The 54,111-nt window shown below is 41.5% G+C and carries 54 protein-coding genes and 1 riboswitch (1 of these 55 cut by a window edge); of the genes, 7 read left to right on the top strand and 47 right to left on the bottom strand.

Going from position 1 to position 54,111, the window contains the following annotated elements; genetic code table 11:
* From AS888_RS14730 to AS888_RS14750, 5 genes are all read right to left on the bottom strand, one after another.
* Positions 1-587 carry the 5' portion of a hypothetical protein gene (locus tag AS888_RS14730; RefSeq protein ID WP_155645504.1) on the bottom strand. 193 nt of this gene lie to the left of the window's left edge, so only the first 587 of its 780 coding nucleotides appear in the window; the start codon lies at positions 585-587; its stop codon lies beyond the left edge, outside the window.
* A gap of 528 nt (positions 588-1,115) precedes the next feature.
* Positions 1,116-1,541, bottom strand: a complete 426-nt coding sequence (locus AS888_RS14735) for a VOC family protein (protein ID WP_061142904.1) — start codon at positions 1,539-1,541, stop codon at positions 1,116-1,118.
* A 324-nt stretch (positions 1,542-1,865) separates the two neighbouring features.
* Complete coding sequence (locus tag AS888_RS14740) at positions 1,866-2,543, bottom strand: NAD-dependent epimerase/dehydratase family protein (RefSeq protein ID WP_061142905.1); 678 nt, start codon at positions 2,541-2,543, stop codon at positions 1,866-1,868.
* Positions 2,544-2,606: 63 nt separating this feature from the next.
* Positions 2,607-3,176, bottom strand: coding sequence for a histidine phosphatase family protein (locus tag AS888_RS14745; protein ID WP_061143010.1), 570 nt, complete (start codon positions 3,174-3,176; stop codon positions 2,607-2,609).
* A 30-nt stretch (positions 3,177-3,206) separates the two neighbouring features.
* Positions 3,207-3,551, bottom strand: coding sequence for an avidin-fold protein (locus tag AS888_RS14750; RefSeq protein WP_185113100.1), 345 nt, complete (start codon positions 3,549-3,551; stop codon positions 3,207-3,209).
* A 250-nt stretch (positions 3,552-3,801) separates the two neighbouring features.
* On the opposite strand from AS888_RS14750, the gene AS888_RS14755 reads away from it, so the two are divergent.
* Positions 3,802-4,323, top strand: a complete 522-nt coding sequence (locus AS888_RS14755; RefSeq protein WP_061142906.1) for a DUF2179 domain-containing protein — start codon at positions 3,802-3,804, stop codon at positions 4,321-4,323.
* 42 nt (positions 4,324-4,365) lie between these two features.
* Here AS888_RS14755 and AS888_RS14760 read toward each other — a convergent pair whose 3' ends face one another.
* The 12 genes from AS888_RS14760 to AS888_RS14815 form a co-directional block, all read right to left on the bottom strand.
* On the bottom strand, positions 4,366-4,644 hold the full coding sequence (locus AS888_RS14760) for an HNH endonuclease (protein WP_061142907.1): 279 nt from the start codon (positions 4,642-4,644) through the stop codon (positions 4,366-4,368).
* A gap of 15 nt (positions 4,645-4,659) precedes the next feature.
* The gene (locus AS888_RS14765) at positions 4,660-5,058 is read right to left on the bottom strand and encodes a hypothetical protein (protein ID WP_061142908.1); all 399 of its coding nucleotides are present in this window, start codon (positions 5,056-5,058) and stop codon (positions 4,660-4,662) included.
* Between the two features lie 63 nt (positions 5,059-5,121).
* Positions 5,122-5,877 carry an exodeoxyribonuclease III gene (locus tag AS888_RS14770; RefSeq protein WP_061142909.1) on the bottom strand — a complete coding sequence of 252 codons (756 nt, stop codon included), beginning with the start codon at positions 5,875-5,877 and terminating at the stop codon, positions 5,122-5,124.
* Positions 5,878-5,951: 74 nt separating this feature from the next.
* Positions 5,952-7,457 (bottom strand): cardiolipin synthase, encoded by a 1,506-nt coding sequence (gene cls, locus AS888_RS14775; RefSeq protein ID WP_061142910.1) that lies wholly within the window; start codon positions 7,455-7,457, stop codon positions 5,952-5,954.
* Between the two features lie 117 nt (positions 7,458-7,574).
* Positions 7,575-9,014 carry a glycogen synthase GlgA gene (glgA, locus tag AS888_RS14780; RefSeq protein ID WP_061142911.1) on the bottom strand — a complete coding sequence of 480 codons (1,440 nt, stop codon included), beginning with the start codon at positions 9,012-9,014 and terminating at the stop codon, positions 7,575-7,577.
* A 16-nt stretch (positions 9,015-9,030) separates the two neighbouring features.
* Positions 9,031-10,137: a glucose-1-phosphate adenylyltransferase subunit GlgD gene (glgD, locus tag AS888_RS14785; RefSeq protein ID WP_061142912.1), complete on the bottom strand. Its 1,107-nt coding sequence runs from the start codon at positions 10,135-10,137 to the stop codon at positions 9,031-9,033.
* Between the two features lie 17 nt (positions 10,138-10,154).
* Positions 10,155-11,321, bottom strand: coding sequence for a glucose-1-phosphate adenylyltransferase (locus AS888_RS14790; protein WP_061142913.1), 1,167 nt, complete (start codon positions 11,319-11,321; stop codon positions 10,155-10,157).
* Positions 11,321-13,261 (bottom strand): 1,4-alpha-glucan branching protein GlgB, encoded by a 1,941-nt coding sequence (gene glgB / locus AS888_RS14795; protein ID WP_260320221.1) that lies wholly within the window; start codon positions 13,259-13,261, stop codon positions 11,321-11,323. Before glgB ends, AS888_RS14790 begins: the two co-directional genes overlap by 1 nt.
* Positions 13,262-13,506: 245 nt before the next feature.
* Complete coding sequence (locus tag AS888_RS14800; protein ID WP_061142914.1) at positions 13,507-14,520, bottom strand: glycoside hydrolase family 15 protein; 1,014 nt, start codon at positions 14,518-14,520, stop codon at positions 13,507-13,509.
* 376 nt (positions 14,521-14,896) lie between these two features.
* Entirely contained in the window at positions 14,897-15,427 is a 531-nt protein-coding gene (locus AS888_RS14805) for a mismatch-specific DNA-glycosylase (RefSeq protein ID WP_061142915.1), read from the bottom strand.
* A 307-nt stretch (positions 15,428-15,734) separates the two neighbouring features.
* Complete coding sequence (locus tag AS888_RS14810) at positions 15,735-15,950, bottom strand: LSm family protein (RefSeq protein ID WP_061142916.1); 216 nt, start codon at positions 15,948-15,950, stop codon at positions 15,735-15,737.
* 13 nt (positions 15,951-15,963) lie between these two features.
* Positions 15,964-16,548 (bottom strand): DUF2642 domain-containing protein, encoded by a 585-nt coding sequence (locus AS888_RS14815; protein ID WP_061142917.1) that lies wholly within the window; start codon positions 16,546-16,548, stop codon positions 15,964-15,966.
* Positions 16,549-16,948: 400 nt separating this feature from the next.
* Between AS888_RS14815 and AS888_RS14820 the strand changes: the two genes are divergently transcribed.
* Positions 16,949-18,094: a glycosyltransferase gene (locus tag AS888_RS14820; protein WP_061142918.1), complete on the top strand. Its 1,146-nt coding sequence runs from the start codon at positions 16,949-16,951 to the stop codon at positions 18,092-18,094.
* A 209-nt stretch (positions 18,095-18,303) separates the two neighbouring features.
* Here AS888_RS14820 and AS888_RS14825 read toward each other — a convergent pair whose 3' ends face one another.
* From AS888_RS14825 to pdxS, 13 genes are all read right to left on the bottom strand, one after another.
* Positions 18,304-19,203 carry a sulfite exporter TauE/SafE family protein gene (locus AS888_RS14825; protein ID WP_061142919.1) on the bottom strand — a complete coding sequence of 300 codons (900 nt, stop codon included), beginning with the start codon at positions 19,201-19,203 and terminating at the stop codon, positions 18,304-18,306.
* A gap of 140 nt (positions 19,204-19,343) precedes the next feature.
* Positions 19,344-19,964, bottom strand: coding sequence for an NAD(P)-binding protein (locus tag AS888_RS14830; RefSeq protein ID WP_061142920.1), 621 nt, complete (start codon positions 19,962-19,964; stop codon positions 19,344-19,346).
* A complete protein-coding gene (locus AS888_RS14835) occupies positions 19,945-20,706 on the bottom strand; it encodes a sirohydrochlorin chelatase (RefSeq protein ID WP_061142921.1) in 762 nt (253 codons plus the stop codon). The genes AS888_RS14830 and AS888_RS14835 overlap by 20 nt, the downstream gene beginning before the upstream one ends.
* Positions 20,706-21,482 carry a uroporphyrinogen-III C-methyltransferase gene (gene cobA, locus AS888_RS14840; RefSeq protein ID WP_061142922.1) on the bottom strand — a complete coding sequence of 259 codons (777 nt, stop codon included), beginning with the start codon at positions 21,480-21,482 and terminating at the stop codon, positions 20,706-20,708. Before cobA ends, AS888_RS14835 begins: the two co-directional genes overlap by 1 nt.
* A gap of 18 nt (positions 21,483-21,500) precedes the next feature.
* Positions 21,501-21,716 (bottom strand): DUF3906 family protein, encoded by a 216-nt coding sequence (locus AS888_RS14845; RefSeq protein WP_061142923.1) that lies wholly within the window; start codon positions 21,714-21,716, stop codon positions 21,501-21,503.
* A gap of 19 nt (positions 21,717-21,735) precedes the next feature.
* Positions 21,736-23,361 carry a nitrite/sulfite reductase gene (locus AS888_RS14850; protein WP_061142924.1) on the bottom strand — a complete coding sequence of 542 codons (1,626 nt, stop codon included), beginning with the start codon at positions 23,359-23,361 and terminating at the stop codon, positions 21,736-21,738.
* A gap of 16 nt (positions 23,362-23,377) precedes the next feature.
* A complete protein-coding gene (gene cysC / locus AS888_RS14855) occupies positions 23,378-23,977 on the bottom strand; it encodes an adenylyl-sulfate kinase (protein ID WP_061142925.1) in 600 nt (199 codons plus the stop codon).
* A gap of 39 nt (positions 23,978-24,016) precedes the next feature.
* Positions 24,017-25,165, bottom strand: coding sequence for a sulfate adenylyltransferase (sat, locus tag AS888_RS14860; protein ID WP_061142926.1), 1,149 nt, complete (start codon positions 25,163-25,165; stop codon positions 24,017-24,019).
* 29 nt (positions 25,166-25,194) lie between these two features.
* Positions 25,195-25,899, bottom strand: coding sequence for a phosphoadenylyl-sulfate reductase (locus AS888_RS14865; RefSeq protein ID WP_061143013.1), 705 nt, complete (start codon positions 25,897-25,899; stop codon positions 25,195-25,197).
* A gap of 184 nt (positions 25,900-26,083) precedes the next feature.
* Positions 26,084-26,227 (bottom strand): YezD family protein, encoded by a 144-nt coding sequence (locus AS888_RS25135; protein WP_081092462.1) that lies wholly within the window; start codon positions 26,225-26,227, stop codon positions 26,084-26,086.
* Positions 26,228-26,376: 149 nt separating this feature from the next.
* A riboswitch (SAM riboswitch) is annotated at positions 26,377-26,486 on the bottom strand.
* A gap of 234 nt (positions 26,487-26,720) precedes the next feature.
* Positions 26,721-27,257, bottom strand: a complete 537-nt coding sequence (gene ssuE, locus AS888_RS14870; RefSeq protein WP_061142927.1) for an NADPH-dependent FMN reductase — start codon at positions 27,255-27,257, stop codon at positions 26,721-26,723.
* Positions 27,258-27,674: 417 nt separating this feature from the next.
* Positions 27,675-28,274, bottom strand: coding sequence for a pyridoxal 5'-phosphate synthase glutaminase subunit PdxT (gene pdxT, locus AS888_RS14875; protein WP_061142928.1), 600 nt, complete (start codon positions 28,272-28,274; stop codon positions 27,675-27,677).
* A gap of 1 nt (position 28,275) precedes the next feature.
* Positions 28,276-29,163 (bottom strand): pyridoxal 5'-phosphate synthase lyase subunit PdxS, encoded by an 888-nt coding sequence (gene pdxS, locus AS888_RS14880; protein WP_061142929.1) that lies wholly within the window; start codon positions 29,161-29,163, stop codon positions 28,276-28,278.
* A 131-nt stretch (positions 29,164-29,294) separates the two neighbouring features.
* On the opposite strand from pdxS, the gene pdxR reads away from it, so the two are divergent.
* Positions 29,295-30,692 (top strand): MocR-like pyridoxine biosynthesis transcription factor PdxR, encoded by a 1,398-nt coding sequence (pdxR, locus tag AS888_RS14885; RefSeq protein ID WP_061142930.1) that lies wholly within the window; start codon positions 29,295-29,297, stop codon positions 30,690-30,692.
* A gap of 43 nt (positions 30,693-30,735) precedes the next feature.
* Here the strand turns inward: pdxR and AS888_RS14890 are convergent, their stop codons facing one another.
* The 8 genes from AS888_RS14890 to AS888_RS14925 form a co-directional block, all read right to left on the bottom strand.
* Positions 30,736-32,073 (bottom strand): D-serine ammonia-lyase, encoded by a 1,338-nt coding sequence (locus AS888_RS14890; protein WP_260320223.1) that lies wholly within the window; start codon positions 32,071-32,073, stop codon positions 30,736-30,738.
* A 43-nt stretch (positions 32,074-32,116) separates the two neighbouring features.
* On the bottom strand, positions 32,117-33,862 hold the full coding sequence (pabB, locus tag AS888_RS14895) for an aminodeoxychorismate synthase component I (RefSeq protein ID WP_061142932.1): 1,746 nt from the start codon (positions 33,860-33,862) through the stop codon (positions 32,117-32,119).
* Positions 33,863-33,958: 96 nt separating this feature from the next.
* Positions 33,959-34,981: an LLM class flavin-dependent oxidoreductase gene (locus AS888_RS14900; RefSeq protein ID WP_061142933.1), complete on the bottom strand. Its 1,023-nt coding sequence runs from the start codon at positions 34,979-34,981 to the stop codon at positions 33,959-33,961.
* A gap of 91 nt (positions 34,982-35,072) precedes the next feature.
* Complete coding sequence (locus AS888_RS14905; RefSeq protein WP_061142934.1) at positions 35,073-36,062, bottom strand: LLM class flavin-dependent oxidoreductase; 990 nt, start codon at positions 36,060-36,062, stop codon at positions 35,073-35,075.
* Positions 36,063-36,374: 312 nt separating this feature from the next.
* Positions 36,375-38,621, bottom strand: a complete 2,247-nt coding sequence (locus tag AS888_RS14910) for an AAA domain-containing protein (protein WP_061143014.1) — start codon at positions 38,619-38,621, stop codon at positions 36,375-36,377.
* Between the two features lie 231 nt (positions 38,622-38,852).
* Positions 38,853-40,649 (bottom strand): oligoendopeptidase F, encoded by a 1,797-nt coding sequence (pepF, locus tag AS888_RS14915; RefSeq protein WP_061142935.1) that lies wholly within the window; start codon positions 40,647-40,649, stop codon positions 38,853-38,855.
* Between the two features lie 114 nt (positions 40,650-40,763).
* Complete coding sequence (locus AS888_RS14920) at positions 40,764-41,390, bottom strand: FMN-dependent NADH-azoreductase (protein ID WP_081092463.1); 627 nt, start codon at positions 41,388-41,390, stop codon at positions 40,764-40,766.
* Between the two features lie 170 nt (positions 41,391-41,560).
* Positions 41,561-42,298, bottom strand: coding sequence for a YqcI/YcgG family protein (locus tag AS888_RS14925; protein WP_061143015.1), 738 nt, complete (start codon positions 42,296-42,298; stop codon positions 41,561-41,563).
* Between the two features lie 218 nt (positions 42,299-42,516).
* Between AS888_RS14925 and AS888_RS14930 the strand changes: the two genes are divergently transcribed.
* Complete coding sequence (locus tag AS888_RS14930; protein ID WP_061142937.1) at positions 42,517-42,768, top strand: small, acid-soluble spore protein, alpha/beta type; 252 nt, start codon at positions 42,517-42,519, stop codon at positions 42,766-42,768.
* Between the two features lie 124 nt (positions 42,769-42,892).
* On the opposite strand, the gene AS888_RS14935 is transcribed toward AS888_RS14930, so the two are convergent.
* Positions 42,893-44,104 carry an iron-containing alcohol dehydrogenase gene (locus tag AS888_RS14935; RefSeq protein ID WP_061142938.1) on the bottom strand — a complete coding sequence of 404 codons (1,212 nt, stop codon included), beginning with the start codon at positions 44,102-44,104 and terminating at the stop codon, positions 42,893-42,895.
* 72 nt (positions 44,105-44,176) lie between these two features.
* Positions 44,177-45,064, bottom strand: a complete 888-nt coding sequence (locus AS888_RS14940) for a R2-like ligand-binding oxidase (RefSeq protein ID WP_061142939.1) — start codon at positions 45,062-45,064, stop codon at positions 44,177-44,179.
* Between the two features lie 113 nt (positions 45,065-45,177).
* Between AS888_RS14940 and AS888_RS14945 the strand changes: the two genes are divergently transcribed.
* Entirely contained in the window at positions 45,178-45,864 is a 687-nt protein-coding gene (locus AS888_RS14945; protein WP_061142940.1) for a response regulator transcription factor, read from the top strand.
* Positions 45,865-45,998: 134 nt separating this feature from the next.
* Here the strand turns inward: AS888_RS14945 and AS888_RS14950 are convergent, their stop codons facing one another.
* On the bottom strand, positions 45,999-46,790 hold the full coding sequence (locus tag AS888_RS14950; RefSeq protein ID WP_061142941.1) for a phosphotransferase: 792 nt from the start codon (positions 46,788-46,790) through the stop codon (positions 45,999-46,001).
* A 121-nt stretch (positions 46,791-46,911) separates the two neighbouring features.
* Positions 46,912-48,000 (bottom strand): branched-chain amino acid aminotransferase, encoded by a 1,089-nt coding sequence (locus tag AS888_RS14955; protein ID WP_061142942.1) that lies wholly within the window; start codon positions 47,998-48,000, stop codon positions 46,912-46,914.
* Between the two features lie 796 nt (positions 48,001-48,796).
* On the opposite strand from AS888_RS14955, the gene AS888_RS14965 reads away from it, so the two are divergent.
* Complete coding sequence (locus AS888_RS14965) at positions 48,797-49,864, top strand: AI-2E family transporter (protein WP_061142944.1); 1,068 nt, start codon at positions 48,797-48,799, stop codon at positions 49,862-49,864.
* An 82-nt stretch (positions 49,865-49,946) separates the two neighbouring features.
* On the opposite strand, the gene AS888_RS14970 is transcribed toward AS888_RS14965, so the two are convergent.
* On the bottom strand, positions 49,947-50,402 hold the full coding sequence (locus tag AS888_RS14970; protein WP_061142945.1) for a YueI family protein: 456 nt from the start codon (positions 50,400-50,402) through the stop codon (positions 49,947-49,949).
* Between the two features lie 226 nt (positions 50,403-50,628).
* Here AS888_RS14970 and AS888_RS14975 point away from each other — a divergent pair, with 226 nt between their 5' ends.
* The gene (locus AS888_RS14975) at positions 50,629-51,375 is read left to right on the top strand and encodes a L,D-transpeptidase family protein (protein WP_061143016.1); all 747 of its coding nucleotides are present in this window, start codon (positions 50,629-50,631) and stop codon (positions 51,373-51,375) included.
* A 364-nt stretch (positions 51,376-51,739) separates the two neighbouring features.
* On the opposite strand, the gene AS888_RS26855 is transcribed toward AS888_RS14975, so the two are convergent.
* From AS888_RS26855 to AS888_RS14990, 4 genes are all read right to left on the bottom strand, one after another.
* Positions 51,740-51,868 carry a hypothetical protein gene (locus AS888_RS26855; protein ID WP_260320224.1) on the bottom strand — a complete coding sequence of 43 codons (129 nt, stop codon included), beginning with the start codon at positions 51,866-51,868 and terminating at the stop codon, positions 51,740-51,742.
* Positions 51,869-51,980: 112 nt separating this feature from the next.
* Positions 51,981-52,406 (bottom strand): nucleoside 2-deoxyribosyltransferase, encoded by a 426-nt coding sequence (locus AS888_RS14980; protein ID WP_061142946.1) that lies wholly within the window; start codon positions 52,404-52,406, stop codon positions 51,981-51,983.
* Between the two features lie 320 nt (positions 52,407-52,726).
* Positions 52,727-53,047 (bottom strand): type II toxin-antitoxin system HicB family antitoxin, encoded by a 321-nt coding sequence (locus AS888_RS14985; protein ID WP_061142947.1) that lies wholly within the window; start codon positions 53,045-53,047, stop codon positions 52,727-52,729.
* Between the two features lie 110 nt (positions 53,048-53,157).
* Complete coding sequence (locus AS888_RS14990; protein ID WP_061142948.1) at positions 53,158-53,439, bottom strand: DUF4190 domain-containing protein; 282 nt, start codon at positions 53,437-53,439, stop codon at positions 53,158-53,160.
* Positions 53,440-54,111: the final 672 nt, after the last annotated feature.

A 54,111-nucleotide genomic window follows, 5' to 3' on the forward strand; every position in this document is an offset into this window, starting at 1 on the left:
GAATTGAAATGGCCCGTTTGATTTTGCTTCCGTTTCGTCAATTCGTTACGTAATTCAATATTTTCCGTTAACAGATCCCCCGCTTCATTTTGCAATTGGCTTTTCTCATTCCTAAGCATGACCACTTCCTTTTTATACATTTCTCTTTGCTGAATTAATGTTTTTTTGGCAGTCTCATAGAGTGCTTCCATTCCTTCTATATGCGTATCTTGGGCTTGTATTTTTAACCTTAACCGATGTATGATTTCATCCTTGTTTTGTGCCGGTACATCATTTATAGACAGATTTTTGGTTGCATCATCGATGATATATCCAGAATCCCGCTTGCTTTTACCCTCGTATTTAATCCTGCCTTCATTAAGCCAACGCCTGACAACCTGCAAACGAACATGTTCAGAAATGCCTGCATCCTTTAACAAGTCAAATGCCAGATCTGTGTCATCCATCGTAGATCCTGTTTTTCTACTCCCGTTCCCTCCCTCGTATTTAATCCTGCCCTCACGCAGCCAACGCCTGACAGTTTGTATACTAATACTTTCTGTTACGCCTGCATCCTTTAACAGGTCGAAAGCTTGATCTGTGTTCACATTTTTCACCTTTCCCTCTACTCACCATGAAATGCTGAATGATGCTGGACTAACTACGAAACAATGAGCCTTCTACCTTAGGATGGGGCGCATTGTTCAAAAATCTATATATGTTATGTACTCAACAATTCCGCCATCAGCCTGCATTTCATGTATAGCCAGTGCTGCTGTTCCTCTATAGCTGTACTGAATTCCTTTGGCACTATCAATTTGTAATCCAATAAATAATAGCACAGCTCCTTTTCAAACAAAAAACAAACAGATAAAGATTGGATGACAGATATCACAGCAGGATAACGAAAGAATTCCATTCGTATAAAGCCAAATCATGTACACGAAAAATACGGATAAGAACACTGAGCCCATTTAAATATCCGAATCCCTCGATGAGGCAAAATGAGGGATTCGGACTTAATCTTTCAACCATGCCGATTAAGGGATTACTATGGCAATGATTTTCACCATCCCTTACCTTATTGACACTATAGCGATCATCACGGTTTCATTTTATAGGGCAATTACAAAAAGTTATTTTTGGCCCTCTGTATAAATTTGAAAGGTTATACCGAATTTGTCTGTCACAATTCCATAAGCAGGGCTAAAAAAAGCTTCCTGCAACGGCATTTTCACTTGACCATTTTGCGATAGGGCTTCAAAAATCTTGGTTGATTTCTCGATATCGTCAGTTGAAATGCAAATCGTAACTTGATCACCTGTCTGACTCGTTTGCCCTGGAAATGAATCCGAAAACATTAGATCCGTTTCCCCAACCTTCAACATAGCATGTGACACAAGTTCCTTCGCTTCCTTCGGCAAAGGAAATTCCGGGTTTTCTGGCATTTCGCCAAAAGTTTGTATAAAAAGGACTTGCGCTTCCAATGCTTTTTCGTAAAATCCAATCGCTTCTTTCGCATTACCATTCATCATTAAATAGGGAGACAACCTCATGCTCATAATAAATTACCCCTTTGATTCTAATTTTTTGGTAAAACCCCGAGTAACTGCCATGGCTCATTTACCAATTGAATGATCCTCTAACATTATTACCCATGTTTCCATATTACAATAAGGAACATACGTTCGTCAATGCGGATTTAAGCAAGAGCAGCGGCTAACTTCCCACCAAAATGGGATTACTCTAAATCGCGTCGGTATGCGAAAACTGCCATTTTTAATTATTCCTTCCACTTCGGCTACCGAACGAAAAAATCATACTAGCTTTACCCAAAGGGAATTTCAAAAGGGGTCTGGAATTTAAAAATTCCGGACCCCTTTTGTTTACTGATCAATTGAAATGGCCAGCTTCTCGATTTCATCAGAACGATGAATGTGAAAGCCTTGGGGTGATGTTTGGGCTGCGGCATACATGGCTGCGGCTACCTTTTTTGCTTGTATGGCACGATAGGGACGCAGAGGTCCAATGAAGATGAATTGTGCGATGGAGCTCAACATGCCAGAGATTTTCTCACCTGCCCGGAATTCCTCTCTTTCGCCAAGAAGTAATGAAGGGCGAAATATATGAACCGAGTTCATGGCTAACTGTTGAAGTCCACCTTCGACATCACCTTTTACACGACTGTAAAAAAAGGCCGATTTTGAATTGGCTCCCATAGCCGTTATGACGAGTAATTTTTCAACATCGCAGCTTTTCGCCATTTTCGCCGCTTCCATAACATAGGTATAATCCACTTTACGAAAAGCCTCTTTTGATTTAGCCTTCTTGATCGTTGTACCCAAACAAATAAAAACATCCGTGACGTTAAATAAATGGGCAAACGTTGACAAACGGTCGAAATCTACAATATGTACGGTGCAATTCGGTTCATGCATATCCACATGCCTTCTTGTCAGCAAATGGATTTCGTCATAAACATGGCTATTGCTTAGTTGTTTAACAAGCTGGGTACCGACCACTCCCGTTGCCCCTAAAACCAATGCCATCTTTTTTTTAATCATGATTTCCTTCTTTCCTTCATGAGCTATCGTGAACCTTCCATCGACTCATTTACCTTTTGATTATTATGACAAATGTTTGATTTGATTGAAGTCTTTAATGATCCAGGAATCGACCTCGAATCTTATCGTACTCAAGCATGCATTGGACAAACGCATATCACTGGTTACAATTGATTCGTTGGACATCAATCGTAAGATGAAATGAATAACGGCTCCATGTGCAACAAGTATCACTTTCTTTTCTGGATATGCCTCCTGGATTTCTTGAAGTCCCTTCATCAGGCGGTTAGTGAGGGCCTTCTCGCTTTCCTGGCCCGGATAAACTTTATTTTTGTAAGTTGCCTCCCTTTTTTCGGCTGTCAATCCTTCTGCGGCTCCAAAATTCTTTTCAATGAATTCGATTTTCTCAATTACCGGAACATCCATATAATGAGCAATGATATCAGCCGTTTCCCTTGCCCTTATAAGCGGACTTGTAATGATTACATCCCAATCTTCTTTCATCAGGAATTCACCGCATTGACGTGCCTGTATCTTTCCGAGTTCATTTAACGGAATATCTGTCTGCCCCTGCAGCTTTCCCTGTGCATTCCAATCCGTCTGTCCATGCCGTACTAAACAAATCGTCGTAATTGTCATCACGCCTTTCTATATTGGATTACGTTATCTTTCCTGCTCTTCCATGATCGAATGTCCTTCGGTCTGCTCGATATCTGACCATTTCCATTTTTCATGCAATCGTATTCTTCCGTCAGTCAATATCTCTGGTGTGGAAAAACAGCTGCCTCCTCTAATTTCCCCTTTTTCATTGATATGATTATAGCGGAATTGAAGTGTTCCATCAGGGTTGACGAGTCCTATCAAGCTCCCTTTTACAATTTCACCGCCTTGATAGATCGCTGAAAGAATGGAGCCTTCCTGTGAATAATGAAAGGACGTACTGCCCGAAACTTCCCCGTTTTCTGAATTGACTTTTGCCTTAAAAATCCGCCCATCATAATTAATCACGATCAATCCCCCTATGAATGATTAAGGATAATCATACCAAATTTCCACAAAAAAGAGTATATTGAGAATCTCTAAAAAGATAAAATATGATTAAATCCCTTCACCAAAAACAGACACGAAAAATACATAATATTTCCATTGAATTCCGCTTATGAATTGTGGTTAGATTATGGAAGATGTTACATATGGGATGTTCATCCCCAATGCTCAGACATCGGAATATAACTAGAAGATATGGTGAGGTGCTCTTTTGAAAGAAATACTTCTGATTTTACTATTGCAACTTATTTATGTACCGATTTACACGTTGCGAACCATTTTCTTAGTGAAAAATATCACCGTACTTGCCTCGATACTGGGCATTGCAGAAATGCTAGTGTATGTTTTTGGACTATCGCTTGTATTTGGCGGCGACCAGAGCATCCTGGCCATGGTTGTATATGCTGTCGGTTTTGGAATCGGAATTATTTTTGGAACGAAAATTGAGCAGAAACTCGCCATCGGCTACATAAATGTAACCGTCAATACTCAATCCAAAAATGCACAGTTAGTTGATACACTTAGGAACAATGGATTCGGGGTTACTCTCTATACAGGTGAGGGCAGGGATAGCAACCGTTATCGAATGGAAATTTTGACGAAACGCAACCGTGAGCAAGAATTGATCGCAACCGTAGAAAAATTCGAACCGAAGGCTTTCATCATTTCGTATGAGCCGCGTTACTTCAAAGGCGGGTTTTTACTGGATCGGTTGAAAAATAAGGCAAGCTAAAAGCAAAAGGGGAAAGCCAACATGAAAGATGGCTTTCCCCTTTTATTTGGTTTTTGATTTCCTTATTTTCACTGCTTTCGTTGCCGGCTGTTTTTTAATCCACTTTATATATTTTTTCAATGAATCATCATCTTTTAGCAATGCGATCGTATAGAGGCGGATGGCCAGCTCCTTGTTTGAATATAACGCGTGAATCTGTTTATGGCATGATTTACAAAGAGCGGCAGTCGGTAAATGGCTGCCTCCTTCTTCTCTCGGTATTAAATGATGGACGGTCAATTCAATTCCGTCCCTTTGACAAAGCTCACATGTTCCTATCATTTCCCGATACGTCCGTTAAGGTTTTACGGATTTCCCTTCTTCAACGATATGGAACATCAAATGGGCAAGATGATGAATGGGGCCATATTCCTCTTCATCGTCTTCTTCCACTTCTTCACTGTCATTCATGCCTTGTAAATAAAGTGCCATGAATTCATAAAAATCAGGTTTGGCAAAGGAATAACAATCACTTGGATCCTGATTATCTTCTTCATACTGTAAAACCAAATGCGATAAATCCCCCTCGTCATCTTCAGCATCAAAAAAGACGAAATAGCCGATATTCGTATCCAAATCAAATAATCTGCGAAATCCACGGGACGTCGTTTTTTCAAACTCAGCGGCTGTCAATTTTTGCACCTGCATGCTGTCTACATTATCTTCCTGATGGAAACCAACGATGAATGTCTTCATCTCATTACCTCCTATTGAATTATGATAATCAATAGTATCCCCATTTAACTGGATTTATCCTGATTAAAGATTTGCTTCCAAGATGACCGGGCAATGATCGCTGCCCATGATATCACAGTGGATGTTTGCATCCATGAGAGAATCGGACAATCGCTTTGAAACAATGAAATAATCGATTCTCCAACCGATATTCCGCTCTCTTACTTTGCTCATATACGACCACCAAGTATAGGCACCTTCTTGTAACGGATAAAAATGGCGGAATGTATCAATGAAACCTGCATCAAGCAATTCAGTCATTTTACCACGTTCTTCAAGCGTAAAACCTGAATTTCCGATGTTAGGTTTGGGGTTCTTCAAATCGATTTCCTGATGTGCGACATTAAGATCGCCGCAGAAGATGACCGGTTTAACCATGTCGAGCTCCTTAAGGTACTCGATCATCGCTTCTTCCCATTCGAGACGATAATCGAGCCTTGTCAAATCCCTCTTGGCATTTGGTGCATAGACATTCACCATATAAAATTTCTCGTATTCGAGGGTGATGATCCTTCCTTCTGGTTCCTCGGTCAAGTCGCCTACACCATATTTCACTGAGAGCGGCTTTTCTTTTGTAAAAATGGCAGTCCCCGAATACCCTTTTTTCAGCGCATAATTCCAATATTGATGGTACCCATCAAGTTCAAGCGAAATTTGTCCCTCTTGAAGCTTCGTTTCTTGCAGACAGAATATATCCGCATCAACTTCTTTAAAATAATCTAAAAATCCTTTCTTCACACAAGCCCTAATTCCATTTACGTTCCAGGAAACCAATTTCATGTTCTCTTAAATTCTCCTTATTCCCGTTAATTTCTTTTCCTTTCCACTATACTATTGATTCGGTTGTTTTCCCATTAGAGTACATTGGAAAACAACCTGGCAAATGATTCTTTTGAACGTTCGAGCATACTGCGATTATTATATGTAATGGGGTCAAGTTTTTCACTGTCCAGCATATCTTCCTTATAGTGAGTGATAAGATCACCGATGGAACGGCTGCCCATAAGGAAGACATTGACTTCGAAATTCAGATGAAAACTCCTCATGTCCATGTTTGCCGTACCAATGGAGGCAATATCGCCATCCACGATGATGAGTTTCTGATGTAAGAAACCTTTTTTATAGGAATAAACTTCAACGCCATATTGAAGCAGCTCCCCGAAATAAGAGCGGCTTCCGTATTGTGTCAAGAAACCATCATTTACCGCAGGAACCATTAGCCTAACTTGAATTCCTTTTACGGCAGCATGTTTAATCGCCGCTTTGATCGCTTGATTGGGGACGAAATATGGACTGGCGATCCAAACTGATTCGGTGGCACTATTGATAAGCGCATAGTAAAAATCACTCATGATTCCCTGCTGTGTATCCGGCCCGCTTGCGACAACCTGGACAGCTCCGTCCCCTTTTCCGCCTTCGCTTTTCAGTTCCGGACGCTCCTGCAATACATCTTCACCACTGACATATTCCCAATCCAAAAGAAAAACGGTATGAAGCATATATACCGCTTCCCCTTTAAGGACCATATGTGTATCCCTCCAGAATCCAATCTCTTTATTTCTTCCTAAATACTCCTCACCGACGTTCAAGCCGCCGACAAAGCCAATCTCCCCGTCGATGATGATGATCTTCCGGTGATTCCTGAAATTGAATTTCTGATTGAAAAAACCATTTTTCAAAGGAGAAAACGGGAAGGCTTTTATACCGGCATTTTTCATTCGTTTAATTTCGTTATTCGACAGTTTTAAACTGCCGGCTGCATCAAAAATGAATAAAACTTCCACTCCAGCTTGTGCTTTTTCAATGAGGATATCGATTATTTCCGTGCCAAGCCTATCTGATCGAAAAATATAATACTCAATATGAATGAACTTTTCCGCCTTTTTTAACTGTTTTATGATTTCCGTAAACGTTTCATTGCCATTTTTCAAGACTTCCGTTTTCGAAGACGTACTGATAGTGGTCTCAGAAGCTTTTTTGGCAAACGCCGCAAACGATTGCTGGTGATTATTCAAGAATGATAAATCTGGAGCTGATACCTGTTTTACAAGGCCCTTCCACTCTGCTCGGTCTCTTTTCCTTTTGGTTTGATACAAATACCCTTTTAAATAGAGTTGTCCTGAAAATAAATAAAATAGATAGCCGAAAACCGGGAAAAACAGCAGGACGTACATCCATAATAGCGTTTCGTGCGCAAATCTATTTTCGAGCATGAGGGAAAACATCGTCACGAACATGACAAATATATATAATCCTACAAAAAACAGTTTCATATCAAAGTTAACTTCCGTAAACAAAATTACGTATACAGCAGCGATTAATATAAATAAAAATATAATTTCCATTCTTCTTCTTTTCATCTTTTCATTCTCCTACACAGCAATATTTTATATACATTTAAACATATACCCATAATTGATGGTAAAAGAAACAAAACACCTACGAAGATTTATTTTCGCAGGTGTTTTGTGTAATTCCTATCGTTTCATGACGGGAAGCAGGCTCTCATACAGCTTAATATAAGCCGAGGAGGAAGAAGTCCAACTAAAGTCCAGCTTCATGGCACGTTCGACCAGACTCTTCCACCGCTTCGGCTGGAATTTGTACAGCCCCACTGATTGCTCAATGGTATGAAGCATATCGTGTGCATTATAATTCGTAAAACTGAAGCCATTCCCTTCACCAGTAAATTGATTGTAGGGAATGACCGTATCACGGAGCCCGCCGGTTTCCCTAACTAATGGAAGGGTGCCATACCGCATCGCCAGAAGCTGGCCGATTCCACACGGCTCGAATTGGGAAGGCATCAGGAATATATCAGATCCTGCATAGATACGCCTTGCTAAGCCCTCATCAAAATAGGTATTGACGGAAACTTGATTCGGATACTGTTCAGCTAAATGACGAAAGGCCGATTCAAATTGCTCCTCCCCTGTACCCAAAAGGATGAATTGGATGCCCTGGTTCATCATTTCATGAAAAACGTGGAGAATGAGATCGATTCCCTTTTGGTCAACGAGCCTTGTCACCATGGATATTACCGGTGTATCATCACTCACTGGAAGATTCAGCGATTCCTGCAACTGGCGTTTATTCTCCAGCTTCCCTTCATAGGAATCGTAGGGAACAGCAAGGTATTCATCTGTGCAAGGATCATATTCTTCATAATCGATTCCATTGATGATGCCTTTAAGGTCACCATTTCTTTTGCGTAAAAATCCATCCAGATTCTCACCAAAATAGGGGCTTTGAATTTCCTCCGCATAACTTTGGCTTACCGTTGTGACGATATTGGAAAATGCTAAGCCAGCTTTCAAATAACTTACATTCCCATGAAATTCAAGACCATCGATATTAAAATATAACTCACTTAAATCCAGCAGTTCGGCCAATACCGTTTTGGAATAGACCCCTTGATATCGTAAATTATGTATCGTAAAGACCGTTTTTATATCCTGATAGAAAGGATGATTATGATAGTGCGCTTTCAGCAATACACTGACTAGGCCCGTCTGCCAATCATGACAGTGCACGATATCGGGCTTTTCATCTAAGTATGGCAAAGCCTCCAATATGGCACGGGAAAAGAAGGCGAACCTTTCGCCATCATCGAAGAAACCATAACTCCCATGTCTTTTGAAATAATATTCGTTATCCAAAAAATAATATGTAATTCCATTTGCGACAAGCTTCTCGATTCCACAAAACTGCTGACGCCAACCTACAGGAACTTCAATACTTGTCATATGCGTCATTTCCTGTTTGAACTGAAAAGGGAGATCCTCATATTTAGGAAGAATGACACTTACATGGACTCCCTGTTTTAGTAGTGCTTTCGGGAGTGCGCCTATTACGTCTCCGAGCCCTCCCGTTTTTATGAAGGGGGCGCATTCCGAAGCAGCGAATACTATGTTCATTGCCGCACCTCCTCTATTAAATGACTTCCGCTTTTTTTATTACAGCCGGCTGTTTCCTGCCAATGACCGCTTTTTCCTTGGTTATTTTCACTTCTTTATCCGTTATCGTATTTTCGACGATAGCACCTTCTTCGATTTCACCTTTTTGCATGATGATGCTATTCCTGATGATTGCGCCTTTTTTTACCTTTACCCCTCGGAAAAGAATGCTGTTCTCCACTGTTCCTTCAATGTCACAACCATTTGCAATTAACGAATTGGTAACATTCGAAGAACGTGAGTATTTTGTCGGCGCTTCATGCTTGATTTTTGTATAAACATCCCATGTGTCTCCGAAAAAGGAACGGATGACGGCAGGGTTAAGGAAATTCATATTACTGGAATGGAAGCTTTCAATTGAATGGATAAATGGCATATCTCCAGTAAAGTTGTAACCTTTGACTGTAAAGCGATGGAGATTGGCTTTCACTGCATCTTTCAAAAAGTCATATTCCCCATTCGCTACACAGCTTTTAATCAATTTAACCAATAAGGTCTTGCTTATGATGAAGGTTTCTAAACAAACATGGTCTCCTGGCCTAGGGATCGTGTAAAAACTGATGTCCGTGATATCTTCATCGGAATCGACCGAGCATGTGTGATAAATCGGTTTTTCAATCAATTCGCCGACATAGTCTTTATAGACGACGGTTATATCCGCATCATGTTTTTTATGATAAGCAAGCACATCATTAAAATCCAATTTGGATACATGGCATCCCGGGGAAATGATGACAGTATCAGCCGCTGCCCGTTCGAAAAAGCTGAGGTGATCATAAAATTGTTTCATATCGCCAGTTACTGTTTCGTCGGGATGGATGGGCGGCAGGATGAACAGTCCTCCTGAACGTCTATCCAGATTCCATTCCTTACCTGAACCAAGATGATCCATGACCGAAAGATATTTTTCCTTAGGGAAAACGGCTACCTTTGATACATCGGCGTTAATGAAGTTAGACATTGTGAAGTCAATCAAACGGTAGCGTCCTCCAAATGGTACGGATGCCACATTACGATGAGCAGTCAGCTCTTTTAAATGTTGTTTTTCATTGATTAAGTTAATAATACCCAACACATTTTCCATAGCATCTTCCCCTTTTTCTAGTTAAGAGTAATTTTCTTTTTATTTGGATTGATAATGGTCTGATTTTCGCCGATTAAGGTAATATCGGAAGTTACCGCCGAATTCCCTACGACTGCCCCATCTTCAATTATGCAATTGCTGGCAATGATGCTTCGTTCAATATGAACATTTTCACCAATGGTCACATTGGGCATGATGACTGAATCTTTAATGGTTGAACCATAGCCGACCTTAACATTGTAGGATAGCACCGAGTGATCGATGTTCCCGTCGATCATGCATCCTTCATTGATAAGTGACTGACTGACCTCGGCATTTGCTGAGATATATTGCGGAGGGTGATTGGCATTGCGGGCAAAAATCTTCCAGTGCTGATCATCCAGCTGGAAATTCGGTTTTTCCTCCAATAAATCCATATGTGCCTGCCAGAGGCTCTCGACGGTTCCGACATCTTTCCAGTATTCATTAAAACGGTAGGCATACAGCTTCTTTCTGTCTTCCAGCATCTTTGGAATGATGTTGCTGCCAAAGTCATTAGAAGAATCCGCATCTTTTTCATCATTTATCAAATATTGTCTTAGCTTCTTCCAATTGAAAAGGTAGACACCCATTGACGCGAGGTTACTCTTTGGATATTTAGGTTTTTCATCGAATTGGGTGATCTTATCCTCGTCATTTGTATTCATGATCCCAAATCGGCTTGCTTCTTGCCATGGTACTTGAATGACGGCTATCGTTGCCTCTGCATTCTTTTCGACATGATAATCCAGCATCTTACTGTAATCCATTTTATAAATATGGTCACCGGAAAGGATGAGTACGTGCTCCGGATCATAGTTGTCAATATATTGGATATTTTGATAAACGGCGTTTGCCGTTCCTTTATACCATTCACCGCCTTCTTTGCCTTGATATGGCGGAAGGACGGAGACTCCGCCAACATCCAGATCTAGATCCCATGCTTTCCCGTTCCCAACATAATCATTTAAAATCAATGGCTGATATTGGGTCAGTACCCCTACCGTATCAATACCAGAATGAGTGCAGTTACTCAATGGAAAATCGATGATTCTATATTTACCGCCGAAAGGAACAGCTGGTTTTGCCAACCCGATGGTCAGTTCACCTAACCTTGAACCCTGGCCTCCTGCCAATAACATTGCTATCCATTTTTTTGCTCCCATTATTCGTTCACTCTCCCCCGTCTTTTTTTTGTTTGCTTCATATAAATAGAAACGCCTAATGGAGGTACAGTTATTTCCATACTGAATGGTTGATTATGATAAGGTTCTTTTTTAACAGCAATGGGTTGCTCGTTGACCTGACCAGATCCTCCGAAATCCTCGGAATCACTGTTGAAGACCTCAATATATTTACCATGAGATGGCACGCCAATCCGATATTGATCATGAGTCTGTGCAGAAAAATTACAGACCACAATACAATAATCGCCTTTTCGCTTACCTTTCCTCATAAAGGTAATGATACTCTGACTACTATTGTTTGGATCTATCCATTCAAACCCCTCCTGGACATGATCAAGTCTCCATAATGAAGAGGTTTCTTTATAGAATGACTGCAGGGTCCGAAAATAATAAGAAAGTTTCTCATGAGATTCATATTCCAAGAGCAGCCAATCCAATTGCTCCTCATCTTTCCATTCGATGAATTGGCCGAATTCGCCACCCATGAAGAGAAGCTTTTTTCCAGGATGCGTCATGAAATAACCGAAGAGCAGTCGCAAATTTGCGAATTTCTGCCAATAGTCACCTGGCATCTTATTTAATAACGACTTCTTGCCATGAACTACTTCATCATGAGAGAACGGCAATACGAAATTTTCTGAAAAAGCATAGAAAAATGAGAAGGTCAAAAGGTTATGATGGTATGGCCTCTCACCCGTTTCCAATTTCATGTATCGAAGGATGTCGTTCGTCCATCCCATATTCCATTTATAATTAAAACCAAGCCCGCCCATATCGGTTGGATAGGTTATAAGTGGGCGATCTGTTGCTTCTTCAGCCATCATTAATGCATGAGGATATTTCTTGAAAACTGCTTCATTGAGCCTTTGCAGAAATTCGATCGCTTCTAGATTTTCCTCCCCGCCATTTTGATTTTTCAATTTGACCGGCAAAGGATTGTCATGATTTAAATACACCATTGACGATACCGCATCGACACGGACACCATCGATATGGTATACCTCCATCCAAAACATCACATTTGAAATTAGGAAGCTTATGACTTCCGGTTTGCTGAAATCGAAGTTATATGTGCCCCATAACGGACGTTCTGCCCTATTATGATCAATAGGTTCATAGAGAGGTGTGCCATCGAAACGGGAAAGTCCATGGGCATCCTTACAAAAATGGGCGGGAACCCAGTCCAGGATGACTCCTATGCCATGTTGATGGCATTTGTTGATCAAATACTTGAAATCTTCCGGTGAACCGAAACGGCTGTTTACCGAATAATAACCGGTAACCTGGTATCCCCAAGACTTATCGAATGGGTGTTCCATTATTGCCATGATTTCTATTTGTGTAAAACTATTATCAATCACATACTCAACTAATCTATCGGCCAGTTCACGGTAAGAATAAAATTCGCCATTCTTTTTCTGTTTCCATGTGCCTGGGTGCACTTCATAAATGGACATGGGCCTATGATAGATGTTTTCCTTTTTCCGATCGGTTATCCACTTCGAATCTTGCCATTCAAAATTATCCAGCCTTTTGACAATTGAAGCTGTATTTGGTCTGACTTCCGAATAAAAGGCATATGGATCGGCTTTAAGGATACGTTTATTTCCAGGTGTATGTATTTCGTATTTGTATAGTTCCCCTTCTTGAAGTCCTGGTACGAACAACACCCAGATACCTGAACGCTCGACCCGATTCATCACATGATCGGTTCCGTCCCAATCATTAAAATTACCTACTACCGATACTTGCTTGGCATGGGGGGCCCAAACGGCAAACCTAACTCCTTCTTTACCTAAAGATGTGATTATGTGTGCCCCAAGCATCTTATAGCTTTCATAAAGGGTCCCTTCATGAAACAGATATAAATCAAAATCGCTTGGATAATTCTCTTGCAGCTGATCCAAAATTGTATTCAATAAAACCCCTCCATCAATATGAACTCGATAACATTTCATCATCCTTCCCCAGTTATTATATATATTCGGTGAAAATAACATTAATCCTTCAATGGAGGTGAAGATATTGTAATAAATGCCCGTTTTTTTGAAAATTAAAACATTTATTTGCAAAAAATCAACCAGATTATGTAAAAAAATCATTATTTCAATAAAAGCTCTTCCCTTTTTATTGGAAGAGCTCTACGTTACCGTATATGAATAATTCATGTCGCTTGTTCTGAGCGAAGCATGTCGGTTTTCGTCAAGAAAAGATAAGACAAAGATACGGACCATGCCAATGGTGTATTTTTGTTAGGGATATCACTTCCGCCAATATATAACTCGGGGACTTCCCAATTTTCCGGAATGATCCTTTTCGTTTTTTCTATATACTCCATGGCCTTATTCACCATGCCAAGTTCAAGAAAGCATAACCCCAACCAAGGGAGCCCGAAGCACCATTCCGCTTCCCGGCCTTCATTATAATAAAGATCATTTTCGTAACGAATACACCCGTTTGTTCTTTCAAGGAGACTTGTAACATTATTCAAAATTTTAAGGGCTATTTCCCTGTCGACGAGTCGATAAGGATATATTAAGGATAAAAGGGCTAAATCCGCCTCTTTAGAATAGCTTTCCCTAGGAAGAAGAAAGCGGAGTGCCTCTTCTCCCTTTTTGATCAGTTCTTCCTTTACGTTGACGAGCATCTTGACTGAATTCAAACCGGCTACACATGCACCGATGCTCGAAGCGTGTATTTCGATGTTCTCTTCCCACATCCCATTATCTTCCGACTGCCAATATTGCAGGCATTCCAAGTAATGAACCAGCTTTTGAACGATTTGTAAATCACGTCCATCTCGGATCACCTTTTTCCCATGCCTATATCCTTCGCCGACGCCCCACAAAAAAGCACCGATTGCATCATTTTGAGCATGCCCCCACTCTTCGGGCAGCTCCTTCAGCTCAGTGGAATATCTCGAGTGGATATATTCGAATAGATACTGAGGTTTTTGCTCAGTGTGAATATCTATCTTCCATTCATAGGTTTGAAATAAGTCGAATAAGGCATGATAGGCCTTTTCATAACGATTGGATGGGTCATTTATAAAAGGAAGTACTGTATATACCACATCCCTTATCCAAACATAATTATAATCGTTGGAAACGCTGGCAGTATATGCACCATTAGTAAGCCGCATGCGATCGAGAACCTCTAGGGCACCATTTACATTCATTTATAGAACACCTCCATAGTTATTTCCTCATTTCCATTGTTGACAGACTACCGCATTCTAAACATCCGTTTTTTCTTTTAGATTTCGAAGCGCTTACAATTCATTTACCTACAACACCTTTTAAAAGTACTTTCACCCTAGTTTATGTGGTCAATGCCTTTTTTGATAATCAAGCTTTCCTTGTTCAGTAAAAAGCGTCATCTGCCTACGCGATGGGTAGTCAGTCCACGGTTCATTCGTTCGTGCATGATTCCAGGTAGGAACGAAAAAACCAGTAATGGAAATCCATTACTGGGTTTTTCGGCCTATCCTTAAAATGCTAAGTATAGATTGAAAGAAAAAATCGTACAGATTTGCGTCACCTGCTTCTTGCTTTTTACTTTGCAGTTCTTTCAGTTACCGGCTTATCGAGCAGAATCGGCAATTCTCGATATATTTCGATGATTTCTTCGATCTTCATTCTCACCAAGCCGCTGGAGGATGGTGCGACGAATTCCATCGTCGCATTGGATAGGGGATCTTCCTGCAGGCCCCAAGCGATATGTCGTGATTGACGATATTCCTGATAAACACCCTTGCCTACGAAACAGACAAGTTTAGGCTTATACTTTTCAATTTTTGCTTTTAATTGCTCTCTTCCCTTGCTGTATTCTGCCTTAGTGATATCATCCGCCCCTTTTGTAGGCCTGGAAACGATATTCGTGAACCCATACCCCAAATCCAATAAGGTAAGATCTTCATCAGGGGCATATTTCCTCGGGGTCAAACCTGATTCATGGAGGATTTTCCAAAAACGGTTGTTAGGGTTTGCATAATGATGTCCTGTTTCCCCGGAACGTATGCTTGGATTGAAGCCAACAAACAAAATATCGAGATTCATCTTTAAATGATCATCTATTCCTTCCATTGATTATCACTCCTTTTCATGTCTCTCTTCCATTCATTGTACAAAATGGAACAATAATTAACTACCCTTACACCCTTCCCACACGAACATATCCAAAAAACGCCCATTTCCTATGTATTCGATACCGATATTGCAACTTATTGTATCCAGTGATTCAGGCACAAGAAAAAATCACACATAAGCATTTTTCCTATGTGTGATTGGAAGGTTTATCGGCAGTGTCAAGATCCTTTTGAAAGCCGGAGCAACTGCACTTATTCGGTGAAAAGAAACAGCCACCTTATAGATGGCTGCTTCTTCATATTACTTATTGTGCGTTATCTACACGAACATAGTTAATTTGATTTAATGGAATGGTGATGATATCCAAATCGCCTTCATAACCACCGGATGTTTCCGTTAAGCGAACGATTTCATCGGTCACTACATGTAAAACTCCCTCAAATAAATCACTGCTTGTTGCCACTTCGACCGGGTTCCCGATATAATGTCTTAATTGATTGAAAAAAATACTAGATAACAATGCATTCTCCTCCTTATATAGGCTCTCTAACAGAATTGATGGCACGGAATGGAACGAATACGACAGTACCAGCTGCTTCACTAATGACGATATAATCAGCTTCAATTGCACTTAAAATTCCCGTCACCGGTGCAAAATCAGTGGAAACCGTTACAGTTCTTCCTAATAATCTAAATAAAACCCTTCTTAAATCACTGAATGGGTCTCCCGGAATACCTGGTGTATCGGGGAAGTCTGGTGTATCTGGCGTATCGTTGCCATTTTCAATAAGCCACTTATAATAGAGGTATTCGCAATAATTCTTTTTACATTCTTTCTTGCTGCTCATTTTTTTACCACCTTTTTGATTGTCTTTTATGCGATCATCTTTTCTATTCTCATCTTGCTTGTGTTCACACTTCTTACTCTCTTCCTTTTTGCAATGTTCCCCCTTTCCCTTTTTTAGTACAGCACTGAACTCGTTGTCGATCGCAAGCGTGAATCCCGGTATGGTTGCTACTGAAAATGAATTTTCGGTCTGCAATTTTGCTAATATTTTACCTAAATTCGATCTTCTTGAATTCCTTGATCCACTTGATTCCTTTGAGGATCTTGACATTTTGCTGCTCCTTTCTATATGGCTTCAAAAGTAGTATATTGACGAATGTTGTTTTCGGCTTGGACTAAACAACCTTTTTTTACTAACTTAATATTTTTTATGAAGGATGTTCAAAACCATGTCCATTTCTTTAAAGCGCGGAATATGATACGGATGAGGTGATAAATGTGACGTATAAACGAAGAACGGATAGCGAAAACATCGTATTTCCATCGTGCTCCGAAACATTCGGACCAACCAAAAAATGTCTGAACTCATTACCAAGAAAAGATATCTCCCCTTCATTCATAAGTGCTCTTCCTGCTAATCCAGGTATTATTGCACCATTAAATAAGGGTAATCGCGTTATCAGGAAACGTTTAAGCGCAACCGACACCTTTCACATAAGGGGCATGCGAACATGAAGCCAATCAGAGTCATGATGGTGTTGGATACCCTGGATGTAAGCGGAACGGAAACTCATGTGCTAAGTCTCGTAAAGGAGCTGCAGGCTAGAGGAATCTATACTGCAGTAGTAACAGGAGACGGAAGTATGATAAGTCGTTTGCGGGAGACGGGTTGCGCCATTCATAATATGGATTTTCCTGCAACATTCACGATGAAATCAGGAACGGGATCAATCGTATTAAGCAACCTTGTAGATTTGTTACAGCAAGAACAGATAACACTCGTGCATGGCCACCAGATCAATTCCGGCCACATCTCTGCCAAAGCAGCGAAAATCGCCAATATTCCGTTCATCTTCACACTGCATGGCACCTACTTTCCCGAAAGTGATATAAAAAGTGTGCTGCAGCTGACAGATGCTGCGATTGCAGTTAGCGACCCAGTAAAAAAACGGCTTCAGCCATTGTTTGCGAAGGAAATTGAAGTGATAGCAAATGGAATTGATACCGCGCTATTTTCCCCTTCTCCTTCAATGGAATTAAGAAAGAAAATGAATATTCCCCTGAATGCCAAAGTCATTGTTTACTGCAGCAGAATAACTCGGCATAAAGGAAAAATCTGCATGCTATTAATTAAGGCCTGCAGGGAGTTAAAATTAAAGGATATTTCCAACCTGCATGTAATCGTCGTCGGGAACGGACGGCAATTGAAGGATATCAAGAGCATGGCAGCAAGTATCCAGACCTCATGTAAGGAGGATTTCATTCATTTCACCGGGGAACAAAAGGATGTGAAGGACTATTACGCAGTTGCAGACTATGTGGTGGGTACAGGCAGGGTTGCTTTGGAAGCAATGGCATGCGAAAAACCAGTCATTTCTTGTGGAAATCTAGGATACTTTGGAGAAGTGAACAGGAATAACTTTCAACAAGCGTGGGAGTGTTATTTCGGGGATCACGCTGCAGAGCAGACATGCACCCAAGCGTTGCTTTATCGCGACCTGCGTAACCTCCTTAGATCGGATATTGGTTTGCAAACAGGTCGGGATTTACGGAAATTGGTAGTGAATCAATTCGATAGCAAAAAAAACATATTACCGCTCATTGAGTTATATACAAATACGGTCCAAACATTTGAACAGCAGCAGGCCATAAAGTAGGCTCTGCTGCTTATACATACGATCAAATACTTATATTTTGGTAATGAAGGCACAGGGAAAATGAAGTCAGCATTCTCGTTTCATGCAATAGGGATGAGGGAAGATGGAAAATCCCGCCTATCATTAGTGCCTTGAGAAATGACTCCAATCGCTCTTTGATATGACTGACGAATTAGCAGAATAGGGAATAACTTCCTTTTGATTCTTAACTAGGACACACGCTGCTGTTGCTCCAAGTGTTCATGTTTTTTTGCTGTGGACATCTTATTGAGGGTAAGCAGGATTCCAAAAACCCACAATACGACTATACCAATATAGATATACACATGTGCTTCAATCGGGACCCATGTTGTTAAAAGCGTTCGTACATTTATTAAGATGATGAATCCCCCGACCAAGACGCCCATTAATTGAGCCGGAAGCATCCGAACGAGCCAGGCTGCAATCGGTGCAGCAACCACCCCGCCCATGATTAACGCCCCGACCCAAAGCCAATTAACTGCCTCCCACCCAAGTGAAAGGATAAAACCCAGGCTTCCAAAGAAAGCGATGGCAAATTCGCTTGTATCGACCGTTCCCACGGCTTTTCTGGCAGTCATCCCTTTTTTGGACAACAGGACGGGCGTTGCAATCGGTCCCCATCCACCACCTCCAGTAGCATCACAAAATCCAGCAAAGAGCCCTAACGGAATGGATTGCTTAACGGTTAATGGCCTAAAGGTTTCATGTTCCTTAGAAGGCTTGAAAATAAATAAAAAGCGAAAAAGAACGTATATCCCAAGCCCAAATAAAAATACGGCAATATACGGTTTCGCCAGTTCGGCAGGCAAGTTGCTCAGAAAGCATGCACCAACAAAGGCCCCTACCGAACCAGGAATGATCAAACGGTAGACCATATGTTTGTCCACGTTCCCAAATTTGATATGCGAAGCTCCTGACACAGCAGTCGTGACCACTTCGGATAAATGAACGGATGCCGATGCCACTGCCGGTGCGATTCCAAATGTCAGCAATAGGGAAGTTGAACTCACTCCGTATCCCATTCCAAGTGAACCATCGATTAATTGGGCTAAAAATCCGATAAAGGCTAAAACAATTAACTTTTTCATGAGCTTCCCCTTCTTAACGAAAATAAAAACTGGATAACATAGAATCGATGGGCTGTCATTGAGCCTGAAAAAAAGGCACGTAACCAAAAGGTATGACTTGTTGGTTAGGTGCCTTCAGTTTTTCTGATCAGCCCGATGATTTATTTGAATTCAGCTTCTACTGGCAACAGCCTAGCTAAAAAGCGATATCTTTCTTTCGTGGAATGTTTATATATATCGGCAATCGATTCTTTCAATAGTTTGGATTTTTCCTCATTTGTTAACAAGCTTTTCTTGATGATCATCCTTGCTTCAAAAAGGAATTCCAAATATTCCTCATATGATTCATCATAAACGTCCCCTAAATCATTCCTGATTTTTTTGGAGAGCGCCGGGCTAGCTCCATTAGTCGAAACACTTATCGAAAGCATGCCCCGATTCAAGGTTGCTGGTATATGAAAATTACCAAGTTCATGATTACTGATCACGTTCACCAATTGACTAGATGAGGCATTCCGGTACACCCGTTCATTTACTTCTTCTGAATTTGTTGCAACGATGATTAAAAATGCTTCTCGATAGTCAGCTTCTTCCACTTCTTTTAAAGAAACGCGAATTCCCCCTTCTCTTTCCAATAATCGGAATTCCTCGCATATGTCAGGACTAACGACGGTCACATCAGCTCCAGCATCCAATAAGGGGCGCGCTTTGAAGTAACCAATTTTTCCCCCGCCGATAATGACACACTTCCTATTTTCGATATTAAGCGTAATTGGATACACAAGCTCTCTCCCCCTTCAATTCATGTATACGGTCTCTCAATATCCGTTCAATTTTCGGGTGATAACCGAGATAATTACAAAGGATGATTTTTCGCCCTTCGGCATTCGCAATTCTTTGCCAATCGTTTTGGATGGACTGCATCAATATACCCGTAAACAACAGGTAGGGCAGTATGAAAACTTTGTTGGATTGAGAGGCGGCAGCCATCTCCAATGCTTCGGCATAGCTTGGTGCGGCAGCTGTCAGATAGCATTCCTGCACCTGGCTTTTTGGGAACCTGTTCCGAAGCAAGTCAGCCAGCTGTCCCAAATCCCGTTTTACGTCGGGGTCACTGCTGCCTCTTCCAACCAACAAAATGAAAGAATCCTTGGTAACCTCTTCATTCGTTTCTTCCAATCGTTCCACTAAGATGTCAACCATTCGGTCACTGACACCGATTGGCCTTCCATATTTCAAGGGTACAGCTGGATATCGACTTTTCATTTTGTCCAATACGACCGGAATATCATGTTTCGCATGTACAGCAGTCAGTAACAGGACGGGGATGGCAATGATACTTGTCGCTCCTAGTCGTATGCATCGTTCGTAAGCTTCTTCAATCGACGGGGCTTCCAATTCCAAAAAGCAATATTCCTGAATCGGGTTTGGATGTGATTTCATACAAACCTTTATAAAATCAATGGCCTGGACTGAAGCTTCTTTAACACGGCTTCCATGGCATATGTATAAAATTGCTTCCATTAATAAGCCTCATTCGCGAGCATATTTTCGGTTTGTTTTGTTTCAAACCATTTGATTTTTTCGCGTAAATGAACGACATCTCCGACTACGATCATGCATGGATTGGAGATTTGTTCGATTTGTGCGGTTTCCACAACCTTCGTTAATGTACTGATGGCCGTCTTTTGGTTTTTTAAAGTCCCCCAATGAATCAGAGCTACCGGAGTGTCCGGATTTTTCCCATACTCCAAGAGTTTCCCTTGAATATATGGCAAGTTCTTCACTCCCATATAAATGGCTAATGTATCAATGCCTTTCGCCAGGGATTCCCACTTAATATCGTCCTTTCCATCCTTTTTCCGATGTCCAGTAACTATTGCAAACGATGATGAATGGTCCCTATGCGTAACGGGAATGCCTGCATAGGCCGTCGCTGCGATTCCAGCCGTGATTCCGGGGACAATTTCAAAGCTTACGCCACTTTTGGCAAGAGCTTCCGCTTCCTCTCCGCCCCTTCCAAAGACAAAAGGATCGCCGCCTTTCAAACGGGTTACGACCTTTCCCCTTTTTGCATATTTAACCAAAAAACGATTGATCGTTTCTTGCTGCAACAAATGATAGTCCGGTAGCTTCCCGCAATTGATCAATTCCACGCCAGGTTTTGCATGATTCAATAACTCTTTGTTGACAAGTCGATCGTATAAAATGACATCAGCTTCCTGAATGCATTTCAATCCTTTTATCGTGATTAAATCTGGATCTCCGGGACCGGCTCCTACTAGATATACTTTTCCCATTTTGCTACCTGCCTTCCCTTAGAGAATCGTTTCGAACTTCGTTAAAATGAAACCAGCTCCATTAGTTAGTTGCTTTTTTTCGTATAAGGAGATGTCTTCCACATCGGGCATTTTCAGAAAATGCTTTTCCAGCTCAACATCAACAAACTGGAATGCTCTTTCATCCGAATCGGCGACAATGATGACGTGGATTGGAACTTCGTCGATAGTGACTTCAAAACGGTATAGATTCATAGATTGCTTACATCTCCCATTAAACGGCCACTTCAGCCAATATATCGTCAAGCTTGATTTGCAGCTCCGCTTTTCCTACCCTTTTCACAAAATCAAGGAAGGTTTCGGCTGGAAGCTTGGTTTGTTTGAAAAACAGGATGAGTTCTTTCAGCACATGGTAGAGTTGTTCAGCTTCCACTTTCCCTTTAAGCTTTTCATTGTATTTCCCGCCTTCTTGCAAGGTACCGCCTACGTATATTTCGAATGCTTCGACCATTTTTTTATCCTGGTTTTTCATCTTTATGCCCTGAAGGCCTATTTCAGCAATCGCCCGTTGCCCACAGTTATTCGGACAGCCTACCATATGCATCCTAACCGGTACATCAAGTGCCATTTCCCTATCCAGTCTTTCAGAAATGCTTCTCATCCTGTTTTTGGTTTCCACGAGAGCAAGGTTGCAATATTCAATGCCTGTACAAGAAACGGAATAGCCTATGAAATTTTTAGGTTGATACGGAAACCTTTCAAAGATGGATTCCCGTTTCAATTCCTCAAGTTTTTCCTCAGAGACATTGGGAATGATTAGATTCTGGGAATTACAGTAACGGATTTCACCATTCCCATAGTTTTTTGCCAGTTCGGCAAACTCGATCACTTCCGCTGGAGTTAGGCGACCAACCGGAATATTAACACCCACATAATGGAGTCCTTTTTGTTTTTGTTGATGGATCCCATAGAAGTACCCTGCATTCCAGCCCTTCACTGCACTTTCACCTTTTTTGGGAAGCGGTCCCGTGTATTCCAGCAATTTTTCGAGAAATTGCTCTGGACCCCAATCCGCAACGAGGAATTTCAAACGTGAGCGATGACGCTTTTCACGGTAGCCAAAGTCACGAAATATCGTCGTGATTGCCGCTGCTACTTCAACGGTTCTTTCAGGTAAAATAAATAAATCAAGCTCCTCAGCCAGCATCGGGACGGAGGATAATCCTCCGCCTACCTTCACATGAAAACCAACTTCGGTTTTCCCTTCCATTTCCTTGGTTGCAGGATTGAAAGAAAGGCAGTTAATTTCAGCATTCGAGGCATTGTGAATATTCGCACTAATTGACATTTTATATTTCCTTGGAAGATTCGAATAATCTTCATTCAGCCGGAAATATTCAAAAACATCATAAAGGACATCACGTGTATCAAAAAGTTCATCATGGTCGATTCCTGCCAATGCATTCCCGATGATATTTCGGGTAATATCACCACAAGCACCGGCCGTAGTCATTCCCACGCGCTCTAAACGGTTCAAGATATCCGGTACTTGCTCTATCGTCAACCAATGAAATTGGATGGCTTGACGAGTGGTGATATCATACACACCGCGGCCGTAATCTTCAGCAATGCCCGCTAATGCGATTTGTTGATCATATGTGACGATTCCTCCTGGAATAACGACACGCATCATCCAGTAGCCTGCTTCCTTGGGACGTTGCAGGTAAAGGCCGGCCCATTTGAACATATCCCATTCCTCTTTAGGAATCGATTCAAAACCATTTGCGGCATAATGGGCAATATCTTCAAAGATCTTCAACCCGTCTTTTTCCAATTTCCTGATTTCCGTTTTATTTTTAGCAATCAAAGGATTATCCGACCAAAATTTCTCGTACACCATTCGTTTTCCTCCTTGATTAAATCGCTCTCTTTGCTGTCAAAAAGCCGATTACTTGTTCAACGCACTCTTCTACACTGTACTGGTTGGATTCCAAGATGATTTCCGGCTGTACTGGCTCCTCGTATGGGGAGTCGATTCCGGTAAAGTCTTTGATGATTCCCTTACGCGCCTTGTCGTAAAGGCCTTTCGGATCACGCACTTCGCATTCTTCGATGGGACACTTTATGTATACTTCAATAAACTCCCCTTCTTCGAGTAAATCGCGGACTATCTGCCGGTCCGCCCGAAAAGGTGATATGAAGGCGGTCAATACGAACTGCCCGCTATCCACAAAAAGCTTGGATACTTCGCCGATCCGCCTGATATTCTCCGTCCGATCCTCTTCGGAGAACCCTAAATCTTTATTTAACCCATGACGGATATTATCGCCATCCAACACATAACTTCGAATATCCCGATTATAAAGCTCCTTGGCGACTGCGTTTGCAATGGTTGATTTCCCTGATCCCGAAAGCCCCGTGAACCATAGGACTGTGCTTTCATGCCCGTTCTGCTTCCGGCGCAAATCCTTGGTCAGTGACGATTCATGCCATGTTACATTTGTGTTTTTATTCATTGTGCTCCCCCTCTTCCTTCAAACCTTCAAATTCACTACTTAGTTATAAACTTCATTCTTCTTTAGACCTTCGATCAACACCTCAATGACTTCCTTACGGCTAAAGGTGGCCGGAGGAATTTCACCGTTACGCAGCATCTCCCTTACCTTCGTTCCGGAAAGGATCACATGGTCTTCCTTGCGATGCGGGCAAGTTTTTGCCGATGCCATATTGCCGCAGGCTTTGCAATAAAAACTATGTTCAAAGAATAACAGTGTGATGCCTAGCTCATCCGCATTAAAATTACCGAAGATTTTTTGCGCATCATATGTGCCATAATAATCGCCAACCCCCGCATGATCACGCCCGACAATAAAATGAGTGCAGCCATAGTTTTTACGGACCATCGCATGGAAAATGGCTTCCCTCGGCCCTGCATATCGCATCGCAGCAGGGAAAACGGCAAGCGAGACTCGATCCTCAGGATAGTACTTTTCAAGCAGCACCTTATAGCTTTCCATCCTCACATCTGCCGGAATGTCATCGGATTTGGTGGCACCTACTAGCGGATTCAGGAATAAACCGTCAACGATCTCCAGAGCTGTCTTTTGGATGTATTCATGTGCACGATGAACAGGGTTCCTTGTCTGGAATCCGACAACCGTTTTCCAGCCCTTCGCTGCAAAATCTGCCCTTGTCTCGACAGGGTCCAAATAATGGGCATGGAATTGGGTACGCTCGATTCTTTTGACCAATTTTATTTCTCCGCCGGCATATACGTTTCCGCGGTCATATAAATTTTTCACACCTGGATGCTGCTCGTCATCCGTTTGATAGACCCATGTTGCTTCCAATTTTTTATCCGGAGTGAAGATATCGGAAACGGTAAGGACTCCATATGTTTCCCCCTCATGAGTCAGCTTGACTTCCTCGCCGATAGTAAGGGTCTTTGCCGCCGCTTCAGTTAAGGGCAGTGTAATCGGAATGCTCCAAACGTGGCCGCTGCTTAGCCTCATCGTCTTGACAACAGCATCATAATCTCTTTTCGAAAAGAATCCTTTTATCGGGCTGTATGCACCCGTACCGATCAACTCAAGATCGCTTAATGCGATGGCATCAATTTCGATCGAGTTTGTTATTTTACTAATATCATATGTTGGTTCCCAAAGATCAATTAATGTTCCTCCGTGAGGCAGACTGATTGTCATGCTAATTTCCCCCTATGGTTTCTATTTATTTAGGATAAATGCAAGCCGCATTCCGTTTTTTGAGCGCCTTGCCAGCGGCCTGAACGTAAATCATCCGCATTTATGGCCGGTGTTGTGCATGTTTTGCATCCGATACTCGGATACCCGTTATCATGCAGGATATTATACGGCAGTCCATTTTTGTGTGCGTACCGCCAAACGTCCTTCCATGTCCAATGAATCAGTGGACATATTTTTATCGACTGAAACTTATTATCCTTGTTGATATACTCGGTCATAGCCCTTGTTTCGGATTGCTCGCGCCGCAGTCCGGACAGCCAAGCCGTTGCCGTTGAAAGCACATCGGTAAGCGGAGTGATTTTACGGATATGGCAACACTTGTTAGAGTCGTTAAGCCATAGTTCATCTCCATATTCCGCAGCTTGTTCCTCAAGCGTCAAAGCAGGTTTCTTCATCTCGATTAAAAGATTCGGATATCTTTTTTTCACTTGATCGATCAATTGGTACGTTTCTTCAAAATGGACATCTGTATCGAGGAAAACGATTTTGGCCGAAGGATTGACCTTTGCCAGTAAATCTGTAAGCACAATGCCTTCTATCCCAAAGCTGCAAGCATAAATGAGCTTATTCCCGTATTCCTCATTAGCCCATTGCAGTACTTCTAAAGCCCCTTTAGTCTCACTACCTTCAGAAAAGACCGGTAAAAAATCGGGATTGAAATTTTCATAATTAATTAATGCAGCCAACTTTATAGCCCCCTCTAAAACTTTCTTGCGAATCATTGGCCAGAGTAACAGGTAATCGGAGCCCACAGTAATTTGTTCAAGTTTAAGTGATTCTAGGAAAAAGAGACGAATCTAACCAATACTCTCTTTATATCAGTTAAACACGCCTCTAGTTTCTCTAGTCAGCAGCTGCTTATTTAATTCTCAGCTTTTCATTTCTTTCCATTTGAATGATTTTACCATCTTGGACAATAAGTGTGATGGATCCGTATTTCATTGAATGAAGCATTTCTTGGAGCCGTTCAAATATTTCCTCAAGCTGATTCTCTTTATCCAAAATAGTTCCCCCCTAAGAAAATCGACGAATTGTTATTTTCTTAAATTTATATAATTCCACACAGCCTTACATTGTTATGGTTTATTATAAGTTTTTTGAAAAAATAAAAATCTTTCCATCATGGAAAGATTTCAAGGTAAATAATCGTTACCTTATCTTCCAAAATGGTAAACCATTTTGTTGGATGTAGCACCTTGCATACATCATGCAGGTTGCTGGACTTCAAAGGGCCAATTCCCTCCGTCGCTCTGGATAAGTTTTATTATTTTAAATATTAACATATATTCAATCCATGTCAATGGAGTTTTCTTATAAAACAACTTGGATTAATTAAATGGTTGAATTGTCATTATTATACACACTACTCTCTTGTTATATTTATGTTCATGAATATGAAAATGGACCCATTTTTTAGAGTCCCTCCGGAAAACGGGTCCATGTTCATAATTTTTGCTATCCACGATTAAAATCAATTCGCAAAAACGGAAACAAATCACTCATTTCTTAATTGAATCGCTTCTACAAATTCTTGAACCTGGCCCTGAACGCGATCAACCAAGTTCAAATCTTGAATCGGGCTTTCTGGAGCCGTTTTATCTATTTCCTTATCGACGAAATAAATGCCCTGCAATGGCTCGCCTTTCAAAATGGAAATTAACGGCTTAAGTGCGTAATCTATTGCCAATAGATGCCTGTGACTTCCGCCAATCATGATCGGAAGCACTGGCTTTCCCTTAAATGCGCTTTCCGGCAACAAATCAATCAATGCCTTCAATACCCCTGTGTAGGAGGCCTTATAAACAGGTGATCCAATGATGATCCCCCTAGCTTTTGAAATCTTTTCCGCAAGCTTTGAAATGTCCTCACTATTATATTTGCCTTGGAATAAATCATCTGCTGAAAAGTCGGTAATTGAATAATACGCTGTGGTATAACCTTCCTTCTCAACTAATGACTGAATATGTTTCAGTGAAATGTCCGTTCTGGATGGAATCGCAGGACTACCTGATAATATGACAATTTCGCTCATGTACATTTCCTCCTATTATATGATTTCAAATCAGCATTACCCATCATGGTTTTTTCTGCTCGCATTTTTATCGTAATAGTCTGAAAAATGGAAGTCAAATCCTAACCCTTGGCTAATTGTCGTTCTTTCCCTCTTTCTATCAAAACAGGTCTGCAGCTTCTTCATGGTCCCCCACACCAAAAGAATATCCATCTATCTATTAAAGGACTCCCGCATAACAACGCTCGTCCAAGTGAGACAACATGGATGACGAGGGCAGCAAGTGCCTGAAGTGAAAATCGACAATCCACCAAAATTGGGGGAAAAGTCATGCCATGATATTTATTACCGCTGCTTTTTTCCATAGTCATAAAAAAAACTGTAGACAAACTCTCTATGAAAATGAGTTTGTCTACAGTCTGAGCTCCCCTTTGCTTTTTAGCAGGTTTTCAGTTCCGCTTCCTTCAGGGATTCTTTTACCATATTAATGAAAATTTGCATATAACGATTATCACCCGTTAATTCGGGATGAAAAGCACTGACAAGGACCTGTTCCTGTCTTGCTGCCACCACTTTTTGATCATATTCAGCCAAAATCTCTACATCTGCCCCAACTCCATCAGCATATGGCGCACGGATGAAAACGGCTTTGAATGGTTCTTCCATTCCATTGATTGCTAGGTCCGCCTCGAAACTATCACGTTGACGTCCAAACCCGTTTCTCTTCACGGAAATATCCATCAATTCAAGATAAGGCTTTTCATCACCAGACAACCTATTGGCTGCCAAAACCATTCCCGCACAAGTGCCGAAGATTGGTTTCTTTTGTTCAAAGAAAGTTTTGATCGGTTCCAGAAAGCCATAGCGATCCATAAGCTTCCTCATCGTCGTGCTTTCCCCGCCAGGTATGATCAAGCCATCGATTTCGTTTAACTGTGACGGTTTTTTGACGATTATTGCTTGCGCACCGGCTGAATCGATTTGGTTCAAGTGTTCTTCAACTGCTCCCTGTAATCCTAAAACCCCGATCGTTATCATTTTACCAACCACGTTCCTGCATACGTTCTGCCGGAGCCAGTTTAGAAATGTCGATTCCTTTCATTGCACTGCCTAACTCTTTTGATAAGCGGCCTATTAATTCGTAATCAGTGAAATATGTAGTAGCTTGAACGATTGCCGATGCGAATTTTTCAGGAGTCTCTGATTTGAAAATGCCGGAACCTACGAATACGCCATCTGCTCCTAATTCCATCATCAATGCAGCATCTGCTGGTGTGGCGATTCCTCCAGCTGCAAAATTAACTACAGGCAATTTACCTGTCCGTTTGATTTCTCTTAAAATTTCAAACGGGGCACCTATATTTTTTGCTTCCGTCATTAATTCATCGTCACTCATGATGCTCACCTTACGGATTTGGGACTGGACCTTTCTCATATGGCGCACGGCTTCCACGATATTGCCAGTACCTGGCTCTCCTTTTGTACGAAGCATCGATGCTCCTTCGCCGATCCGACGGGCAGCTTCGCCTAAATCACGGCAGCCACAAACGAAAGGTACTGTGAAGTCACTTTTTAAAATGTGGTATTCTTCATCAGCAGGAGTAAGCACTTCACTCTCATCGATATAATCCACTCCCATGGATTCCAAGACCCTTGATTCGACAATATGACCAATCCTAGCCTTGGCCATGACCGGGATGGAAACGGCATTCATTACTTCCTCGACAATTCTTGGATCCGCCATTCTTGCAACTCCACCAGCTGCCCGAATATCGGAAGGTACGCGTTCCAATGCCATAACGGCCACGGCACCCGATGCTTCAGCGATTTTTGCTTGTTCCGCGTTGATGACGTCCATGATTACGCCACCCTTTTGCATTTGTGCCATTCCTCTTTTAACTGTTTCTGTTCCTAATAATTTTTCCATTTTGATTCCTCCTAATATTTGCATTTTTTAGATTTGTTATTTAGTATAAAAAATAGTTGACCGCATTGAAAGTGTCAGTTTTAAATATTTTAATGGGTTCAGCGATTTCAAATATATAAGGCGGGAACAAAATGAACATGCTAACGTGTGATTTAAAGCGATTTAGTGACGTACCATTGTATGAACAATTATATTCACATATTAAAAAAGAAATAATCGAGGGACGGCTACCTTTTGGTGCAAAATTGCCTTCCAAGCGGAAATTAGCAGAATTCCTCCAGATTAGTCAAAATACAGTGGAGACTGCTTATGAGCAGCTGACTGCTGAGGGATACGTGGAAGTCATCCCGAGAAAGGGATACTATATTCAAACATTCGAGGATTTAGAGTATACTCAGACTAAGCATGTTGCGCTGGAACCATTTACAGTCAAAGAAGGGGAAGTGCAGTATCATTTTCACCCAAGTCAAATTGATACGGAAAACTTTCCTTTTGAGAAATGGCGCAAATTCATGAAAAATAAAATAGATGTGTCACGTCAAGAGCTTTTGCTACTGGGCGATCCTCAAGGGGAATATGAATTACGTTGTGAAATAGCTCATTATTTGTATCATGCCCGGGGAGTTCAATGTGTTCCTGAACAAATCATCATCGGTGCCGGCATGGAAATTTTATTGCAGCAGCTCGTCCTGCTTTTCGCCAAAAATACCATTTACGGTGTGGAAGATCCAGGTTATCACTTAATCCATCGCATTTTACGCAGCTATCCAAATGAGGTGCATCCCTTAGAGATTGATGAAGAAGGGGTAAAGGTCAACCCGATTGAGGATTCCAGCATCGATGTTGTGTATGTCACCCCTTCGCATCACTTTCCCTATGGGACAATCCTTTCCGTCAACAGACGTACTCGTTTATTAAATTGGGCGCAAGGAGGAGAAGACCGCTATATTATCGAGGATGATTATGATAGTGAGTTTCGTTATAGTGGTAAAACGATTCCTTCTTTACAAAGTATGGATGCAGGCGAAAAAGTGATTTACTTGGGCTCTTTTTCAAAATCATTGATGCCCTCCATCCGGATCAGTTATATGGTTCTGCCAATTCCATTACTAAAAAAGCACCAGCAGGAATTATCCTTTTATCATTCAACCGTTTCAAGAATTGACCAGCATGTGCTGACACAGTTCATGAAGGAGGGGGATTTCGAAAAGCATTTAAACAGGATGAGGAAAGTGTACCGCCGCAAGCTGGATAAAGTGATTGAATTGCTTAAACCACATAAAGACCTATCCATCACTGGTGAACGCTCAGGGCTGCATATCGTGCTACTCGTGAAAAACGGCATGGACGAACAAACACTCATTCAGAAGGCAGCTGAAAAGCAAATTAAAATTTATGGACTTTCCGCCTATTCGATAGAAAAGAAGGATGAACACCATACCCCGACAATCATATTGGGCTTTGCAGGCATCCCTGAAGCTGAATTGGAACAGTCGATTCACCTTCTATTGAAATCTTGGGGTTTATAATTAACAAAAGAAAAGAAGTTCACGATGTGAACTTCTTTTCCGCTTAACTTTTAGCTAAATATTGTTCCATCATGTCTTTCGGCACCATGCTTCCGCCAGTCGCCCAGATGATATGTGTTGCTTTGTTCATTTTCTCCAAAAGTTTGTGATTTTCTAGATATTCCCGGCCTGTTTGATGCGACAGAAGGTGTATCGGTCCATAGGCCCCTGCAAGGGCGGATGGTTCCAAATAATGCCCTTCGGCCTCAGCCATCATTCGCAGTAACTCAAATAATCGCTGATCCTCTATGGTATAACTGCCGCTTAGGATGGAAGTCATCAACCTGGAAACTAAACCAGATGGCCTTCCGACTGCGAGTCCGTCCGCTTCCGTTTTATTATCGATTCCAAATTCCTGTACCGATACCTTGTCATGAAGCCCTGTCATCAATCCCAGTGTCATGCATGGCGAATGTGTCGGCTCTGCAAAAAAACAATGGACATGCTCACCAAAAGCAAGTTTCAGGCCATATGTGATTCCCCCTGGACCGCCACCGACTCCGCATGGCAGGTATACAAACAAGGGGTGGTCTGCATCAACAAGGATGGAGCGATCCTCCAATTGGTTTTTCAGGCGCCCTGCAGCCGTGGCGTAACCGAGAAACAAGTCAATCGAATCTTCATCATCAATAAAATGGCAATGGGGATCAAGTGAGGCTTCCAGCCTTCCTTCTTCAACAGCCTTACTATAGTCATCATCGTATTCCTTTACAATGACACCAAGACTTGTTAATTTATCCTTTTTCCACTGCTTCGCATCTCCTGACATATGTACGGTTACCCGAAAGCCCAGCTTGGCGCTAATAATGCCTATGCTCATGCCTAAATTCCCAGTAGAACCGACTGCAATCGAGTAATTTGAAAATAACTCCTTGTATGCTTCGCTTGCAAGGATTCCATAATCATCCGTTTGCTTTAACCCGCCATGCTTCATGGCAATCTCCTCAGCACGCTTCAAAACTTCATAGATGCCTCCACGCGCCTTGATAGATCCGGATATCGGCAAATGACTATCGCATTTAAGCAAAATCTTCCCTGGAATTACAACCTTATAGGACTTTTCCATGTTTTCTTGCATGGACGGAACCTCGACTAGTGGCGATTCTATTATTCCATGCATCGGCCCTGTTTCAGGAAATGCCTCGACAATATAATCAGCGAACCTCTCCAATCTGTCTTCTGCCGATTTAACCTGGTCGGCCAGGACGATCGTATCATCCAATTCAGTCCCGTAATCCGGATTCAACCAGAACATCTCATCCATATTTACCAATTTATTTAGTAATCGATGCTTTTCCTGCCACTCAAAAATCGATAAACCTGCGATTGTTTTCTTCTCCAAAGCAGTCCCTCCCAGTATAATTCTGCTACACATCCATTTCTTTTCAAAAGGTTAAGTGGACTTTTACCATCCCTCTCACGCTATTCGTAAACCATATTCCTTCAGCCAAGGTCAGATCATCCTTTGAAATCTGCCTTTCCTTGATTACGTTTCCCTTGATTAAATCCTGACGAAACGTACCTGCAAGGAGCCCAGCTTCGATTGGAGGGGTAAAGAGGTCACCCTCCATCTTCACCACTACGTTTCCGTTCGTGAATTCCGTAATGAAGCCTTCTTCATTCCATAGCAGGACATCAAAGAAGTCAGGGTGATTAGCTTGAAATTTTTCATATACTCCCCGATTGGTCGTTTTATGGAAAAGAAATGGATTTCCGCTTGATATCGGGCTTTCCGCCAAGATGACTTTTAAGGGGATATTTTCATCAAAAGAGTTGATTGCTTGACCGGAAACTTCAAGAATCCCTTTTTCATCAAGGAGGATTCTTACTTTTTGCAACCGGCCCATATTCGACCTGGCATGCTTGTCGAGCTCATTCCTTAGCTTCCATTCGGGAAACGGAAAGCCAAAATAAACCGCAGACCGTTTCATCCGCTCGATATGCTCTTCCAACAGATGGTACCCGGCATCATCGAGCTTCATCGATTCCAATACCTTATAGGCGGGCCGTTCCACCGATAATAATTTAGCCTTTAAAAAAGCTTCGTCATATTCTTCGGTTAATTCGGAATCCCAAGTGATTCCCCCACCCACTCCATATTCGGCTTGATTTGTTTCCGCGTCAATGACGACCGTTCGGATCGGCACATTGAATACGGCTTCTGAATCAGGTGTGATGTACCCAATCGCACCACAATATACCCCGCGCGGTGAGTTCTCGATTTCAGAGATGATTTCCATCGTCTTGATTTTAGGTGCCCCTGTTATCGATCCGCATGGGAAGAGCGCCTTGAATATATCAATGATGGTGGTGCCTGGTTTCGTATTGGCAGTGATGGTGGAGGTCATCTGCCAAACCGTTGGATATTTTTCAATTTCCTTAAGCTGTGGGACCTTTACGCTTCCTTGCTCCGCAATCATTCCAAGATCATTCCTGAGCAGGTCAACAATCATATAGTTCTCTGCTTGATTCTTTTCTGAAGCTGCTAACCAGGCGGCGTTATCCTGATCCATTTTCAGTGTCATTCCCCGCTTTACCGTCCCTTTCATTGGACGGGTAACGAGTTGTCCATCCTGCCATCGAAAAAATAACTCTGGGGAGGCAGATAGGATCCGATGCGTCCCTACATTCAAATATGCACTATAATTCGATTGTTGTGCTCTCTTTAAGCGATCGAAGAAAGCGAGGTCGTCGCCTTCGAATAGGGATTGTAGTCGCATTGTATAATTCACCTGATACGTATTGCCGCGTTCAATTTCGGATTTTATCTTTTCAAAGCCGGTATGATAGGAATGGGCATCCGTTTCTGATTTCCAATCAGCCAACTGGAAAGCTCCGGATGATACTTCCGGTAATCTCCCCGGTTTCTCAAAAATCCCGAACCAAAGCAGCGGCATGGTGCCGCCATCTTTTACTTGTAAGGAGCTTTCGAAAGCTGGCGCTGCTTCATAGGAAACATATCCTGCTGCATAATGACCCTGCTCGATCGCTTCCTGGACTTTTTGAAACTGAGGAAGGACCTCCTCGAGGGTATGGGCGATATAGACTTTTAGCGGATTCGTAAAAGATAACGGCCTGCTGTCTCCTTGTTTATCGGTAAAATGAAATATAAGGGATAAGTCGCGGTTCATTCTTCTCTCCTGCCTTATGTTTATGGGTTCACTCGTTATGTACTTGATAAAAAAGCTTGCAGAAAGATAATCTGCAAGCTCATTACACAATCGCACTTATTTCATTCCAGTAACTTCTGCAATGATTTCATAGGAACGAAGACGTGCAGCCTGATCATAAATGGCGGAGTTAATGATCATTTCATCCGCCTGTGTTTCATCTAAAAAGTTTTGCAGCTGTTCTTTCACTTCTTCCGGATTCCCTATGATGGAGGCATTTAGCTGTTTCATGACAATTGCTTTTTCATATTCAGTCCACTTGCCTTCCATCGTATCAACTGGAGGAGCCAGTTGTCCAGGAGTATTCCGGATCAAATTCAAAAACTGCTGTTGATAAGACGTAGCGATCCTTTTTGCTTCCTCCGTGGTATCAGCGGCAAACACATTGATCCCTACCATCACATATGGCTTTTCGAGAACATCCGATGGTTGAAAATTATTGCGGTAACGGGCCAAAGCCGGTTGTGTATTTTCTGGGGAAAAATGGCTTGCAAAGGAAAATGGCAGCCCCAACTGTGCGGATAAAGCTGCACTGAAACCACTTGAACCAAGCAGCCAAATCGGAATGTCCTGTCCTTCACCAGGAATGGCCCGAACTCGATTGTGTTTCGAATCGGCATCTAAATAGCTGCGGAGTTGTGCCAATTGTTCAGGAAAATCCTGCCCATTATTTCGATCCGCTCCCCGTAAGGCCATCGCAGTGAATTGATCGCTTCCCGGAGCTCGTCCCAACCCTAAATCTATCCTGCCGGGGTACATTGCTTCCAATGTACCGAATTGTTCCGCGATAACGAGTGGGGCATGATTCGGCAGCATGATTCCGCCGGAACCGACCCGGATCCTTTCTGTCTTTCCGGCAACATGGCCGATAAGGACGGATGTTGCCGAGCTTGCGATACCAGGCATGCTATGGTGTTCGGCAACCCAGAAACGGTTGTAATTCCATTGCTCAACATGCTTAGCCAATTCGACTGTATTTTTAAATGCTCCGGAAACTGTACCACCTTCAACTATCGAAGCTAGGTCCAGAACGGAATAAGAAATGTCGCTAAGTTTTGTTGCATGACGATCAGCATTCATATCCTCAACTTCTTTCTATCAATTATGATTAATTGGACGCAAAGTCATCATATAGAAAATGCAGATAAAATGCACACAAAATGCTCGGAGTTCAACCATCCAGAAGCTCCCTGGCAATCAAGCGGTACGAATTCAACTTGTCCTCCAACTTGTGGGTAATGGTCATGAGCATGATTTCATCTGCTTGATATTTTTCCAGAATTTCCAGGAGACGCTGCTTCACTTGTGAAGGTGTGCCCATGATCATTTTTTTATGATTCATCTCCAACGATCCATTTTCTTTTTCGTATTTTCTTACGTCTTCCATACTCGGAACCTTTATCTTTTCACCAAGACCCATTTGAATTTGCCATAACGTGTTGCTAAGAGCGATTTCCTTTGCATACTCCTCGGTTTCTGCACAAATGGCAGCAACCGTAACGATCGTTTTTGGTTCTTTGAGTTCCCCTTTAATCCGGAACCGTTCCCGGTATTGCCGAAAGCTCTCCATTCCATCATTTTCACTCATGAATTCACCAAATGCGTATGCAGTACCGTTCTCCGCAGCAAGTATTGCGCTTTTTCCGCTTGTTCCCAATATCCATGGTTCCGGTTGGATACATGGAACCGGAGCAGCCGAAACCTTTGAAAAAAGATGATCCTCGGGAAAATCTTCTCTAATGAAATTCAACAATTCCTTTACTGATTCCGGCATTTTGTAGACATTCTGAAGGAAATCATCATTTAATGCCATCGTTGCCTCCGCTGATCCACCAGGAGCACGGCCTATGCCTAAATCAATTCTCCCTGGAAAAAGGGCGGCTAGCATATTATAGGTTTCCGCTACCCGGTACGGCTTATAATGCGGAAGCAGCAATGCCCCCGATCCGATTCGGATATCCTTGGTTTGAGCACCGATGTAGCTTATCAGGACCTCTGGAACAGAGCAGGCCAGACCAGGCAGGTCATGATGTTCAGTAAACCAGATGCGATGATAACCAAGCCTGTCTGCTTCTTGTGCAAGTAGTAATGAAGCCTGTAATGCTTCTTGAGCGTTCTGACCCGATGCAATCGGTGATTGATCTAAAATGCTCAGTTTCATTTTTCTCCCTCACTTCTTGACTTTCTTCTATTCATGGTAAGACAAAACTAGTCGGAAGTCGCCTAAAAAGCTTGCTTCATTATTTTAGTTTGCAGCCCTTAACCAAAAATATTTAAGAGCTTCAAGAAAACTTTGGAGTTATGGGAGATTATATATTCTGGCGAGGTTTTTGCTTGAATACTCACTTCGAAGTTCCGTTTAATCAGGTATTCTGGCGAGGTTATTTATGGAAGATTCATAAAAAAAGGGATCGGAAATGAAAATTACCGAACCCCTTTTGCTACAAAGCCCCCCAAATGTGGTGGCAAATCTTTATTCACTTTTTTTAAATTGGAATAGCAATTCTTCAGCCATCATTTCTGATTCCAAACGAGCAGAAACAAAAGGCGGTTGAATCCGATTATTGGACTCTACAGGGACCCCAAGCCAGACAACTCGTTTATCGAGGATAAAGAAAGCAAAGGAAACGGGCAGACAAATGAAATGATCTGAAACGATATCAGCATTCCTTTTGGCTGATATGATCGTCAATTTGACTTCAGGACTTCTTTTCATCAAAAGTTGTTGCCATTCCGAAGGCAATCTAGTCAAATCCGGTACAGCCAAGATCACCTCTCGTTTGGCCGATTGAATATCCTCCAGAAAACTCCCCAATTTCCGAGCATGCATCCATTGTAATTTTGGGTGCTGATGAGTAATCCATGTTCCAATTTCTTTCTTTGTTATTAACTGATCATTTTGGATTTGATGGTCGACAAGCTGACGAAGTGTTTTGCTGCGATAAACATGCTTGCTGATGAATGACGTATCACATACATGGATGAACTTCCCTTTCGTTCTTGTTATCGCAACGTTAATGAGCCTTTCACTTTCCCTGCCCGTCAGCAACATCCCAGCCCTGTTTTGCGGATAACTGTCAACTGTATCAAAAATCATCATATCACGCTCACTGCCCTGGAAGCGATGTACAGTAGCAGCGATGATATCTGCCGTTTGCCTCTCTTCCGCATACAAATCATCCAATAATTTACCCATCAAATCCGCTTGGGCGCGATAGGGCGCAACATATCCGATGGACCTTGCCCCGCCGACAAAAGCTTCATGAATCAGTTGAAACGATAAAAGCAATTGCCAAAGATTCATCCTGGAGTGAGAAGTACGTTCGCTCATGCAGTATTCCCCTGACAGGCTAGTATCGACAAGGGCTGAGGCTTTATTGGCGAACGGTTCTGCCACCATGATGCTATTTCTGCTGGTCGCAACGCTTTCATGATCACCAACGAAGTCGTTATAGACGACCCGATTCGTGAATGCCGAAATGTCCGGATGCATCCTTCGCTGCTCTTTCAATAAGAACAAATGAGGGTGAAGTTCCCCCTCCTCCACTGATTGGGCGACACCCGAACGATGAAAGATATCTTCCTTTAGCCAAAGCTTTACTAGGGAATCACGTGCTGAAGCAATGGGCGGCAATTGTTTGAAATCACCGCAAATGATTATATGCTTGGATAGTGCTGCCGCAAAAGCCACTTGCGGTACATAAGCCATGCTTGCTTCATCCAAAATGACCAGGTCATATTCCTTTTGATAAATCGTTTCATCATTTGCGGCCTTGGCCAAAGTCGTTCCAATTATTTTTGCCTCTTTAACGAATTGGACTTCCTTTTGCCGGATTTTTTCCAAGACTCTTGCCAATTTCTTCTCCAACTCGAGTAATTGATCTGTATCCCTTCTGCTGAATGAATCGGCCAAGTCGTATTTCAGTAACCGCTTCTCTTCCGATAGCTGCTCTTTTTCTTGCACTAATAACGGCTCATGCTTACCTAACAATTGTCCCGTAACGATATCCCCATGACTAGCCAGCGTTTCCCCGATTTGAGAACCATACCTAAGAACATCGCCTTCCTTGAAACGCTCTTTATTTTTGATGAAGGAAGAAATCTCGGCCATCATAACATCGACAGCTTGGTTGCTATGTGACAAGACGAGTACTTTTTTTTCTTGGAGATAATGATTGGCAACGGTTCGTGCCAATGTATAGGTCTTTCCAGTACCAGGCGGCCCCCAGACAAACGTGACAGGATTGAACTTCGAACGTGCATATAATTCTTTGACGCTGCTTTGTTTTTCGCTTATAGGATGTTTGGGCTCCATCGATGGATCCATCAACCGTTTGATCCGGAGCCTTTTCTTTTTGCTTCTCTTGATTTCATCCAAGCGGTTAACCAATTGCTCAAGCAATTCCCACGGGTCATGGTATAAAAATGCTTCACCGATCATATCGCCTAACGAGCGTTCAAAGACGACGATGATACTTTTCCCTTCCGAAGAAAGAATTCTTCCATCCTGCTTGATTCCCCCCCATTCAAGCCGGACGATGGAACCGACAGGGATGATTATCGAAGCCCCTGTTTCAAAATAATAACTAAAAGAACCATCACTATTGAGCAGATGGCCATTTAAAACGAGGTATTTGGTGCTGCCGAATTTTTTCAAGTGCTGGATTTCCAGTTGTATTGCCTGCTGCCATTCTTTTATATAATTAACTGTCGAATTCATTTTTTCACTTTCCTCACAAAATATGCCGTTGATTAAAGAAACTGGCCAATTGGCTCGGCGCTGATGTAAATGATACCCTGATTCTGCCTTGACATTATTCCGCACAGGTTCATGTTTCTTTCATATAAAATAAGGCCCAATCAATAGATTGGGCCTTCGTTTGCCAATAGCTTTACTATAGCATCTTTTTTTAATACATACCATGGGCCCTTTTGGAAGAAATGGTTTAGATTAGCCTTCTGTCAGCTCGGTGAATTGATCGACCAATTCACTGAAAATCCTCATCGCATTTTCAATTGGTTCGGGCTTGGTTAAATCGACGCCTGTTTTTTTAAGAAGCTCTAGCGGAAAATCAGAACTTCCGCTTTTCAAGAAGGTCAAGTACGTTTCAAGTGTTTGTTGATCGCCAGAAAGGATCCTATCCGCAATCGTGATAGCGGAAACATAGCCAGTCGCATATTTGTACACATAAAAAGGACGATAAAAATGGGGGATGCGTGACCATCCATATTTCACTTCTTCATCAAAAATTATTTCTTCACCATTATAGGTGCGGAAAATCGTTTCATAAGCCGAATTGAACACCTCAGCATTCAGCGGTTCATCATTTTCAGCTTTTTCATGGACGATTTTTTCAAATTCCGCGAACATAACTTGGGTGAAAAATGTTCCCTTGAAACTATCGATGAAGTGGTTCAATAAATGCTTTTTCTTTTGCACGTCCTTTGTAGTCTTAATTAAATGACGAATCAACAGGATTTCATTTACGGTCGAAGCGACCTCTGCTACAAAAATGGAGTACCCTGCCGTTATTTGCGGCTGATATTTCGAGCTATAGTAGGAATGCATCCCATGTCCAGATTCGTGCGCTAAGGTGAATACGCTGTCTAAATCATCACGGTGATTCAATAAAATGAATGGATGAACGCCATAAAGGCCTAAATTATAGGCTCCCGAACGTTTACCGGGCGTTTCCCTGACGTCTATATACCTTTTTTCCTTAAAAGTTTTCAGGATGGAAATATACTCTTCGCCAAGAGGTTTCAATGCCTCCACCATCAATGCGAACCCTTCCTCGTATGTGATCACCTCTTTGGCACCTTCGACCAATGGCACGCTTAGATCATAGGCACGCAATTCGTCGACGCCTAGCAGTGTCTTTCTTAAATGAATGTATTTGTGCATCGGGCCGATATTTTGTTTAGTGGACATAATTAAATTATCATATACTTCTTTGGGCACTTGGTCGCCAAACAAGGATTTTTCCAAGGCAGACGGATAATTCCTTAGTTTGGATAGGTTCACATTGTTTTTGATTGCTGTGGAAAGAGTGGAGGCTATCGTATTTTTCAGCTGCAAATATGGTTGATAATGTGCGATATACGCTTCCTTCCTTTTTTTCCGATCGTCGTCTTCGATTAATTTGGCATACATCCCCCGGGTGAGCTCCACTTTTTCTCCATCTTCATTTGTGACCTCTCCAAATTTGATATCGGCATTATTGATCATGCCAAAGGTTTTTTGGGGTGCTGAAAAGGCTTCACCGATTTGGGAGAGGACCTCCTCTTGCTCCTTCGCTAACACATGTTCTTTATAACGATATGAATCAAGTAAATCTTCTTCAAAATATGTTAAACCCTCGACCTCTTTTATGTACCCTTTCAAGGTTTGCTCCTCGAGGCTTAAAAGAAACGGCATGAAAAAAGCGGTGGCGTTACTGATTTTTTGCCCTAGCTGTCCTGCACGATCGAGTAATGCTTGTGATGATGTAACCCGTGTATCCAGATCCGTATGAAGCATGGCATATACATAGAGCTTGTTATAGATGTAACCAAGCTCCTCACTTAAGCGTAAATACTCAAACAGATCTTGAGCGGAGCGGATTTGCCCATCATAGGTTTTTAATTTTTCTGTCATCTTAAGAACTTCTTGATAATCTTTTTCCCATGTTGCTTGATCGTCATAAATATCTTTCAGATTCCATTTTTCTTCTTCTTTGATATCATCACGTGTTTTATATGACTCCATATCGGCACTTCCTTTCAAGCTTATAGGCTTACCTTTTATTATAATCGACTTTCCGAAAAATCTGCATAGAAAAACCAGTATGCTAAAAAACATACCGGCTTTTCATTCATTCCATTAAAATTTCGCTGCAGTGTCAGCCACTTTCGCCAATCCATTCGCAACAATATCCTGAGTTTGGTCTGGGTATTGATTATGTCCCTGGATGATAACCGTTTCCAGGTCCGTAATGCCCCATAAATTTAAGTTCATCGTTACGTATTTCTCAGCCATTTCACCAGCATTCATTTCCGGCAAGGCATAATCCGATCCGCGGGCATTCAGCAATGCCACTTTTTTACCTCCTGCAAGACCAACTGGACCTTCAGCTGTATATTTGAATGTCGTACCTGCTTGAGCCAGATAAGAAATATACGTGATCAGCGGAGCAGGAACGGTTGCGTTCCATAATGGGAAGGCAAATACCACTTTGTCAGCAGCAAGGAATTGATTTAAGTATTGTTGAACGGTATCGGCAATCTTCACTTCTTCTTCAGTCAACTCCATACCTTGACTGCGTTTATAGAGTGCAGTGATTGCTGTGTTTCCGTAATATGGCAAGTTTAGTTTAAATAAATCCAGTTCAGTTATTTCATCGTTACTGTTCGCTTCCTTGTATGTGTTCAAAAACGTTTCATACATTTTCACGCTTATCGCTTGTTCAGCTGGACGGTCGTTCGATTTAACAAATAATACTTTAGACATTCTCAGTTCCCCCAATATTTGTTCTATGTTGGTAAAATACTGTTAATCCATATATCTCGAATTAACTGCAACTACTACTTTCACATTATAGAACCGGAATGATAATAAGGCAAGAAATATGTTTCGAACACTTTTAGTTATAAAAAAAATCGAGAGCCGTTTGCTCTCGATCAAGACATTTCCTTGTGATGGAAAGGACATTTCCCCTTTATCGGTTCAACATCATCACCGATGAAGAATTGCTTCCACTCATTATGGTTGACATCGCCAAAGTGGCTGATATCAGGGTGTTTAGGGAGTTTATCCCACATCTCCACTCTTTCACGAACCTTTTCACGTGACATGATCCCGCCTTTTTCCGTTCCTTCTAACCCCTCAAAGATCATTCTCGGCTGAAAACCAAGAACAAGGCTATTCCCTAAATCACGGGTTTTACGCTGTTTATAAGCGGGTGCATTGCCAAAGACGAATATTGGCTCCCCGGCAAAATGATAATCCCATAAATAATGATCCGGATCTTTTGGTTTCTCGATTGGCCAAGGTTTTTTATCCTCTTTATGCAGGTATTGCAGAATATCCCAAAAACGCTTACGGTATCGTTCGATATCGCCTTCTTCCTTTTCAGGCTCCATGAAGACAAACAGGCCATGCCTGATATATGGCGGTTCCTGAAATAAATCCAAAAAGCTTTCCACCGCTTTTGGGAGGTTCGACCAATCTTCTTGTGTAATGAAAGCATACCGAAGTTCTCCTTTATTCTCGGCCTTCATGCCGAAATAACAAGGAAATGTCTTATCAGTCACCGTTTGATGGAATGTTTGATATTCTTTCAATAACCATTGTGGAACTCGATCTGGATTTGTCATATCTTCTTTCGTCAATAAACAAGTATTCGTCGCAGGCAGCATCACATTTCTCCTTACTTTTTGTTTTTCTCCCTGTACCCCATCTAAAATGAACTGAAACTTCCTGCCCTTTCTTTTCATTCCAGCATCATCTAAAAACTCCCCTCCCATATTCTTATTGCTTTCTCAGTCTTAACATGACTGCCAAATTACGAATATTACGATATTCGATCATCATTTCCCGGCCTATAGGTTAGCCTAAGAAAAAGGAGGGATGGATGATGGCAAGAAGAAATAAGATCTTGATTGCTGGAGCCAGAAAAGGGCTTGATGACTTGAAGGCCAAAGTAGCCAGTACGAATGATCCTGAGGAAGCAAAGTTTGAAGTGGCAAAAGAAATGGGCGTGCCGTTGAAAAAAGATTATAACGGCTTGCTGACCTCGAAGGAAAATGGGAAAATTGGCGGCAGATTGGGAGGAGGAATGGTCAAGGAGCTTGTCAAGATGGCGAAGGCGAATTTAACGAAAAAATGATGAGACCTCCGTCCGGTTTGCCAGGATGTTTGGGATTGATTCATCGCAAATGTTTATCCACACAGCGAGAATCGCCCGAGGCAACAAAAAAAAGCCGCATGTAGCAGGCTTTTTTTGTCCGCGATTAATTGATTTCAACCGGCGCAACACGTGAAGCCACCGACTTTATCAATTCGGCTGACATCGGAAAGTTTGCGGAAGCTGGATCTGTGGTGACCGCTTTTACAATACTTTCAATATCCATTTGACTAATCTGGGAATCACTGAATTCAGATGGGAGACCAAGATCATTCAAAAAGAAACGAAGCTTTTCAATCACCTTTGCCAAAAGGCCTTGTGCATCCCCCTCATCGAATCTCACTTGAAAAGCTTCAGCTATCAAATGGATCTTCGGTAAGTATAAATCAGGGATGGACTCCATGACGACTGGCAGGAAAACAGCATTGGCCAATCCATGGGGAATGCGGAATAATGCTCCATATGCATGGGCAAGATTATGGATCGGGATGGCGTTCAGGGCACTGGAAAATGCAGTGATACCCATCAAGCTACCATGCAGCATTTCCATCCGGGCCTTAATATTCGTCCCATCCTTTACAGCAATGGGTAAATTTTCTTCGATGACTCGGATGGCCTGAAAGGCATAAGCATCCGTTATGGATGTCGCCTGGGGTGAAGCGATCGCTTCTATCGCATGCGTCAATGCATCTGCTCCAGTAAAAGCAGTGATATAAGGCGGCAAACCAACGGTTAGATCTGGATCGAGAATGGCTATATCCGAACTTAAATAAACATTGTAAATATTCATTTTAACTTTTATATCTTCATTATATATGACTGCGATTGGAGAAACCTCCGACCCTGTCCCTGCTGTTGTCGCAACGGATATATGAGCGATATTCATTGGCTGTGCCTTTGGAAACCCCTCATAGAGAAAACCTCTTGGTATGGCATCGTTTATTTCGGCGATTCCTTTAGACAGCCCGAATTTCAGTGCTTTGGCCGTATCGATGACGCTTCCTCCGCCAACCGCAAGTATGCCATCCGCTTGGACTTCACGAGCATAATCCAATGCATCATTCACACAGCTGCTCCCTGCATCCTGTGTTACGTTAAGGAATTTCCCTACTATTTCTGGTCCATCAGTTAAATTCGTTACCTCAAAGACCTCGGTAACCTTCTTAACGACGCCTGCATGTTCCAAGCCAGAATCACTTACCAGCAGAATTCTTTTTGCCCCAAGACCTTTGAATAGCTCCGGTATGAGTGAGCGTGAATCAGAACCGCTATAAACCGAAGATCTTAACCAAAAATTCGAATGATTATTGACACCCATATTCTTTCACCTCAAACATTAATTTTTTTGTTAGGAAGATGCGGATGGACTGAATGGATGATATTTCAGCAATCACAAGACCCCATAGTCCTTTTCATGGCTATGATAGATTTCCTCGATCTTCTTGCCTTTTGCCCTTGCCAATATCTCCATCCTCACAGCCAACTGTTTCATGGTGAAATTCAACACCGCCTGTTTGTCGTTGCCAAATGGATTGCCTATCTGTTCATATCCTTCTGTATTCAACGCGATGGCCAATGGTGAAAGCTCTTCCATCCTCTTTTCCACTTGACTGAATATATGTGGATGTTCACTGATGATGCGTTGCAGCAAGAATGTCCCATAGGCAATGTGGCGTGATTCGTCCTTCTTCAAAAGACCTACACCCTGTAACAAACCAGGCATCATTTTACTCGCTTCCAGCGTCTGATAAAATCCGAAATATCCGGTTTCTGCAAGTACCCCCTCCGTAAACATGTTATAAACGGTGGCGGCTTCCGCCAATGCTTCAGGTGACTGGTCGGTTAAAAGTTTTCCCATGGCTTCAGGCAATATCTCGTAAAAAATCGCTTTATACGTGTCTGAGTGAAAAACCGTCAAATCCCCTTTTTCACCGATTTGATCTAATGTATATCGAAAAAACTCCATATGTTTCGCTTCTTCGAACAAGAATGTCGTCAAATACATTTCCTCTTCGATCCTGCCCTCTTTGGCAATCGTCATTATGAGCGGCAGTAAATCCAATGTCACCGCCTCTTCTCCCCCCTGAAAAAGGGATATGATCCGTAGTAACACCTCCCTTTCGACATCCGTGAATGCTTTCCAATCTTCTTGGTCCTGACTGAAATCTATGTCACGAGGATTCCATACACCGAATTTCTTCGCCTTTTGATAAAGCTTAAATGGGAGGGTATCTTCTCTAAAGCTCCGGCTCGTTGTGGTTAACGCACTTCTTTTCATATTACAGCCTCCTTGAATTTATGTATCATAATGATTGTAAGGGCTTTCATTTTATTGTAAGATATTAGTAGGATCAAGGATAGCACTGAAAATATAGGGAGGAATAAAGTCGAATGCTTGAGGAAACTGTAATGAACCATGTTCAAAAGATTTCCGATCAAAAAAATGGTGCTCATAAATCACAAATGATTGTAAGGGGATGTGTGGACTTTTTTTCGCTTCAGCGAGCATCACTATTCAATTACTCAAGTTTGACGGGTATGGGTGAAGGAATATGCGCCTGTACAAGTGAAGATACCTATTCTTTACAACAAGTTAAAGAGAATATTCACGATATCTATCCCATTCACCAAGCAGTCGTCCATAAACAACCGATATACTTAACGATTCAGCATGCAAAATCCGCGATCCCCGCTAAATACATAAGAAGGTTTGACATTACTTCATTGGCGATCATCCCGATCATCTTAAAGGGAACGGCAATAGGTTTCGTTTTGGCCGATCCCGAAAATTCAAATGAACCGGTTACGAAGAATGAGTTAATGATGCTTTCCCATTATTTGAGTCTTGCGGTCAGCTCGACCTTCGCTGCCGTTCCCCCCCAATACCTTCTAAGTAAACGTGAAGTGGAAGCCTTACAACATTTAGCCAATGGTTTGGGATTAAAGCAAATGGCCCCAAAAATGCAAGTAAGCGAATATACCGTCCGCGATCATATCTCCTCTGCAATCAGGAAATTGGGGGCTACACACCGAACGGAGGCTGTAGCAGTCGCTATAAGAAGTAAGATGATCATGTAAAGGGATAGAATATTCGGAGAAAAAAGGCCCCAGACCATGTACAAACCTGATCTTAGCGAGTTTTTCTAAGCCTTGGGCCAAGAGAAAAACATCAAGGAAACTTCCTTATTGAAGCTCCTTGACCGAAGAGTGCGTCATGTCCAGTCATTCCGATGTTCGGAAATGAATGTCATGTCATTTTGATAATGCCGAATATGGCCCTCCTCTATCATCTTTTGAAAAGCAGGGTCACCTTCACCCGCTTTTCTTGCTATGGTTTTACATAATCCTTCTAATCGCAGCAGCACCATTTCCAGATAATTCACTGCAACTCCTTCACCATAAGAATCAAAAAACAATTGAACTCTGTTTCTTATTCGGGCAGCATCTTGACTTGAATGATAATGAACTTCTTCTCCTGTTTCATTAAGATGAAATCTGCTTAATGGAACACAAGTGTATAGAGTATATGCTATGTCCCAAAGTCGTGGTCCAGGTGCCGCTACATCAAAATCGATGATTCCCATCGGCGTTTCATCGTGAAAAATAATGTTGTATATGGCAAAGTCGTTATGGCAAAGCACCTCAGCAGGCTGTGGGGTGTTGTCGGTTGATTGCCAACCATCATCAAATGAAAAATCGCTTACAGAATCATGATAGAGACGAAGCATTTGGGCAATTTTTCGTAAGACATCATCTGACCACATATATTTTTTTAATGGATAATGCCCAGCTTCTCCTGCGATGTACGATAGAATTTCCCTTCCTTTTTCATCCATGCCAAGATATTTAGGAGCATATTCGTATCCTTTATGATCAAGATGGGTTAATAATGCATGAATCCTTTTGCTATTGGGCTTAATATCCCGTCTAACTGTATCACCTGACCTGGAAACTTTTGAAACATTACCACCAGCTAGTAATTCCTCTTTTGAATGATTAGGCATATATCATCCTCCTTATCTTCTTCTGCCATCCTGTCCTTTTATCACCGCTACATAGAGAATAGGACAAAATCAAAAGGGTTTCGGAAGAAACTCCATCCCGAAACCCTTTTTTGAATAAGTATCAATGAGTGACTTTTTCTTCAACTTTCGTCGTCCAGTTTAATTCATCGGCAATTTTACCTCTTTGAATACCAGTAAGTGTATCATAAAGTTTTTTGGATAATTCACCAGTTTCGCCGCTTTGAACGACCATTTCCTCACCGTTCCATAAAAACTCACCAATTGGCGATATGACAGCGGCTGTTCCTGTTCCGAAGGCCTCTTCCAAGAGACCTGATTTATGGGCTTCATGAACTTCCTCCATGGAAATCCGCCTTTCCGTAACGGGAAGATTCCAGTGTTTTAGCAATTCTATAATGGAATTACGGGTGATCCCCGAAAGTATGCTGCCGTTTAAAGCCGGAGTGATGATTTCACCGTTAATCTTGAAGAATACGTTCATGCTTCCTACTTCTTCAATATATTTTTTCTCTACTCCATCCAGCCAGAGAACTTGAGCATAGCCCATCTTTTCGGATACTTCTTGTGCCTTGAGGCTCGAAGCATAATTGCCACCAGTTTTGGCTTCTCCCGTACCACCGTTCACTGCACGGGTGAAGGCTGACTCCACCGCAATTTTTACGGGATGAATCCCTTCTTTATAGTATGATCCGACAGGTGACATGATGATGATGAACTGATATTTGTGTGACGGGGAAACACCAAGGTATGGCTCGGTCGCTATGATGAACGGCCTGATATATAGCGATGTCCCCTCCTCCTGAGGTATCCATTCTTTATCGACGCTTATTAAGGTTTTTAATGCCTTCAATGCAAAATCCACATCGACATCCGGTATGCATAACCGGCCATTTGAACTGTTCAAGCGCTGAAAATTCTTTTCGGGACGGAATAAAATAACTTCATCTTCCGGTGTGGAATAGGCCTTCAATCCTTCAAAAACGGATTGTCCATAGTGAAATATCATCGCTGACGGCTCTAATGAGAGCGGTTGATAAGGAACAATTCTTGGATCATGCCACCCTTGTCCTTGGGTATAATCCATAATAAACATATGATCGGTAAAATGCTTACCGAACTCAAGCTGGTCCGCCTGTGGTTTTTCCTTCTTTGTTGTGCTAAGCGTGATTTGCATGTCATGTTCCTTCATTACCAAAACCCCTTGCTGAATAAATTTACAAGATTTCACTTCCATAAAATCTATCTTTCATTAGTTTACTCCTATCAGGAATCATAGTTCAAGTCCTTAAGACGAAATTTTCGGAATTTTTTTAAAATATTTTGAATTTGTCCGTTTTACTTATGTATGAATCCTGAACAAAAGACTGAGTATCCTAATCTTACCAAAAACAATATTCGTTTCGTCTGTATCAGCTTCTCTTTTCAAGGGAAAATTCAAGTTTCTTGAAACAAATCCCCTGTAATAAAGCCAATATGTTCGTACATTATATCATAACGAAAGACCTTGTGCTTACTCAATAAATTATTTCATAATAATTATTATATGGTGCCCTTACATCTTTGAATTGCCTCCTTTTTTTGTTTTCGCATCCTTTGTTGCATTCACCAAATGAAGTTTGGTTGATTTCCCCTCCAATGCTCAGCTTTACAAATGGAAGCGATAAGCCTTCTCGGCGTGAAAACCTGTCCCGTTGCTCACGCACGAGTCTCCACCTTCTCTCCATTCGTTTTAAAAACGACCACCATTACGAAAAGGACCTGCCTAAAAAAAACGCATGTTACTTTCGAATTCGGTTTAAGCCCCGACTTCCTGGATCGGCATACTTTTCGACCTTACATTATTTGAATAACGAAGGTCTTTTTTCGTTTCTTCACACTTCTTTTCCTGATTTAAAAACTTCTTTCATACCGTTGATGATACATAGTTTAACTTTCAGCCATTTAAGGGAATCAAGGAAGAGATGGAATTAGGGGGGGGGATTTTTTTGTGGATCAATAAACCATTTTTTAAATATGCCTGTGCGATTATATTGATCATTTTAATCATTTTTTTACTAGGTAAGATTGAATATCTTATACAGCCGCTGCAAAGCATCATTGCAGCCATGTTCTTCCCGATTATATTGGCGGGGCTATTATATTATGTATTACGGCCCGTCGTTAACTTATTAACTGGATTCATCCCTAGAACCATCAGCATTTTCACTGTCTTTTTAATTATCTTTAGTTTGATTGGGTCAGCAAGCTACTTTGGAAGTCCCATAGTGGTCGATCAATTTCAAAAGCTATCGGAAGATTTACCGAACAAAGTCAAGGAAATCTCTAAAGAATCTGAAAATATGATCAAAAAAAATGACTTTGGAATGATCAATACGGAAGCTTTAAAAGAAAATGCAGGGAAACACTTGAAGGATTATTCTGAAAAACTTTTAGTGAATGTCAGTACCGTGTTTACCACGATAACAAGCGTCTTAACAGTACTTGTGATTACACCATTCATTTTATTTTATTTCTTGAAGGATGGAGAGAAGCTCAGACCCTTCCTGCTAAAATATATTCCAAGTGACGTGGAATCAGAGGGAAACACGATTTTAAAAGACGTGGATAAAACACTTTCAACGTACATAATCGGTCAATTCATCGTATCACTGGTAATTGGAACGTTAATGTATATAGGCTACCTGATCATCGATCTGGATTATGCGCTTGTCTTGGCCCTACTCGCTATGATCTTTACGGTCGTTCCATTTCTAGGACCATTAATAAGCATCATTCCTGCCCTTTTCATTGCTTTGCAGCAAGACGTCGGGATGGCCGTTAAAGTGATCATCGTCCTCACTGTCGTTCAACAAGTAGAGGGCCATCTAGTTACCCCGAATATTATGGGTAAACGCCTCAATATCCATCCTTTAACGATCATCTTATTGTTACTTGCTGCAGGTTCAATCTACGGTTTCATCGGCATTTTAATCGCGATTCCCACGTATTCCGTGGTAAAAACGATCATCGGCAACTTCAGGAAGTTTCATCGATTAAGAAAGAAGTCGATATAGATGTAAATGTCCGACCTTTAGCCGCGTTTAAAAGGAGACCTGCCCCAGTCAGAACGGTCTCCTTGTTTTTATATAGATAGAATCATCCGTGTTTATTAAATATTCTTTTGACCCACCGTTTTACATCCGATTTCATGCTCTTCTCTTTCTTTACCGGAATGACCTGTTTTTGCTTCTCTATAAAAATCTCTTCTTTGTTTATCGCATCTTTTTCAGCTAGCACCAGACCCAATTCAGAGTCATGGTCTTGGTTCAGGACAATTTTATAAGGAATGTTATGAACCGCAGCCAATTTAATATATTTGCCAAGGTATTGATAATCCATCTGACCATTCAATAACAAGTTTGCACCGGAATGCCGTTTCATCATTTGCTCTATCTCCGGATACACATTCGCTTCAAAAACTTGGCTTTTTTTCAAGACAATGACGACGCGCTCCCTTAAAGTGCCAAGAAATTCTTTTCGTTCACCTGGCTTAATCTCTTTAGGACCATAAATCCCTTGTTCTAAATAGTCCTCGACTTTTGGGCGTGACAATTGCTTCCCACCTCCGCTTTCACTTTAATCATTCAATAATGTATGTAATATGGCCAAAAACAGTGCCCACCATTCCTTATGTGTCAATTAAAGGGTAGTATAGGCTGGAATGACGCTCCCCCATAAGTGTACCCTCCCTTTTAAAAAATGTCACTTTTGCCAAGCTTCACGCATAAGATGGTATATGCGTAAAGATAAGATTTCTTTTATTGAGGACGGGGAAAACATGAAAAAAGTGATTGTATTTGCATTAATATTCGTCTTTAGTTTATTGGGGTTCGAGCACTCAGCAAGTGCAGCAACCAGACAACTGATTATTATCAATAAAGCCAATAATCAGCTGGCGTATTATGAAAATGACAAATTAGTGAAGGTGTTTCCAGTAGCAACGGGAAAGAAAGCTTCCTATACCCCTGAAGGAAAGTTCAAGATCGTGACGAAGATCGTGAATCGTCCCTATTACAAGGGCAACATAAGGGGAGGAGATCCAAAGAATCCGCTGGGAAAACGATGGTTGGGGATCAATGCACGCAATACACCGGGGAATACGTATGCCATACATGGCAATAATGACTCAAACTCCATTGGGAAATATATAAGTGCGGGTTGTATTCGAATGTATAACGAAGATGTACAATGGCTGTATGATGAAGTGAGGATGAACACAGTCGTCTTGATTGCCAGTTCTAATAAACCATTCTCTAGCATCGCTGCTCAAAATGGGTATAAAGTGACCGGTCCAAATAGTGTCCCTGTTAAGGCAAGCTATTCGACGCTAAAAAAAGGAAGCAATGGTCCTAAAGTAGTCGAATTGCAAAAAAGGCTAACTAAACTTGGATATAATACAAAAGGGATAGACGGGGAATTTGGAAGCAACACCGAACTTGCCGTAAAAAAATTTCAAAAAGCAAAAAAACTTACAGCAGATGGGGTCGTTGGGCCCAAAACAAAAAAAGCGCTTGGATTAAAATAATCGGTCATTCTGATATCCGCAGGAGAGGATATCTTTTTTTTGCCGTCCCCTATTCAGTCACACAACATTACCCAGAACAACATAAATTTCCCACATACACATCCGGCTTTATGTTATAATTTATTCATGAACAGCGAATCATAATCGCACTGCCTTTCATTACATATAAGGAGGAAAATCAAATGTACGATGAACTTCTCATAACGATCATAAAATCAACCTTCGTTATCGGTTCCATCTTAATGTTTGTGATTTTAGGATTGGTAAAGGGACGTCAGTTCTAATTTCAATCCCAAACAGCCTCAATCCTGATTACCTTCCTATGTCCTATTGGGTAATCAGGTTTTTTCATGTAAAGAAAGCCTTACCAATTCCAGTTATCCGTTTTATCTAAAAGCTGATCAATGTCAAATGTATCAAGATGGAATGGAACTGATTCTTCTGCAATTTCTTCAGTAGCTAGCAATAACTGGTCGATATCAATAACGGCCAAAACAGTCCTCTCCTTTTTTAATCGTCTTTACCCTCATTTAAAATACATTAAACAGTACGTTCAAAAGATATTTTATTAGAGGGTAGCCGTTTAATTTTTCTATATTCGACAATTAATCCATGTGAACGGAATTCTCTTTTTCGGATTCTTCCGGTGAAAGTGTATGTATCAATTTAACCAGCTTATAAAATGTACCGCTGCAAATGGTTACACCTGGCAAATTATGAAAAATCGATTTTTTATTAATATGATAGTTGTCTTTCTCCGGTGAATACACAACAATTTTCTTGTTCAATGATAATGCATATCCAAGTTCGGAAAGGTTCCCCTTTCCTGCTGTTAGGAAGATTAGCATAAAGTCCGCTTCCTCAATTCCCTTTTTTTCGTATTCGCCAATGCCATCCGCAAGTTGGTTTTCTTCTTCAATGATTTGTAAATTCCAATCATTTACACATGCAAACCCTTTTGACGTCAATTTTTTAATCAATGACCTAACTTGCTTCATGTTTTTTTCGTCTGATGCCATATAATATTTCACGGATACACCTCCAAAATCTAAGACTATTGATACTTTTTACCTATGTTACCTATACTATACATATTCGTTATAAAGAACGCAATATCCTTTCCCCAAAAATAAAAAAATAATTTATTACCCAAAATAAATACCATCATCGTGTTTAGTAATGATGGTCATATCGATTGAAGATAGTCATGCATGTGTATCCTACCTCCCGATCCTTCCTCTATAGATTCCAATATGGTGAGATCCCACTATTGCTTCGTTTTTTTACATTGATCCCCTTTTCATCATCCAGAAACCAAAATAAAAACCCTGTCCTTTACCAGGCAAGGTTTTCATTTTTCGTATGTGATATTTTCGATTTCGATTCGAAAGGGGGCTGACTCACATATATTAATTCCCCTATCAAGGTTCACCTTTTCCATTTCACTTGCATCCGGTATCGTTTTTTTATCGTGAATGAAATGTTCGACCATCGTTTCCAATAGTTCTTGAGCACAAGCTAAGGCATCTATCCGATTCCTGCCGCTAACTGAAGATACAAATCCCTCTTGCCTGAAATCCGGAAAACAAACTTGAACAGAGAAAGAATCAAGAATCAACGGATGTTTTTCATAATAGAATACGGCTGGATACTCAAAGATTTGAATGGTCAAATTATCATCCCTTCTTGAATATTTAGAAATATAAGTTAATTATAACATGAAATTCATGTAAAATGAGGTTTATCTTAGCTTTTCTATGTTTGTCAAGTTATTTTTTGTTATTAATAGGTCGTAATGTCCGTATTTACGGCAAAATAAAAAAACACGAAGAATATTAATATCGCGACAACATTCAAAATGATTCCTACTATGCTGCATACTTTTCCTGCTGTCACTAAACCATTCCCCGATTCCCCAGTAAGTTTCATTTCTGCTTTGCTCTTTGACGCAAATATTAGTCCTAGTACACCCAATATGATTCCGATGAAAGGAATCAGCAAGGACAGTACCCCCATAATCAGCGTGACAATCGCTTTACTATTGCTCCGTTTCATTTCATCCATATTTACCCACCTGCTTTCTTATTTTATATATACGGCCACTGAAAGGAAAAGATTCAATTTTTATGCTTTCGATTGGTTATATAAAATCCATCCGCAGTTCTTATCTTTGGAAAATAGTAACCCCTGGGAAATGGAATAATAGCCATTTCCCAGCGCCTTCCATTTAACTATCAGTTATTAATCCCCATAATATTCCCAAAAAGTTCCCGAATGTAACCATTCACACAACCATTGCCTCCCCTGAATCAGACCAATAAAGACTGAAGGCTAAAATGGCTTTATCCGACTGTTTTATTTTAGTGGATTAGATCGGTGCATTCGAAACTCCTGCAGGAAGGCTGTTGAAGTACCCCCCTCGCCGAGGAGGATCCCGGAACACCCGTGCCTGCAGTGGACTGGAATGGATGGAGAGCTCCTGCTGGCAGAGCGAGGAGCTTCAACATCCAATTGACGGTTTTTCAAACAAAATACTGAAGACAAACTCGATTTCTATCGAGTCTCAGTTTGTAGACAAAAGGGGTTCGGAATTAAAAAATTCCGAACCTCTTTTGAAATTCCTTTGAAATTTTAACCAAAGGTTACGAGATTTGGGCTCTTCGAGCCGCTATGTTAAGCCGTTTTAGGACCTTGCCATGTCCAAGTGGCCATCTTCTTTACATTCATGGCAGCGAA

It is taken from the genome of Peribacillus simplex (genome assembly GCF_001542915.1).
GTDB lineage: Bacteria > Bacillota > Bacilli > Bacillales > DSM-1321 > Peribacillus > Peribacillus simplex_B.

Coding starts and splice junctions, on each gene's coding strand:
- AS888_RS14735 (WP_061142904.1), bottom strand. CDS start 1,541: ATGAGCATGAGGTTGTCTCCCTATTTAATGATGAATGGTAATGCGAAA.
- AS888_RS14740 (WP_061142905.1), bottom strand. CDS start 2,543: ATGATTAAAAAAAAGATGGCATTGGTTTTAGGGGCAACGGGAGTGGTC.
- AS888_RS14760 (WP_061142907.1), bottom strand. CDS start 4,644: ATGATAGGAACATGTGAGCTTTGTCAAAGGGACGGAATTGAATTGACC.
- AS888_RS14765 (WP_061142908.1), bottom strand. CDS start 5,058: ATGAAGACATTCATCGTTGGTTTCCATCAGGAAGATAATGTAGACAGC.
- AS888_RS14770 (WP_061142909.1), bottom strand. CDS start 5,877: ATGAAATTGGTTTCCTGGAACGTAAATGGAATTAGGGCTTGTGTGAAG.
- cls (WP_061142910.1), bottom strand. CDS start 7,457: ATGAAAAGAAGAAGAATGGAAATTATATTTTTATTTATATTAATCGCT.
- glgA (WP_061142911.1), bottom strand. CDS start 9,014: ATGAACATAGTATTCGCTGCTTCGGAATGCGCCCCCTTCATAAAAACG.
- glgD (WP_061142912.1), bottom strand. CDS start 10,137: ATGGAAAATGTGTTGGGTATTATTAACTTAATCAATGAAAAACAACAT.
- AS888_RS14790 (WP_061142913.1), bottom strand. CDS start 11,321: ATGGGAGCAAAAAAATGGATAGCAATGTTATTGGCAGGAGGCCAGGGT.
- AS888_RS14800 (WP_061142914.1), bottom strand. CDS start 14,520: ATGAATGTAAATGGTGCCCTAGAGGTTCTCGATCGCATGCGGCTTACT.
- AS888_RS14805 (WP_061142915.1), bottom strand. CDS start 15,427: ATGGAAGGAATAGATGATCATTTAAAGATGAATCTCGATATTTTGTTT.
- AS888_RS14815 (WP_061142917.1), bottom strand. CDS start 16,548: ATGTCAAGATCCTCAAAGGAATCAAGTGGATCAAGGAATTCAAGAAGA.
- AS888_RS14820 (WP_061142918.1), top strand. CDS start 16,949: ATGAAGCCAATCAGAGTCATGATGGTGTTGGATACCCTGGATGTAAGC.
- AS888_RS14825 (WP_061142919.1), bottom strand. CDS start 19,203: ATGAAAAAGTTAATTGTTTTAGCCTTTATCGGATTTTTAGCCCAATTA.
- AS888_RS14835 (WP_061142921.1), bottom strand. CDS start 20,706: ATGGAAGCAATTTTATACATATGCCATGGAAGCCGTGTTAAAGAAGCT.
- cobA (WP_061142922.1), bottom strand. CDS start 21,482: ATGGGAAAAGTATATCTAGTAGGAGCCGGTCCCGGAGATCCAGATTTA.
- AS888_RS14845 (WP_061142923.1), bottom strand. CDS start 21,716: ATGAATCTATACCGTTTTGAAGTCACTATCGACGAAGTTCCAATCCAC.
- AS888_RS14850 (WP_061142924.1), bottom strand. CDS start 23,361: ATGGTGTACGAGAAATTTTGGTCGGATAATCCTTTGATTGCTAAAAAT.
- cysC (WP_061142925.1), bottom strand. CDS start 23,977: ATGAATAAAAACACAAATGTAACATGGCATGAATCGTCACTGACCAAG.
- sat (WP_061142926.1), bottom strand. CDS start 25,165: ATGACAATCAGTCTGCCTCACGGAGGAACATTAATTGATCTTTGGGAA.
- ssuE (WP_061142927.1), bottom strand. CDS start 27,257: ATGAGCGAAATTGTCATATTATCAGGTAGTCCTGCGATTCCATCCAGA.
- pdxT (WP_061142928.1), bottom strand. CDS start 28,274: ATGATAACGATCGGGGTTTTAGGATTACAGGGAGCAGTTGAAGAACAC.
- pdxS (WP_061142929.1), bottom strand. CDS start 29,163: ATGGAAAAATTATTAGGAACAGAAACAGTTAAAAGAGGAATGGCACAA.
- pdxR (WP_061142930.1), top strand. CDS start 29,295: ATGAACATGCTAACGTGTGATTTAAAGCGATTTAGTGACGTACCATTG.
- pabB (WP_061142932.1), bottom strand. CDS start 33,862: ATGAACCGCGACTTATCCCTTATATTTCATTTTACCGATAAACAAGGA.
- AS888_RS14900 (WP_061142933.1), bottom strand. CDS start 34,981: ATGAATGCTGATCGTCATGCAACAAAACTTAGCGACATTTCTTATTCC.
- AS888_RS14905 (WP_061142934.1), bottom strand. CDS start 36,062: ATGAAACTGAGCATTTTAGATCAATCACCGATTGCATCGGGTCAGAAC.
- AS888_RS14910 (WP_061143014.1), bottom strand. CDS start 38,621: ATGAATTCGACAGTTAATTATATAAAAGAATGGCAGCAGGCAATACAA.
- pepF (WP_061142935.1), bottom strand. CDS start 40,649: ATGGAGTCATATAAAACACGTGATGATATCAAAGAAGAAGAAAAATGG.
- AS888_RS14920 (WP_081092463.1), bottom strand. CDS start 41,390: ATGTCTAAAGTATTATTTGTTAAATCGAACGACCGTCCAGCTGAACAA.
- AS888_RS14925 (WP_061143015.1), bottom strand. CDS start 42,298: ATGCTGCCTGCGACGAATACTTGTTTATTGACGAAAGAAGATATGACA.
- AS888_RS14930 (WP_061142937.1), top strand. CDS start 42,517: ATGGCAAGAAGAAATAAGATCTTGATTGCTGGAGCCAGAAAAGGGCTT.
- AS888_RS14935 (WP_061142938.1), bottom strand. CDS start 44,104: ATGGGTGTCAATAATCATTCGAATTTTTGGTTAAGATCTTCGGTTTAT.
- AS888_RS14940 (WP_061142939.1), bottom strand. CDS start 45,064: ATGAAAAGAAGTGCGTTAACCACAACGAGCCGGAGCTTTAGAGAAGAT.
- AS888_RS14945 (WP_061142940.1), top strand. CDS start 45,178: ATGCTTGAGGAAACTGTAATGAACCATGTTCAAAAGATTTCCGATCAA.
- AS888_RS14950 (WP_061142941.1), bottom strand. CDS start 46,790: ATGCCTAATCATTCAAAAGAGGAATTACTAGCTGGTGGTAATGTTTCA.
- AS888_RS14955 (WP_061142942.1), bottom strand. CDS start 48,000: ATGAAGGAACATGACATGCAAATCACGCTTAGCACAACAAAGAAGGAA.
- AS888_RS14975 (WP_061143016.1), top strand. CDS start 50,629: ATGAAAAAAGTGATTGTATTTGCATTAATATTCGTCTTTAGTTTATTG.
- AS888_RS14990 (WP_061142948.1), bottom strand. CDS start 53,439: ATGGATGAAATGAAACGGAGCAATAGTAAAGCGATTGTCACGCTGATT.